Genomic DNA, 54,473 nt, shown 5'->3' with positions numbered 1-54,473 from the left:
CCGAGCCTTCGATATTGAGGGCGTTGAACATGAACTCGGCCCGCCGGCCCGAGAGCGGGATATGGCCGCGAAGGTGCTCGCAGATCAGCACGCCATCGCGCAGCAGGCGCTTGTGGACCGGCCAGTCGAAGCCCGGCGGGCGCCGGTGCACCGGCATGTCCGGCGTCGGGAAATCGCAGGCGAGGAGCTTGACGCCGTGGTCCACCAGCCACGCTGCCGCCTCCGGCGACAGGCTTGGATGCGCCTCGTAGGCCTCGGTGCCGGCAAGCCGGGACCAGCCGGTATCGAGCGCCAGGATGTCGCCAGTGCGGAGGAGGGGCCGTGCCGCTTCGAGATGCGAGACCTCGATGAGGCTTTCGGGCGCGAGGCCGTCCAGCGTCCAGACCACCCCGGGCCCGTGCAGCCGCGAGAGCGGAATCCCCTCCAGTGCCGGGCCGTCGCTGAAGAAATGGCGCGGCGCATCGATATGTGTGCCCGTATGGACGACCATGCTGAACTCGGTGACGTTCAGCGGATCGGCCGGCATGCACATGCGCTTCCGGAAAACCGGTGGCGGGAAGGTCGGAACCCTCGGCATCGCCGCATTGAGCCGATGCGAGAGATCGAGCCAGGGGCCATCGGGAATGCCCGCGACCGGCTCGGGACTATTCCTCCAGCCGCGCCATCCCTGGCCGCGCGGGCCGGCGGGGTCACACATCGCGGCTCGGCTGCTGCCGCCTCCCTGCGTGGTCTGTCATGGCATTCTGTCCTCGGACTGTCAGGTGCGCCGGAGCGCCGGGCATTCACTCTCGCTGGCAGGGCGGAAGGCCTGGTCGCCGGGGATGGTCTTCACCACTTCGAGGAGGTCCCATTCACCCCGGGACTCCGACGGGCGCTTGGCGCGCATCAGGTACATGTCGCGGATGACCCGGCCATCCTCGCGGATGCGGCCGCCATGCGTCATGAAGTCGTTGATGGGCATTTCCCGCATCTTCGCCATGACGGCCGGCGCGGCATCGGTGCCGGCGGCCTTGATGGCCTTCAGGTAGTGCGTCACCGCCCCCCACATGCTCGCCTGGAACATGGTGGGCGGGCGGCCATGGATGCGCGCGAAGCGGGCGGAGAAGGCGCGGGTCTCGTCATTCTGGTCCCAGTAATAGGCCTCGGTGAAGACCAGCCCCTGGGCCGTCTCAAGGCCGATCGCCTTGACATTGGTGAGCAGGCAGAGCAGCGCCGCAGGCTGGATGCCGCGCTTGGTGAGGCCGAACTCCCCCATCTGCTTCACCGCATTGATCAGATCCGTGCCGGCCACCGCAAGGCCCAGCACCTGGGCGCCCGACTGCGCCGCGCGGAGCAGGTGCGCGGAGAAATCCGTTTCGTTGAGCGGCGCCCTGGTGGCGCCCAGCACCTCGCCCCCGAGCGCGCGGACAATCTCGGTGCCATTGGCCTCCAGGGAATGCCCGAAGGCATAGTCGGAGGTGATGAAGTACCAGCGCCGCTTGCCCTCGCCGATCATGGCGGAGACGGTACCGCGTGCGAGCGCGTAGTTGTCGTAGGTCCAGTGCAACCCGTTCGGGGTGCAGCCACGCCCGGTGAGGTCGGTCGTCCCCGCCGCGACCGAGACGTTGATGCGGTCCTTCTCCCGCGTGAGTTGCTGCACCGCCAGGGCCACGGCGGAATTGCCGATGCCGAAGATCGCGTCGACGCCTTCCTGGTCATACCAGCGGCGCGCGATTCCCATCCCGATATCGGGGCGGTTCTGCAGGTCGCCGAAGACCAGTTCGATCGGGCTGCCCAGCACCTGGCCGCCGAAATCCTCGATGGCCATGCGCGCGGAGACGACGTCACCCATGCCCTGCTGGTCGGCAAAGGGGCCGGACATGTCGTCGAGCACCCCGATCCTGACCACATTGCCGGAAGCCTGGGCGAGGGCGCGCCTGGAGGGCCAGATGGCCGCGGCGGCAAGCCCGCCGCCGGCCAGCATCACAGCCCTGCGCCCCATTCCCGATGCCGCGGGATCTTTCCTGGTTGCCTCGTCACCATTCATTTTTCTCGTTCCCTCTCCCATGAGGCCGGTATCCGCAAATTCGGCGTGCGAAATGAGCTATGCCGCTGGCACCAGCAGCTTCGTGAGTTCCACCACCGAGGCAGCCTTCGGCAGGTGGAGGATCGCCTCGCGCAGCCGCTCCACCTGGCCACTTGCCAGCATCGCCGCGCAATTGCCGCGGAACTTGTCGGCCAATTCCTGTTCGCTCAGCGGCGCGCCGGGATCGCCCTTCGGCAGCAGCACCGTCTCGGTGAAGGACTCGCCGCTGTCGAGGGTGATGGTGACGCGCGCCGGGAAATTCGCGGGATAGAGCTTGTCCAGCGCCTCGTCGGCGATGACCTCCGTCCGCGCCAGCACCTGGCGGACCAGCGGGTCTGCGATGCGCGCCGGCGCGAATTGCGCCTGGCCCAGCGCCCGGTCCACCGCGGCGATAGCGATGCAGTAGGGCACCGAGACGCGCGCCGCCATGACCGAGCCGACCTCCTTGCCCGAGAAATGCGTCGTGACTGTCCGGTAGGTCTCGTTGGTGATGCGGGCGATGCGGCGCGGGTCGATCGGGTGGCGGTTGACGAGGGCGAGCGTCGCCTGGATCGGCGAATGGCTGGCCAGGATGGAGGGGAAGAATTTGAAGCCGTTCTGCAGGATTTCCCATTCCGTGCCGAGGCCGGCGACCAGCGCCTCCGGCTTCGGCTCCAGCGAGAAGGCGGCGAGATAGCCCTTCGGATGCTCCAGGATGCCCGGCGGGCTGGTGGCGCCGAGCCTGGCCAGTTGCGCCGACAGGACGCCGTTCAGCGCCGCCTTGCCCGGATGGATGCTCTTCGTCATGTCGCCGGACTCGAAGAAGGTGTTGAGGCCGGCGGCCTGCGTCCCGGCCAGGCCAAGCGCCCGCCGCACCCCGCCCGCATCCAGCCGCAGCGCCTTGGCGGCGCTGGCCGCCGCGCCGAAGGTGCCGTTGGTCGCGGTGGAATGCCAGAAGCGGTAATGCGTCGGCATCACCGCCATGCCGACCCGCACGGCGACCTCATAGCCGGCGACCAGGGCGAGGATCGCGTCCCTCCCGCTCAGCCGCTCGGTTTCCGCGAGGGCGAGCACGGTCGGCACCACGACCGAGCCGACATGCAGCAGCGCGCGCTTGTGCGTGTCGTCATTATCGGCGGCGTTGATCAGGATGCCGTTTGCCAGCGCCGCGAAGGCCGGCTGCGCCGTGATGCCGGCGGCGCCGACCACCCCCGCGCCCGGCGAGGCCGGATAGAGCGCGGCGATGTCGCGGGCGAGCCGCGCCTTCTCCGGGTCCTCCGCCCAGGCCGCGACGGCGCAGCCGACCGCATCGAGGATCAGGCGGCAGGCCTGCGCCACCACCGGCTGCGGCAGGTCCTCATAGCGCAACCCGGCGACGAAATCGGCCAGTGCCTTCGTGGTCATGCGTTCCCTCCTTGCTATTCGGTGCCGCTCGGCCGGAGAGGCGATTCTTCGCACCACAGTGCCGCCCCTGATACCCTCGGCCAGCAGCCTTGCTCCATTCCCAAGGTCTTGCTCCGCCGCCAGGAGGAACCCGCCGATCGACGGGTGCAGGCCGGCGGCTGCGCAACGATGGATGCAATTCGTCTCCCCGACACGCCCTCTGCTGGCGCCAGGGCGGCGCCGGGTCTCTCTCCCGGCAGGTTCAACCGGCCTGGTGCCCTTGACCAGCCTCCATTTCCGCGATCGACCTTCGGTCCGGCCGAAAGCCTCGGGGGCATGGGTGCGCCTTGCCGCATCGGTGGGTGGCCGCTAGCTTCCGGTCAGGGCATCCGCGCCCGGGCGATGACGCGGGAGTTGGAAGGAAACGGCGCCATGGATGGCATCCTGACCGGAACCCCGGCGGAGGCCGCGGCCAAGGCCTGGCTCGGCGATTTCGAGGCGGCCCTGGCCTCCGGCGAGGCCGCGCGCATCGCGGCGCTCTTTGCCGGCGAATGCCATTGGCGCGACATCCTCGCCTTCACCTGGAACCTGCGCACGACCTCCGGCGCCGCCTCCATCGCGGCGCGGATGGTGCCGGCCCTGGCGCGCATGGCGCCGCGCGGGCTGGCACTCGCCCCCGGCCGCACGCCGCCGCGGCGCGTGAAGCGGGCCGGCACCGAGGCAATCGAGGCTATCTTCACCTTCGAGACCTCGGTCGGTCCCTGCAATGGCGTGGTGCGCCTGGTCTCCGAAAGGGGGGAGCCGCGCGCCTGGACGCTGATGACCTCGCTCGACGAGATCCGCGGCCACGAGGATCCGGCCAATGGCAAGCGCTGGCAGGATGTCGACTGGAAGCGGAATTTCGGCGGGGAGAACTGGCTCGACCGGCGCAACCGGGCGCGCGCCTATGCCGACCACGACCCGGCCGTGCTGGTGGTGGGCGCGGCGCAGGCGGGGCTCTCCGTCGCGGCGCGGCTGGCGCTGCTTGGCGTGGACACGCTCGTGGTGGACCGGGAAGCGCGGGTCGGCGACAGTTGGCGCCACCGCTACCACGCGCTGACGCTGCACAACGAGACGCGCGTCAACCACCTGCCCTACATGCCCTTCCCGCCGTCCTGGCCGGTCTTCATCCCGAAGGACATGCTGGCCAATTGGTTCGAGATCTATGCCGAGGCGATGGAGCTCAATGTCTGGACGCAGACGGAGCTCACCGGCGGCACCTGGGACGAGGCCGCGCAGTGCTGGGACGTGGTGTTGCGACGCGGGGACGGAACCGAGCGGCGGATGCGGCCGCGCCATATCGTCTTCGCCAACGGCGTCAGCACCACGCCGATCCTGCCGGATCTGCCGGGCCTGAAGGAGTTCCGCGGCGCGGTGCGGCATTCGAGCGGCTATGGCAGCGGGCTCGACTGGAAGGGCAAGCGCGCGCTGGTGCTGGGCACCGGCACCTCAGGGCATGACGTGGCGCAGGACCTCTGCGTCTCCGGTGCGGCGGAGGTGACGCTGATCCAGCGCCGGCCGAGCCTGGTGGTGAGCCTGAAGGAAGCGCAGGCGCCCTATGCGCTCTATGACGAGGAGATCCCCTTCGAGGACAAGGATCTGCTCGCCGCCTCCTTCCCCTTCCCGGTCTATCGCCGCTCGCACCAGCGCATGACGGCGATGAACCGCGCGGCGGACAAGGAACTTCTGGAGGGCCTGCAACAGAGAGGTTTCCGCCTGAATTTCGGGGAGGACGACACCGGCTGGCAGGTCATGTACCAGAGCCGCGGCGGCGGTTACTATTTCGACGCCGGCTGTTCCCGGATGATCGTCGACGGGCGCATCGGGCTGATCCAGTACGATGACATCGAGCGCTTCGGGCCCGAAGGCGCGGTGATGAAGGACGGCAGCGTGAAGCCCGCCGAGCTGATCGTGCTGGCTACCGGCTATGAAGGCCAGGCGGCGGCGGCGCGGCGGATCCTCGGCGATGCGGTGGGCGAGCGCATCGGCCGCGTCTGGGGCTTCGACGAGGAAGGGGAGCTGCACGGCATGTGGCGGCCCACCGGGCAGAAGGGGTTGTGGTTCCATGCCGGCGGGCTGGCGCAGTGCCGCATCTTCTCGAAGGTGCTCGCATTGCAGATCAAGGCGCGGGAGCTGGGCATCGCCTCCTGACGGAGGTGGTGCGGGCAGACAACCAGGATCCCAGGCTTTTCCGTAAGGCTTCAGGGTCGCCGGCCAGGCCCGGCGACCCATGGGGAGGCCGGTGGATTCCGGCGAAGCCCGCCTGATCCCGGCCGCGCGGAACAAACCTATATGTAGGGTAGGACGATGATGCGGCCGTAGTTCGTGGAGCGGATTGGGCCCTCGACCCGGAGCTTGTCAAGCTATGGCGCGACAAAGGCGGGCGGCGGTGCCCCGGAACACCGCCGCCCGCCTGTGTCGCGCATGCTCGACCCGTTTCGTCCTTACCTTGAGCAGCGCTGGGAAGCTGGCTGCCGCAAGGTGGCCGAACTCTGCCGCGAAATCCGCGAGCGGGGCTTCGCCGGCAGCTTCCAGACCGTCGCACGGTAGGCTGCGGAGCGCCGAGCGGTTCCCCTGCCCGACCCGGCCTCCGTCACGGCCGGGTCGGCCGCGGTTCGCAGGCCGTCGCGCCGGCGCTGCGCCTGGTTGCTGGGGTGCGAACCTGACCAGATCAGTGCCGAGGAACGCGATCTCGTGCACCGCATCACGGCTGCCGCGCCTGCACTCGATGCCGCTGCCGGTCTGGCGCGGCGGTTCGCTGCGATGCTCCGCGGCGGCGATGCTGCCGATCTGGACGCTTGGCTCGCCACGGCACGCGAAAGCGAGCTCGCCAGTCTCGCGGAGGGCATCGGCCGCGATCTGGCCGCCGTCCGCGCGGCCATCACGGAGCCCTGGAGCACGAGCCCGGTCGAAGGCGAGATCAACCGCATCAAGACGGTGAAGCGGCAGATGTCCGGTCGCGCCAGCCACGCCCTGCTGCGGGTGCGCGTGCTTGCCGCATAGCTGAGCGGCGACGTAGCCGCCGGCGCGCCCCGCTGCACCGAAATCGAGGAAGAGCCCCTGACGCGCGGCATGACGGCCTCGAACAGCGCCCGATCCAGGCCGCGCCGGACCAACTCGCGGTGGAAGCGGGCGAAGGCAGTGCGCTCGGGCGTGGGCTCGTGCGCGGCGAAGCCGCAGAACCGCCGGAAGCTGGTGCGATCGTCCAGCGCCTCGGCCAGCCTGATGTCGGAGAGATCGTGCCAGGTCGCCAGCAGTAGAGCCCGGAACAGGGTCAGCGGCGGCCAACCAATCTCACCCTTCGCCGCTGCCGAGATGCCCTTGAGGGCGCGGTCAATCTCGGCCCAGTCAAGCAGCGTGGCGAGTTCCGTCAGTGATGATGCGGCCCACGGCTCCGGGCGTGCGATGAGATCCTCCTGCCCAATCCGCCGCCGTGCCATCCCGACCTCCGCCGTCAGAATACGGTCAGCGAATCAGCCGGATCGCCGCCTGTCCGAACACATCCGCGCACAGGTCTCATTACAGACCATCCCAGGCCCGGTTGCGCTGGGCCGGCACGCGCGCGATGCTCGGGGCGGAGGCCGCCCCGATGATCACGCCGCTCAGCAGCAATGGCGCGCCATGCGCATGATATCGGCAGGGCGGCAGGGCACCTCGCGGTGACGGCCGCCCTGCGCGACGAGGGGAGCTGAGCCCGATAATGCGCTCCCCCCTCGCGCCAGGCCTGGCTGATCCTGGTCAGCGGCTTCCTGGCCTTCACCGTCAGCGCCAGCTTGATGCATGCCTACACGGTCTTCCTGCTGGCCTTCATCGAGGAATTCCACTGGGGCCGCGCGGAGAGCAGCGTGGCCTATTCGGTGGGGCAACTGGTCGGCGGTGCCTGCTCTCCCCTGGTGGGCGGGTTGGCGGACCGTGTGGGTTCCCGCCGCATGGTGCTGCTGGGCGGCTGCCTATTGACGCTGGGACTGCTCGGCAGCGCCTTCGCCACGACGCTTTGGCACATTGTCCTGCTCTACGGCGTGGTGATGACGTTCGGTGCGACCTGCATCGGCCTGGTGGTCCTGGTGCCGCTGGTTTCGCGTCTGTTCACCGCGCAACGCGGCATGGCGATCTCCATCCTGCAGTCGGCCAACGGCTTCGGCCGCGCCGTCTCGGCACCGGTGGCGCAGATCCTGGTGGACGGGCTGGGCTGGCGCAGCGCTTATCTGCTGCAGGCGGGCACCATGGCACTGCTGGTCCTGCCACTGGCTGCGATGTTCCCCCGCGCCGGGGCGACTCCCAGTGCTCCCGACGCTCCCGCCACCGCGGCCGCGACGGCGGCACGGCAATGGACCCTGGCCGAGGCGGCGCGCACCCGGCACTTCTGGCTGCTGCTCCTTGTCTACATGTTCACCAGCATCGGCAGCTTCCTGGTCTCGCTGCACCAGCTGGCCTTCGCCGTGGGCCAGGGGTTCGAGCCACTCTATGCCGCGACGGTGCTGGGCATGGGCAGCTTCCTGGCGCTGCCAGGGGTGATCCTGACCGGCACGATCTCCGACTACATCGGACGGGAGAGGGCGGCGCTGCTGGCCTATGGCATCTCCATCGTCGGGGTGGCCTGCGCGCTGCTGATCGACGGGCCCGACCAGCACCTGCTGCTTTGGCTGCATGCCTGCTTCTTCGGTCTGACCTGGGGTGCGCGCGGCCCGGCCATTACCGCCAAGACCGCGGACCTCTTTCCGGGCCCCAGGCTGGGGACCATCCTGGGCGTCATCACCATCGGCTCCGGCCTGGGTGCGGCAATCGGCTCCTGGGCCGCGGGGCTGCTGTTCGACCTGACCGGCAGCTACCGGCTGGCCTTCATCCTCTCCATCGCCGCCTATGTAGGTGGATCCATCGCCTTCTGGGCGCTGCGCCGGCCCATGGGGCGCTGAGGTGTCGCCGCTGGCTCACAGGACCTGGCAGCCTGGTGCGCCTGGGGCCGTCCGAGGGTCACTCCATCGACTGGCCGACACAGGATGGCCGACTGCGGCGCCTCACCGTCCCGCGGGTGGCAGGGCGTGGCGCGGAGCCGGTGGTACCGCGCTCCGCGGCATCCACCCCAGCCCGGTTCCAGTCGGCCTGATCCGCCGCTCGCATCTACCCCCGCCCACCTCGCGTTGACCTCCCATCGGAAGCGAGGCGGAGCATGCCCCCGGGTTCCCCATTCTACACAATCGGCCATTCGACCCGATCGGTGGTGGAACTGGTCGATCTGCTCCGCGAAGCCGGGGCCGATTTCGTCGTGGATGTCCGGACGATCCCCCGTTCGCGCACCAACCCGCAGTTCAATGCTGACGCCCTCCCAGCAGCCTTGGCCCCGTACCAGATCGGCTATCGGCATTGCGGGCGCCTGGGCGGCCTGCGCGGCAAGCAAAAGGACCAGGGCCCCTCGCGGAACACCTTCTGGGAAAACACAAGCTTCCGAAACTACGCCGATTACGCAGCCACGCCCGACTTCCGTGAAGGCATGGCGGAGCTGCGTGGCCTCGGCGGCTCTCATGTCTGCGCCATCATGTGTGCCGAGGCAGTCTGGTGGCGCTGCCACCGACGCATCATCACCGACTACCTGCTCGCAGGCGGCCAGGAGGTGTTCCACATCATGGGGCCGGGGAAGATCGAGCGGGCCAGCATGAACTCGGCGGCCGTCCTGGAGCCTGACGGGACGCTGGTCTACATGGGCAGCCATCCCTGACGGGAGCGGGCGGCGGGTCCACCGCCGGGATTGCCAGATGACCTGCGGATTCCGGGCGATGTTCGCCTCCGTTGCCGGAAACGCAAAAAGCCCCATGACCTCGGGATGAGGTCATGGGGCTTTCTGGCACCTGCCCTTTGGGCAGGGGCGTGGGTGGCGGCTACCGCACCGGGCTGCCGGGGCTGGTGGGCACCCGGCGGCGGCGCTCGAGCACCGCGGCCTGGAAGCTGCGGAACCCGGGCATCCGCGCGAAGCGGACGAGATAGCCGCCATGGCTCAAACACCTACACGTCCAGATTCGCCACCTTCAGCGCATTGGACACGATGAAGTCGCGGCGCGGCTCCACCACATCGCCCATCAGCGTCGAGAAGACCGTCTCCGCATCCTCCACATCCGTGACCTGCACCCGCAGCAGCGTGCGGACCGAGGGGTCGAGGGTGGTCTTCCAGAGCTGGTCCGGGTTCATCTCGCCGAGGCCCTTGAAGCGCTGGATGGTCAGGCCCTTGCGGCCCTGGCCCAGGATGCGCTCCAGCGCCATCACCGGCCCCTGCACCGCCGCTTCCGTGCTTTCCAGCAGCAGGGCCGCGGGGCCGCCGAATTCGTGGGCCAGGATCTCCCGCCGCTCATCCAGCCAGCGCGCCTCGGCGCTGCGGAGCGCGGCCGGGTTCAGCGCATGGCGCTCGGTCACGCCGCGGACCACGCGCCAGACCTGCAGCCCGCCCTCGCCGCCGCTGGCATTCCAGTGCCGCTCGGAGGGCAGCGCCAGATCGTTCAGCCGGCCGACCAGCCGGGCCGCGCCGGCCTCGCCGCGTTCCCGCTCCAGGGTCAGCGCGCCGGCGACGGCCGCCTGCTCCACGATCTCCACCGGCACATGCGCGGCCAGGCGGCGCACCCGGCTGGAGACCTGGCGCAGCACCTCCATCTCGGCGCGCAGCTCCTCGCCGGCGAGTTCGCGGCCATCGGCCAGGCGCAGCCGCGCGCCGGCCAGCGCCTTCTCCAGCAGGAAGTCCTCGAGCGCCTTGTCGTCCTTCAGGTAGCGCTCGTCATTGCCACGCTTCGCCCGGTAGAGCGGCGGCTGCGCGATATAGAGATGCCCACGCTCGATCAACTGCGGCATCTGCCGGAAGAAGAAGGTGAGCAGCAGGGTGCGGATATGGCTGCCGTCCACATCCGCATCCGTCATGATGACGATGCGGTGGTAGCGCAGCTTGCCGGCATCGAAGCCGCCCTTGGACGGCTCGCCCGGCCCGATGCCGGTGCCGAGCGCGGTGATCAGCGTGCCGATCTCCGCGCTGCTCAGCATCTTGTCGATCCGCGCCCGCTCCACGTTCAGGATCTTGCCCTTGAGCGGCAGGATCGCCTGGAACACCCGGTTGCGGCCCTGCTTGGCGGAGCCGCCGGCGCTGTCACCCTCGACCAGGAACAGTTCGCACTTGCTGGGGTCCTTCTCCTGGCAATCGGCGAGCTTGCCGGGCAGGGTGGAGATGTCGAGCGCATTCTTCCGCCCCACCTTCTCCCGCGCCAGTTGCGCCGCCTTGCGCGCCGCGGCGGCGAGCACGACCTGCTCCAGGACGAGCCTGGCTTCCTTCGGATGCGTCTCGAACCAGTGGGAGAGCGCATCGGCCACCGCCACATGCACCACCGGCTGGACCTCCGAACTGACCAGCTTGTCCTTGGTCTGGGAGGAGAATTTCGGGTCCGGCACCTTCACCGAAAGGACGCAGGTCAGGCCCTCCCGCATGTCCTCGCCGGCGAGCTCCACCTTCTCCTTCTTCGCCATGTCCTCGGCGTATTTCATCACCACGCGGGTCAGCGCCTGGCGCAGCCCGGCCTGGTGCGTGCCGCCGTCGCGCTGCGGGATGTTGTTGGTGAAGCAGAGCGCCACCTCGCGCGGCGTGTTGTTCCACCACATCGCCAGCTCGACCTGGATGCCCTCCTGGTTCTTGGCGACCAGCGAGATCGGCGGCCGGAACAGCGGCTCCTTGCCCTTGTCCAGCCATTCGACGAAGGCGACGAGGCCGCCGCGGAACTGGAAGAACACCTCCTGCGCCGGCACGTGCCGGTCGTCCCGCAGCGTCACCGCCAGGCCGGAATTCAGGAAGGCGAGTTCCCTGAGGCGCCGTTCCAGCACCGCGAAGTCGTATTCGACCATGGTGAAGGTGGCGCTGCTCGGCTTGAAGGTCACCTCGGTGCCGGTGAGTTCGGCGGAGGGGCCGACGACCCGCAGCGGCGCCACCGTCTCGCCATGCTCGAAGCGGATGAGGTGCTCCTGGCCGTTGCGCCAGATCTTCACCTCCATCCATTCGGACAGCGCGTTCACCACGGAGGCGCCAACGCCGTGCAGCCCGCCGGAGACCTTGTAGGAATTCTGGTTGAACTTGCCGCCGGCATGGAGGCGCGTCAGCACCACCTCGACGGCGGAGACACCCTCCTCCTCGTGCATCTCCACGGGGATGCCGCGGCCGTCGTCGCGCACGGTGACGCTGCCATCGCCGTTCAGCGTGACCTCGACCTTGGTGGCGAAGCCGGCCTGCGCCTCGTCGACGGCATTGTCGACGATCTCGAAGGCCATGTGGTGCAGGCCGGAGCCGTCATCGGTGTCGCCGATATACATGCCGGGCCGTTTCCGCACGGCCTCCAGGCCCTTGAGAACGGTGATGGATGCGCTGTTGTAATCGGCCCCGCCCAGGGTCGAGTTGCTGTCGGACGGGGTGGATTCGGCGCGCGCGGCGAGGTCGCTCATGCCGGCGGCAAGCTCCTGTGCGATCTGGTTCGGGAAACTACCCGTAATATAGGGATTCAGGCGGCTTCCGGCACGGGAAAATCGCCATCCGGAACGATCTGCCCGGGCAGGGCGCGGAACACCTCCGCCACCCCCGCAGCGGCGCGAATATGGCAGGATCCGTTCCGGTGAGGAAGGCCTGGGCCGGCAGGGCGGCCAGCGCCCCGAACAACGCCTCCCGCCGGGGAGCGTCCAGATGCGCCGCCACCTCGTCCAGCAGCAGCAGGGGGGCGAAGCCCCTGGTCTGCTCGATCAGCGCCGCATGGGCCAGCACCACGGCGACCAGCAGCGCCTTCTGCTCGCCGGTGGAGCAGAGCGCGGCGGGCAGGGATTTCGGCACATGGGTGAAGCCGAGATCGGCCCGGTGCGGGCCGCTCAGGGTGGCGCCGGCCGCCGCGTCCCGGCCCCGCTCCGCTGCCCACCCCGCCCGCAGCCCGTCCTCGACCGCCAGCGCCGGGGCCTGGTCCAGCGCCGCCGCCACGGCGCAGTGCAGGCTGAGCCGGGCCGCCGGGAAGGCGCCGGTGATGCCGCCCTCCAGGGCCGCGTTCAGCCGGCCGACCAGGCCGCGCCGGGCGGCGGCGGCGGCCACGCCGTGGCGGGCCATGGCATCCTCCAGCGCCGCCAGCCAGGCGGGGTCGGGCGCGCGCCCCTCCCGCCGCTCCCCGGCCAGCAGGCGGTTGCGCTGGGCCATGGCATTGTCATAGGCGGCGACTTCCCGCGCATGGTGCGGCTCCAGCGCCCAGACCAGGCGGTCGAGGAAGCGGCGGCGGTCGCCGGCACCGTCCTGGAACAGCCGGTCCATCTGCGGGGTGAGCCAGACGGCGGCCACCCGCTCGGCCAGGTCGGCCTGGCTCTTCGCGGGCTGGCCATCCAGGCGGAAGACCCGGCGCTCGGCCGGGCCGCCCTCCGGCGTGCCGGTGCCGATGTCGAATTCGCCGGAAGGCCCCCGGAAACGCCCGGCGGCGGCCCAGGGCAGCGGCCCCTCCGGCCCGTGCAGGCCGAATTCCAGGATGCGCGCCCCGCGCAGCCCGCGGCCGGGGCCGAGCAGGCTGATCGCCTCCAGCAGGTTGGTCTTGCCGACGCCATTCTCCCCGGCCACCACCACGATCCGGCCGTGGAAGCCGGCGGTCAGCGCCGGGTAGCTGCGGAAGTCCCGCAGCATCAGGCGGGTGAGGGAAAGCGGGGGCATGGGGGAGAGATGGCCCCGCCGCCCGCCCGGGTCAGGTGGGGCGCTCATCCTGGCCAGGGATGGCATGCGGGGATGGCATGCGCCGGCACCGTCGGGCCCTGCCGATGCGGTCACCGGCAGGGCGGGGCGGGATCAGGTTTCCTCGTCGCGGTCGGCATCGACCTCGAGCTCGTCGCTGATCGCCTCGGCCTCGTCCTCGAGCTCCTCGGCATCCTCGATGGTCTCGTCGGCCTCGACATCCTCGAGTTCCACCTCCTCGCCCTCGGCCTCCGGGGTGGCGGCGCGCTTCTTCACCTTGTCCTCGGGCGGCAGCGGGCCGGCGACGCGGCGCGGGCGCGGCTGCTCGGCCGGCTGTTCCGTGCCGCATTTCGGGCAGACCGCCGGGGCGCGGGCGAGGTCGTAGAACTTCGTGCCGCAGGCGACGCAGACGCGCTTGAGGCCCAATTCGGGCTTGGCCATGGGGAAGCCTCGTGCTGAGAGCCGACCGGCGCGCAGGGTGATGTGGCGGCCGCGCGCAGGCCGGGAAAAAGGGCCCGCGCATTGCCACGGGGCAGCGGCCCGTGTCAAACGCGCCCTCCATGGCCGAGCTCCTCCCCCAGCCCCTCCGCGCCGCCGCCGCCCCGGCGCCCCTCTCCGGCTGCCTTCGCGTGCCCGGCGACAAATCCATCAGCCACCGCGCCCTGATGTTCGGCGCGCTGGCGGTCGGTACCACCAGCATCGAGGGATTGCTGGAGGGTGAGGACGTGCTCCGCACCGCCGCCGCCATGCGGGCCCTCGGCGCCACGGTGGAGCGCCTCGGCCCCGGGCGCTGGCGGGTGGCCGGCCGCGGCGTCGGCGGGCTGGTGGAGCCGGCGGATGTGCTGGACATGGGCAATTCCGGCACCGCCGCCCGGCTGCTGACCGGCCTGCTGGCCGGCCACCCGATCTTCTCGGTGCTGACCGGCGACGCCTCGCTCCGCAGCCGGCCGATGCGGCGGGTGACGGAGCCGCTGGCCGCCACCGGCGCGCAATTCTGGTCGCGCGAGGGCGGCCGGCTGCCGCTGGCGGTGCAGGGCGCGGCGGAGCCCCTGCCGCTCGACTACCGGCTGCCGGTGGCTTCCGCCCAGGTGAAATCGGCCTGCCTGCTGGCGGGATTGTGCGCGCCCGGCACCACACGGGTGGTCGAGCCGGAACCCACCCGCGACCATACCGAGAACATGCTCCGGCATTTCGGCGCGACGGTGCGGGTGGAGGACAGGCCGGAGGGCCGGGTGATCGAGCTGGAGGGCCAGCCGGGATTGGTGGCCGCCCCCATCCTGGTGCCGGGCGACCCCTCCTCGGCCGCCTTCCTGCTGGTGGCGGCGCTGCTGGTGCCGGGCTCCCGGCTGGTGCTGGAGAATGTCGGGCTGAACCCGCTCCGCACCGGCCTCCTCGCCACCCTGCGGGAGATGGGCGCCAGGCTCACGGTGGAGAATGCCCGCACCGAGGGCGGCGAGGCGGTCGGCGACCTGGTGGCGGAATACTCCGAATTGCGCGCCGTGGAGGTGCCGCCCGGCCGGGCGCCCGCCATGATCGACGAATACCCGGTCCTGGCGGTCGCGGCGGCGGCGGCGCGGGGCACCACCCGCATGCGCGGCCTCGGCGAGCTGCGGGTGAAGGAGAGCGACCGCCTGGCCGTCACCGCCGCGCTGCTGGCCGGCAATGGCATCCGGGCGGAGATCCTGGGCGACGACCTGCTGGTGCATGGCATGATGGGCGCCATCCCGGGCGGGGGCCTGGTCGCCACGCATATGGACCACCGCATCGCCATGAGCGCCCTGGTGCTGGGCCTGGCAACCCGCGCGCCGGTCGCGGTGGATGATGCCGGCTTCATCGAGACCAGCTTCCCCGGCTTCGCCGCCCTGGTGAACCAGGCCGCCGGCGGGGCGGCGATCGGGCCTGCGTGAGGCGGGCGTGAGGGCTGGGCTGGTCATCGCCGTGGATGGGCCGGCCGCCGCCGGCAAGGGCACCCTGGCGCGGCGCCTGGCCGCAACGCTCGGCCTGGCCTATCTCGATACCGGCCTGCTCTATCGCGCCGTCGGCCGCCGGGTGCTGGACCGCGGCATCGACCCGCGGGACGCTCCGGTGGCGCTGGCCGAGGCGGAGGCCCTCACCGCCGCCGACCTGGCCCGCCCCGACCTGCGCGGCCCGGAGGCCGATATGGCGGCCAGCGCCGTCGCCGCCATCCCGGCGGTGCGCACCGCCCTGCTGGAATTCCAGCGCGGCTTCGGCCGCCGCCATGGCGCCGTGCTGGACGGGCGCGACATCGGCACCGTCGTCTTTCCCGAAGCCCCCCGTGAAGCTCTTCGTCACCGCCTCCCCGGCGGAGCGCACCCGCCGCCGCTGGCTGGAGCTGCGCGGCCGCGGCATCGAGGCCGATCCGGCGCAGGTGGCGGCGGAAATCCGCGACCGCGACGCCCAGGACGCCAACCGCCCGGTGGCGCCGCTCCGCCCGGCCGCGGATGCGCTGCTGGTGGACACCACCCTGCTCGATGCCGAGGCCGCCTTCGCGGCGGCGCTGGAATTGGTGCGCGGGCGGCTGCGGACGGTGCCGGAGGATTCCGTTTGACCGGCCCCCTCGCCAGGGGCTAGGCGACGGGGAGCCGCGACCCCATATAGGGCGCGGTGTTCGTGTTTGCGGGGCCGGGAGCGTTTATGCTGCTCTGGCGTCGCTGGCCGAACCGGGAATGGGCGGGCCGATACACCGCCCTGGCAACGGGTCGACGGCCGCAGCGAAAGCGCCGGACCAAGTCGTGCCCTGGGATGGGCGGCACCGCCGCCATGCCGGAGGGGCGCAGGACCATTGGCCTGTCCCGGAAGCAGTTCCGGACCGGCCTCCCAGGAACCAACTGCCGCATGGCAACCGCCACGAGTCTCGCCACCCAGGATCGCCCTGGGGCGGGCAACACGCATGAAGATTTTGCCGCCCTGCTCGACGCCACCCTCGGCCCCGATACCGGCTTTGCAGGGTCGGTCGTCACCGGCCGCGTCATCCGGGTCGAGGACGATGTCGCCGTCGTCGATGTCGGGCTGAAGAGCGAGGGGCGGGTGCCCCTCAAGGAATTCGCCCCCCAGGGGCAGCAGGTCGGGCAGCAGGCCGGGCAGCAGGCCGAGGTGAAGCCCGGCGACCTCATCGATCTTTTCGTCGAGCGCTACGAGGACCGCGACGGCGCCATCGTCCTGTCGCGCGAGAAGGCCCGGCGCGAGGAAGCCTGGACCGTGCTGGAGCGCGCGCATGCCGCCAACCAGCGCGTCACCGGCACCATCTTCGGCCGGGTGAAGGGCGGCTTCACCGTCGATCTCGGCGGCGCCGTCGCCTTCCTGCCGGGTTCCCAGGTGGATATCCGCCCGGTGCGCGATGTCGGGCCGCTGATGGGCACCCCGCAGCAGTTCCAACTGCTCAAGATGGACCGCGCCCGCGGCAATATCGTGGTCTCCCGCCGCGCCGTGCTGGAAGAAGCCCGCACCGAGCAGCGCGGCGAGCTCATCAAGGGCCTGAAGGAAGGCGCGGTGCTGGACGGCGTGGTGAAGAACCTCACCGACTACGGCGCCTTCGTCGACCTCGGCGGCGTCGATGGCCTGCTGCATGTCACCGACATCGCCTGGCGGCGGGTCAACCACCCCTCCGAGGTGCTGACCATCGGCCAGCCGGTGAAGGTGCAGGTGATCCGCTTCAACCCGGAGACCCAGCGCATCAGCCTCGGCATGAAGCAGCTGATGGCCGACCCCTGGGAGGGCGTGGCGCTGAAATACCCGGTCGGCGCCAAGTTCAGCGGCCGCGTCACCAACATCACCGACTACGGCGCCTTCGTGGAGCTGGAGCCGGGGGTGGAGGGGCTGGTGCATGTCTCCGAGATGAGCTGGACCCGGAAGAACGCCCATCCCGGCAAGATCGTCTCGACCAGCCAGGAAGTGGACGTGATGATCCTGGACGTGGACGAGCCGAAGCGCCGCATCTCGCTCGGCATCAAGCAGGCCCAGGGCAATCCCTGGGAGAGCTTCGCCGAGGCGCATCCGCCCGGCACCATCGTCGAGGGCGAGATCCGCAACATCACCGAGTTCGGGCTGTTCATCGGCCTCGGCCCGGATCTCGATGGCATGATCCATCTCTCCGACCTCTCCTGGGACGAGCCGGGCGAGACCGCGATCACGCGCTTCGAGAAGGGCCAGACCGTCAAGGCCAAGGTGCTCGATGTCGATGCCGAGAAGGAGCGCATCTCGCTCGGCATCAAGCAGCTGGAGGCCGACCCGGCCGCCGAGGTGCTGGACCGCGTCCGCAAGGGCGACATCGTCACCTGCGTCGTCACCCAGGTGCAGGCCAATGGCATCGAGGTGAGGATCGAGGAGGTGCTCACCGGCTTCATCCGTCGCGCCGAACTGGCGCGGGACCGCGCCGACCAGCGCCCCGACAAATTCGCCGTGGGCGAGAAGGTCGATGCGAAGGTGGTCATGGTGGACCGCGCCGCCCGCCGCCTGACCCTGACCATCAAGGGCAAGGAGATCGAGGAGGAGCGCGAGGCGATGAAGGAATACGGCAGCACCGATTCCGGCGCCTCGCTGGGCGATATCCTCGGCGCCGCGATCCGCCGGCGGCGGGAGATGGCCGGCGAGGAGTGATTCTCGCGCCGCGCCGGGTCAGCCCTGGCGCGGCCATGGCTCGAATGGAGGGGGTGGGGCTTTCGGGCCCCGCCCCTTTTCGTATCGCGGCCGCCTCAGGGCGGCGGCGCACCGCCGCCCAGGCGCTGCACCTCCGCATTGCCCAGGCCCCCATTGATCTGGCCGGTGCCGCGCACGATCGGCGCCTGCACGCCCTGGCCCGTCGGCGTCCGCTGGATGCTGGCATTGCCGGTGCCGCCGCCAACGATCTGGCCGGTGCCCGGCACGATCGGCGCCTGCGCGCCCGCGCCAACCTGCGACCGCTGCACCTCGGCATTGCCGAGGCCGCCCATGATGCGGCCGGTGCCCGGCACGATCGGGGCGGCGGCGCTGCTTCCGACATTGGTCGGCTGCTGCCTCATGCTGTCGGTGCAGGCGCCCAGGGCCAGCGCCCCGACCGCCGCCACACCCCAAGCCAATCCTCTCATGCTCATGTCGGTCCTCCAGGAACAAACAGCATTGCGCAAATGTGTCGGCGATGATTTGGTTTCATACGGTTCCGCCATCGTTCATTTCCGACGGGGAAATGGCCCTTTCCGGGTGGCGCCGGCGAATTGCCCGCTGTCCGCTTTCCCGGCCTGCCCTGCTGGGATAGGAAGCGCCCATGGGCCTCGAATCCGATCTGCTGATCGACCGCCGGCGCCTCAAGCGCCGCCTGTCCCTCTGGCGTGCCGCCGCCGTGCTGCTGGCGGCCGCCGGCATCATCCTGCTGGCGGGCAGGGCGGTGGATGCGCCGTTGCTGGGCCGTGGCCATGTGGCGCGGCTCGCGGTGCAGGGCTTCATCGGCGATGACCGCAAGCTGATCGAGGCGATCGACAAGCTGGGCAAGGACCACGCCACCCGCGCCCTGATCGTGGCGATCGACAGCCCTGGCGGCAGCGTCGGCGGCGGCGAGGCGCTCTATGCCGCGCTGGAACGGCTGCGGCAGAGCAAGCCGGTGGTGGCTGTGATGCGTGGCACCGCCGCCTCGGCCGGCTACATGACGGCGCTCGGCGCCGACCGCATCCTGGCCCGGGAATCCACCGTCACCGGCTCCATCGGCGTGCTGCTGCAGAGTTTCGACGCCTCGGACCTGCTCGGCCGGATCGGGGTGCGGGCCGAGACCATCGCCTCCGGCCCGCTCAAGGACCAGCCGAGCCCCTTCCGCCCGCTCTCGCCCGAGGGCCGGGAGGCGCTCAACCGCGTCATCGCCGACATGCACGACCAGTTCGTGGCCAAGGTCGTCACCGCCCGGCACATGGAGGAGGCGGTGGTGCGCAGCCTCGCCGATGGCCGCATCTTCAGCGGCCGCCAGGCCCTGGCCGCCGGGCTGGTGGATGCCATCGGCGGCGAGCCGGAGGCGCGGGCCTGGCTGGCGGCGGAACGGCAGGTGCCGGAGGATCTGCCGGTGCAGGACCTGGAAACCCGCGGCGTCTCCGAGCGGCTGCTTGGCTCGCTCTTTGGCGGCATGGTAAAAACCGTGCTTTCAGAATGGCTTGGCGTTGACGGTTTCCGCATGGTCTGGCAGCCTCCGGGCTGATCCCCGGGATGACGGCGATGACCAAGAGCGAGCTGATCGCGCAACTGGCGGCGGAGAACCCGCATCTCCGCCAGCCCGATATCGAGTTGATCGTGGCGACGATCTTCGAGGAGATCACCGCCGCGCTGGCGCGTGGCGACCGGGTGGAACTCCGCGGCTTCGGCGCCTTTTCCGCCAAGCGGCGGGACGCGCGCACCGGCCGCAACCCGCGCACCGGCGCCGCCGTGCCGGTGGCCGGCAAGGCGGTGCCCTATTTCAAGCCCGGCAAGGAATTGCGCGAGAGGGTGAATGGCGGCCAGCCGCAGGCGCTGCTGCGCGCCGCCCGCACCCCGGAACAGGTGGCCTGATGCGCTGGATCCTGCTGCTGCCGTTGCTGATCCTGCTGGTGCTGTTCGGCCTGTCGAACCGGCAGGAGGTGGTGCTGCGCCTCTGGCCCTTCGATCTCGGATGGGCGGTGCCGCTTTCGGTGGCGGTGCTCCTCATCGGTGCCCTGGCCTTCCTGCTGGGTGCCGGCATCGCCTGGGCGGCCGGGCTGCCATATCGCCGCCGCGCCCGCCGGCTGGAGGAGGCGGCGCGGCTGATGGATGCCGAACTCGCCGAGCACCGCGCCCGCGCGGCCAAGGAGGTCGGCCCGGTGCCGCCGCCTGCCAGCAACCTGGCGCGGCTGCAGCGCCCGGCGGCCTGACGCCATGCTGGACCGGCCGGGAAACAGTGTGGCACGCCTGATCGCGGCGCTCGATACCGCTGACCTCGCCCATGCCGAGGCGCTGGCGGCGGCGCTGGCGCCCCGCTGCGGCCTGCTGAAGGTGGGGCTGGAACTCTTCACCGCGGCGGGGCCGGAGGCGGTGCGGCGGATCGCGGCCAGGGCGCCGGTCTTCCTCGACCTCAAGCTGCACGATATCCCGAATACCGTGGCCGGCGCGGTGCGCGGGCTACTGCCGCTGCGCCCGGCCATGCTGACCCTGCACGCGGCCGGCGGCACGGCGATGCTGGCGGCGGCGCGGCAGGCGGCGGAGGCGGGTGGCGCCGCCCGGCCGATCCTGCTGGCGGTGACGGTGCTGACCAGCCTGGATGCCCCTGGCCTGGCCGATACCGGCGTGGCCGGCAGCCCGGTGGAGCAGGTGCTGCGGCTTGGCCGCCTGGCCCTAGCGGCGGGGGCGGATGGGCTGGTCTGCTCGCCGCAGGAAGTGGCGGCGCTGCGTGCTGCGCTCGGCCCGGAACCGCTGCTGGTGGTGCCGGGGGTGCGGCCCGCGGGCAGCGCCGCCGGCGACCAGGCCCGCACCGCCACGCCCTCCGAGGCGGTGGCGGCGGGGGCCGACTGGATCGTGCTCGGCCGCCCGCTGACCGGCGCCGCCGACCCGGCCGCCGCGGCGGTGGCGATCGCGGAGAGCCTGGCCGCGTGACACTGGTGAAGATCTGCGGGGTGAATGACGCGGCGGGCTTCGATGCCGCGGTGGCCGGCGGCGCCGATATGCTGGGCTTCGTCTTCTATCCGCCCTCGCCCCGCGCGCTGGCGCCGGCGGCGGCGGCGGCGCTCTCCGGCCGCAGCCCGGGGGGGCCGATCCGGGTCGGGCTCTTCGTGGACGCCGGGGATGCCGAGATCGCGGCGGTGCTGGCGGCCCTGCCGCTCGGCCTGATCCAGTTGCACGGGGCGGAGAGCCCGGCCCGCTGCGCCGCAATCCGCGCCCGCTTCGGCCTGCCGGTGATGAAGGCGCTGGGCATCGGCTCCGCCGCGGATCTGGCGGCGCTGGCGGAATTCGCCCCGGTGGTGGACCGCTTCCTGCTGGATGCCAAGCCGCCCGTGGGCGCCGAACTGCCGGGCGGCAATGCCGCCGCCTTCGACTGGTCGCTCACCGCCGGCCAGGCCATCCCGCGCCCCTGGCTGCTGGCCGGCGGGCTGACGCCGGAGAATGTGGCGGAGGCGATCCGGATGAGCGGCGCGCCCGGCGTCGACGTCTCCTCCGGCGTGGAGCGGGCGCGGGGGGTGAAGGATCCCGGCCGGATCGCCAGCTTCCTGGCGGCCGCGCGGGGCTAGGCCCACCGGTCATCAGGGCACCGCTTCCGCGCCCGGCCGTGTGGCGCTATGACGGCGCCATCAAAGGATGGCCGCCTTGACCCCTGTTCCCCCCGAATTCCTTCCGCCAGGGCCCCGACAGCCGCGGCCGCTTCGGCAGCTTCGGCGGCCGTTTCGTGGCCGAGACCCTGATGCCGCTGATCCTCGAGGTCGAGCGCGCCTATGAGGCGGCGAAGCGCGACCCGGGTTTCGATGCCGAATGGCGCCGGTTGCTGACCCATTATGTCGGCCGCCCGAGCCCGCTCTGGCATGCGGAGCGCCTGACCGCGCATCTGCGCGCCAAGGCGGCGGACCCGGCGCTTGGTGCCAAGGTGTATTTCAAGCGCGACGAGCTGAACCATACCGGCGCGCACAAGATCAATGCCGTGCTCGGCCAGATCCTGCTGGCGAAGCGGATGGGCAAGACCCGCATCATCGCCGAAACCGGCGCCGGCCAGCACGGCGTCGCCACCGCGACGGCCTGCGCGCTGTTCGACCTGCCCTGCACGGTGTTCATGGGCGCCACCGATGTCGAGCGGCAGCAGCCCAATGTCTTCCGCATGAAGCTGCTGGGCGCCGAGGTGATGCCCGTGACCTCGGGCGCCGCGACGCTGAAGGACGCGATGAACGAGGCGCTGCGGCATTGGGTCGCGAATGTCGAGGACACCTACTACTGCATCGGCACCGTCGCCGGCCCGCATCCCTATCCCGTCATGGTCCGCGACTTCCAGAGCGTGATCGGCGAGGAGGCGAAGCAGCAGATGCAGCAGGCCGAGGGCCGCCTGCCGGATGCGCTGGTGGCCGCCATCGGCGGCGGCAGCAACGCGATGGGGCTGTTCTTTCCCTTCCTCGATGACCCTTCCGTCGAGATGCATGGCGTGGAGGCGGCGGGGCGCGGCATCGAGACCGAGGAGCATGCGGCCTCGCTCACCAAGGGCCGCCCGGGCGTGCTGCACGGCAACCGCACCTACCTGCTGCAGGACGCGCATGGCCAGATCACCGAGGCGCATTCGATCAGCGCCGGCCTCGACTATCCCGGCGTCGGCCCCGAGCATTCCTGGCTCCATGAGCTGGGCCGGGTGAACTACGTCAGCGCCACGGATGACGAGGCGCTGGAGGCGTTCCAGCTCTGCTCGAAGCTCGAGGGCATCATCCCGGCGCTGGAGCCGGCGCATGCGCTGGCGCATGTGATCCGCCTCGCGCCCACCCTGCCGCGGGACCAGATCATCCTGATGAATCTCTGCGGCCGCGGCGACAAGGACATCTTCACCGTGGCACGGCATCTGGGAGTGGAAATGTGAGCGGGTCCGATCGCGGAGCACCGCAGCAGAGCGAGGAGCGGAGCGTGAATCAGACCGGGGCTGCATCGCGCATCGCGGAGCGCTTCGCGGCGCTGAAGCGCGAGGGCCGGGGCGCGCTGATTACCTACCTCCAGGCCTATGACCCGGACCCCGCCTGCTCGCTCGCCATCCTGCGCGGCCTGCCCGGCGCGGGCGCCGACCTGATCGAGATCGGCGTGCCCTTCACCGACCCGATGGCGGATGGCCCCTCCATCCAGCGGGCGGCGCAGCGGGCGCTGAAGGCCGGCGCGACGCTGGCCGGCGTGCTCGCCATGGTGCGCGATTTCCGGGCGCAGGACGCGGCCACGCCGGTCATCCTGATGGGCTACTACAATCCCATCCTGTCCTATGGCATCGACCGCTTCTGCTGCGATGCGGCGGCCTCGGGCGTCGATGGGCTGATCGTGGTGGACGTGCCGCCCGAGGAGGCGGACGAGATCGAGCCGCAGGCCCGCGCGGCCTCGCTCGACCTGATCCGCCTGGTGGCGCCCACCACGGATGAGGCGCGGCTGCCCCGCGTGCTCGCGGCCACCACGGGCTTCGTCTACTACGTCTCCATCACCGGCATCACCGGCACCCGCAGCGCCACCTCGGCGCAACTGGCCGAGGCCGTGCCGCGCATCCGCCGCCATACCGACCTGCCACTGGCCATCGGCTTCGGCATCCGCACGCCGCAGCAGGCGGCGGAGGCGGCGCGGCTCGCCGATGGCGCGGTGGTCGGCACCGCGCTGGTCGATACCCTGGCCGCCAGCCTGGACGAGGCGGGCCGCGCCCGGCCCGACACGGTGCGCCAGGTGCTGGACCAGGTGCGCTCCCTGGCCGAGGCGGTGCGCGCGGCCGGCAAGCAGGCGGCCTGAGGACGTGAACTGGATCAGCGAATGGGCCCTGCCCAAGATCAAGACGCTGTTCGGCGGGCCGCGCGAGGTGCCGGAGAATCTCTGGCACAAATGCCCGGCCTGCGAGCAGATGATCTTCCACCGCGACCTCGAACGCGCGCTGCATGTCTGCCCGCATTGCGGCCACCACATGCGCGTCGGCGCCAGGCAGCGCATGGACTATACCCTCGATCCCAACTGGCAGCGGATCGAGCTGCCGAAGGCGCCAGCCGATCCGCTGCGCTTCCGTGACCAGCGCCGCTACGGCGAACGCCTGCGGGACGCCCAGGCCAAGGCGGGGCAGGAGGATGCGGTGGTGGTGGCGCATGGCGCCATCGAGGGGCATCGCGCCGTGGTCGCCGCCTTCGAATTCTCCTTCATGGGCGGCTCCATGGGCGCCGGCGTCGGCGAGGCGCTGGTCACCGCGGCGCGGCTGGCGGTGCTGCAGGACAGCCCGCTGATCGTCTTCACCGCCTCCGGCGGCGCCCGCATGCAGGAGGGCGCCATCTCGCTGATGCAGATGCCGCGCACCGTCATCGCCACGCGCATGGTGAAGGAGGCGGGGCTGCCCTTCATCGTGGTCCTGGCCGACCCCACCACCGGCGGCGTGACCGCCAGCTTCGCCATGCTGGGCGACCTCCAGATCGCCGAGCCGGGCGCGCTGATCGGCTTCGCCGGCGCCCGCGTCATCGAGCAGACGGTGCGGGAGAAGCTGCCGGAGGGCTTCCAGCGCGCCGAATACCTGCTGGAACACGGCATCCTCGACATGGTGGTGAAGCGCGGCGAGATGCGCGCCACCCTGGCACGGCTGATCGGCCTGCTGCGGGTGCCGCAACGCGAGTCCGAATCACTGCCGGAACCGGAGGTCGAGGCGCCGCCCGCCCTGCCCGCCCCCGCCGAGGCCGAGAAACCCGCACCCGTCACGTGAGCCGCAGCGAAGCCGTCGTGCCGAAGGCACGCAAGGAAACCGTCGTGCCGAAGGCACGCAACGAAGCCGTCGTGCCGGAGGCACGCAAGGAAGCCGTCGTGCCGGAGGCACGCAAGGAAGCCATGGTCGTCCCGGAGGCGCGCAGCGAAGCCATCATCGAGCGGCTGCACGCGCTGCATCCGCGGCTGATCGATCTCAGCCTCGGCCGGATGCAGCGTGTCCTGGCGGCGCTCGGCCATCCGGAACGCGCCCTGCCGCCGGTGGTGCATGTGGCGGGGACCAATGGCAAGGGCTCCACCTGCGCCTTCCTGCGCGCCATCGCCGAGGCCGCGGGGCAGCGCGTGCATGTCTATACCTCGCCGCATCTCGTGCGCTTCCATGAGCGCATCCGCCTGGCCGGGACGCTGGTGGAGGAGCCCGCCCTGGCCGCGGCGCTGGAGGAGGTGGAGCGGCGCAATGCCGGCGCGGCCCTGACGGTCTTCGAGGTCATCACCGCCACCGCCTTCCTGCTGTTCAGCCGCGTCCCCGCCGATCTGCTGGTGCTGGAGGTGGGGCTCGGCGGCCGTTTCGACGCCACCAATGTGGTGGAGCGGCCGGCGGCCACCGCCATCGCCAGCATCTCCATGGATCACATGGAATTCCTCGGCGATACCCTGGGGAAGATCGCCTTCGAGAAGGCCGGCATCCTGAAGCCCGGCATCCCCTGCGCCACCGGCAGGCAGGAGCCGGCGGCGCTCGGCGTGCTGGCCGCGGAGGCGGAAGCGCTCGGCGCGCCGCTGCTGGCGCGTGGCCGGGACTGGCGCATGGAACCCGCGCCTGGCGGCCTCCGCTACACCGACGCGCAGGGCGCGCTGGAACTGCCGCCGCCGGGCCTGGCCGGGTTGCATCAGGCGGACAATGCCGGCATCGCCATCGCCGCGCTGCGCGCCTGGAACCCGCCCTGGCTGACGCCGGCCGCCATCGCCACCGGCCTCGCCCGCGCCGAATGGCCGGCCCGGCTGCAACGGCTGCACGGCGCGCTGGCGGCGCAATTGCCGGCGGATTGGGAACTCTGGCTCGATGGCGGCCACAATCCCGGCGCCGGCCAGGCCCTGGCCGAGCATCTGCGTGGCTGGCAGGACCGGCCCCTGCATCTGGTGGTCGGCATGAAGGCTTCGAAGGCGGCCGTGGAATTCCTGGCGCCGCTGCTGCCATTGGCCAGCACGGTCTGGGCGGTGGCGGAGCCGGGGCAGCACCTGGCCATGCCGGTGCCGGAGATCATCGCCGCCAGTGGTGGCATCGCGCGGCCCGGCCCGGAGGTGGCGGCGGCGCTGGCGCAACTGCCGCGCGGCGGGCCGCCGGCCCGGGTGCTGGTCTGCGGCAGCCTCTATCTGGCGGGCGAGGTGCTGAAGGCGGACGCTCCGGCCTGACGCGCGCGGCCGCGGCGCTGCCTATCTGCCCGCCATCATCCCGAGCGCCTGATAGAGCCGTGCCGCCGGCGGCCAGGCGGCCACGATATCGTCCCGGAAGGCCCAGCCTGCCACGACCAGCACCAGCACCAGCAGGATCGAGGCGACCCAGGCCAGCCAGAGCCAGGACCTGGGCGGCTCGTTGTCGCCCAGCCGGGGCAGCGGCGGGTCGATCAATTGCGGCAGCCGCCGTGGCGCCGGGCGCGGCGGCGGCAGATCCCGCGCCGCATCGGCTCGCCCGTCCTCCGGCACTGGCGGTGGCATGGCGTCGCGCAGGGCCTCGGCCGCGGTCCTGCCCGCCGGCACGGCGCCGGGTGCCGCGGCCGGCGGCTGGGCCAGCCAGGCATGGCCGCATTTGGCGCAGCGCAGCCTCCGGCCTGCCCCGATCAGCTCCTCGGGAATCTCGTAGGTGGCTTCGCAGGCAGGACAGGCAATGCGCATCGAAGGCGCAATGTGCGGGCGCGCCGCGGCCACGGCAAGCCGCCTTGGCGCCTGGTGGTCCGATCCTGACGCTTGGTCCCCAAGCGTCAGGTGAATCGGCCCACCAAACCAAGGCCAGTGGCGCAAGTCCAACGGTTCTTTCCGTTGGACTTGCACCACTGATCCTGTCCCGGCCCGCCCTTCGCAACCGCGGACGGGGCGCTCCAGCCGGGCAGGCAATCACGCTGGCGGTGCCTTCGGCTGTTGGCGGTTGGCGTCGCGGGCGGCATTGTCCGCGCCATGGTGCGTTTCGCGAGTGTTGGGCTGCGCTATGCCGGCCCGGCCGGGGCCGGCGGGGACCGGTCGGGGCCGGAAGTGTTGCACGACCTGTCCTTCATCCTGCCGACCGGCAGTTTCCACTGGCTGCTCGGCCCCTCGGGCGCCGGCAAATCCTCGCTGCTGCGCCTGATGCAACTGGCGCTGCGGCCGAGCCGGGGCGAGGTGGAGGTGCTGGGCGTGCCGCTTTCGCGGGTCCGGCGCGGCGCGCTGCCGGGGCTACGGCGGCGGATCGGCGTGGTCTACCAGGATTTCCGCCTGCTGCCGCATCTGCCGGTCTTCGACAACCTGGCGCTGCCGCTGCGCATCGCCGGCCGGGCGGAGCCGCAGATCCGCGCCGATGTGCAGGAGATGCTGCGCTGGGTCGGGCTGGAATCCAAGGCCGGCACGCTGCCCGCCGCGCTCTCGGGCGGCGAGCAGCAGCGCGTGGCGATCGCCCGTGCCGTGGTGATGCGCCCGGCCCTGCTGGTGGCCGATGAGCCTACCGGCAATCTCGACATCGCCCAGGCGCGGCGCGTGCTGGCGCTGTTGCAGGAGATGCACCGGCTGGGCACCACGGTGGTGGTCGCCACCCATGCGGAGGCGCTGGTGCAGGAACACCCGGCGCCGGCGCTGCGCCTGGCCGAGGGGCGGCTGGTGGCGCATGGTTAGAGCAGATCGCCGGAGGGCAGAGACGCCAGGAGGCGTGAATCTGCTCGGGAAACAACAGGCTACGGCGCATTGCAGTCCGGTTGGGACTGCAATGCGCCGTAGGCCCCAGGAGACCCACCGGTGATGCGCCCCTTGCGCCGCAGCCGGGGCCGCGATCCGCTCGGCCTCCGGCGCGCCCTGTCGGATCGGCTGCTGCCGGGGCTGGTGGCCGCCATGGCACTGCTCGGCGCCCTGGCGCTGGCCGGGGCGCGGGGCGCATCCGATCTCTCCGCCCGCTGGCAGGGCGGGGCCGCGGCGGCGATGACGGTGCAGCTTCCCGCCACCGCTCCGGCCGCCCAGGTGGAGCGCGCCCTGGCGGCGCTGCGCCGCCTGCCGGAGGTGGCCAAGGCCCAGGCGATGGAGCGTGAGCGGCTCGCCGCGCTGCTCCGCCCCTGGCTCGGCGAGGCGCCCGGGGCCGCCGCCGGCCTGGCGCTGCCCGTGGTGATCGAGTTGCACCTGCGCCGCCTGCCGCAGCAGCCGGAGGCGCTGGCGCTCGGCATCGCCCAGGCGGTGCCCGGCGCGCAGGTGGAGGCGCATGGCGTCTGGGTGGCGCGGCTGGTCGCGCTGGCCCGCAGCCTCCAGGGCGTGACCCTGGCGGCGCTGCTGCTGGTGGCCGGCATTGCCGCCGCGGTGGTGGCGGTGGCGGTGCGCGCCGGCATCGCGGCGCGGCGGGAGGCGATCGGCATCCTGCACGACCTCGGCGCCACGGATGCCGATATCGCCGGCCGCTTCGCCGGGCGCGTGGCGCTCCTGGTGGCGCTCGGCGCGCTGGCCGGCACCGTGCTGGCAGCGCCGGTGCTGGCGGGGCTCGCCGACCTCGCGGCGCCGCTGCTGGGCGGCCAGGCGGCGGCCTCGGTGCTGGGCCTGCCCTGGGGCAGCCTGCCCTGGGCGGAGCTGGCGCTGCTGCCGGTGCTCGGCGCCGGGATCGGCTGGGTCACGGCGCAGGTCACGGTGCGGCGCTGGCTGCGGCGGCTGGCATGAGCCGGCGCCCCGATGGACGGCGCCAGGGCCTGCGGCGGACGGCGCTGCTGAGTGCCGTGCTGCTGCTGCCCCTGCTGCTCGGGCTGGCCGGCTTCGCCTGGTTCCTGCATCGCGCCGCCGTCCCGCCCGCCGATCCGGCCCGGCACGCCGAGGGCATCGCGGTGCTGACCGGCGGCGCGGAGCGCGTGGAGACCGGCTTCCGGCTGCTGCTGGAGGACCAGGACGCGCAATTGATCGTCTCCGGCGTGCACCGCGACGTGACGCCGGCCGACCTCGCGCGCATGGCGGCGCTGGAGCCGGGGGCGCTGGGCTCGGGCGCGCTGGCCGGCCGCGTCACGCTCGGCCACCAGGCCACCAGCACCCGCGGCAATGCGGCGGAGATCGCCGGCTGGGCGCGGGCGCGGCACCTGCGCTCGATCCGCGTGGTGACGGCGGGCTACCACATGCCGCGCGCCTTGTTGGGATTGCAACGGGCCCTGCCGGAGGCGGTGCTGCTGCCGCATCCCGTGGTGCCGGCGCGGCTGCGCAACCCCGGCGCCATGGCGCGGCTCAGGACCTGGTCGCTGCTGGTGGGCGAATACCTGAAACTGCTCGGCGCGGCGCTGGGGCTCGCCCCCCGCCCGGTTCCGCCGCCCCTGGAATCCCGCTGATGCTTTGGCTGCGCTCCGCCCTGTTCAACCTGCTGTTCTTCGCCCTGACCGCGATCCTGGCGGTGGCGGCGCTGCCGGTGCTGGTGCTGCCGCGGCGCTGCATGCTGTGGATCTTCCACGCCTGGTCCTGGATCGTGGTGATGCTGCTGCGCAGCATCTGCGGCATCCGGCTGCGGGTGACGGGCACCGAGCATCTGCCGCGGGATGGCGCCGCGCTGATCGCCGCCAAGCACCAATCGGCCTTCGATACCATCATCTGGCTCGGGCTGCTGCCCAGGCCCGCCTATGTGCTGAAGCGGGAATTGCTGTGGATTCCGATCTATGGCTGGCTGGTCCGCCGGGCCCGGATGATCGCGGTGGACCGCGAGGCCGGCGGCGCCGCCATGCGCCACCTGATGCGGGCAGGGCGGCAGGCGGCGGCGGAGGGCCGCCAGATGGTGATCTTCCCGGAAGGCACGCGGGTTGCCCCCGGCGCGCATGTGCCCTACCAGCCCGGTATCGCCGCCCTGGCCGCCGTCACCGGCCTGCCGGTGATCCCCGTGGCGACCGACAGCGGCCTGCATTGGGGCCGGCGGGCCTTCCGCAAGCGGCCCGGCACCATCACCGTCGCGATCCTGCCGCCGCTGCCGGCAGGGTTGCGGCGGGAAGCGCTTCTGCAATGTCTGGAGGCGGTGATCGAGGCCGAGACCGCCCGACTGGTGGCTGTCAAGCCTGTGGACAACTCCGTGGATTAGAAGTGGCGCAGTCTTCGTCCATGACTCCAGAAAGGCTCCCCAAAGCTCTGCGAACAAGCGGTTTTCCACCCCTGCGATCCGGTGTGCGGGAGTTTTCCACAGCCACCGTTTCCCGCTAACCATCTGAAATAGATAGGTTTTTCTGTGGGGTTCCGGTGAGCGGCCGCGGCAGGCGCCGGGGCTGCGGAAAATGATCCACCTCCGGTCCGGTGGGGCTGGCCGGATTGTGGACAATCCGCGGGAAGGCCGGTCAGGCTGGGGGTAGCAGCGCCGCGATCCGGTCGAGGCCGGCATCCCGCACGCCCATCGCCCGCAAATGCGCCACCGTGTTCAGGAGATAGTCCCGGTTCGGCCCCATCTGCCCGACCCCCTGGGCGATGGCCGCCGCCGCCAGCTCCGCCGCCGGGCGGCAGTAGCTGGCATGGGCCCGATCCGCCACGAAGGCCACCGCCTGCACCACCCGGCCGCTGTCGAGCAGGGTCACCGGCAGCATCCGGCGTTCATAGACTGCCTCGTTGCCGGGCATTTCGCGTTCCTGGAGGTAGTCCAGCACCTCCGGCGCCTCCACCCCCGGCACCCGGAAGGCCAAGCCCCGGCAGGCGCCGCCGCGGTCGAGGCCGAGCACCAGGCCCGGCGCCTCCGGCGTGCCGCGGTAGAGGCGGCTCCAGATGCAGAAGCGGCGGTGGAAGCCGCGCAGCAGGGCCGGATGCAGCCCGGCATGCGGGAAGCCCGGCTTCCAGATCAGCGAGCCATAGCCGAAGACATAGAGATGCCCATCCGGATCGAGCGGCGGGGAGAGGGCAGGCAGGACTTCGGACATGCAGGGTCGATCTCTGGGGTCATCCGGGCGACGCGGCCGGCCTGGAACGGGCTCCGGCCGCGCCAGGATACAAGCCCGGCCCGCCACTGGAAGGCGTCGCACCGGGAAGGCACCCTTGCGGGAGGAGCATGTGGGAATTCGCAATGGACGCGCCGGGCGGGTATAGCGCTCCGCACCATGCAAGCCACGCCGCCGCCCCGCAGGGGAGGCGCCGCCGGGGCGCGCGCCGGCCGGCTGGCCCTGCGCGGCCTGCTCGGCGCCGCCCTGCTTCTCGCCCTGCTCGCTGCCGGGCATGCGCTGCTCTGGCGCTGGATGGGCAGCCAATTGCAGGACGGCTTCACCGCCTGGGCCGAGACCCGCCGCGCCCAGGGCTGGCGGGTGGAGCATGCGCCGCCGCTGCGCGGCGGCTGGCCCTTCGCCGCCACCCTCACCCTGCCGCGCTTCCACCTGGAAGGCGGCGGCGCCACCCTGCCCGGCGGCATGGACTGGCAGGCCGAGGCGCTGGTGCTGCGCCTCTCGCCGCCCCGGCTCGACCGGCTGGCGGTGGAGATGCCCGGCCGCCACCGCCTGCGGCTGGGCGAGATGCTGCTTCCCTTCACCGCCGACCGCCTGGTCGCCACCCTGCCGATCGAACGCAACGTGCTGCCCCGCGAGGCCAGGATGGAGGCCGAGCGGCTGCGGCTCGGCACCGTCACCGGCGCGGTGGAGATCCGTGCCGCCGAGCTGGAGATCGAGACCCGCATCACCGCCATCGAGGGGGGAGCCCGCGGTGACGCTGCGCCTCGGTGCCGAGGCGGTGGAATTGCCACCCGGCCTCGCGGCCGCCCCGGCGGTCCGCACCCTCGGCCCCCGGCTGCAAAGCCTGGCGCTGGACCTGGCGCTGACCGGCCCGGTGCCGCCCGGGCGCGGCCCCACCCGCAAGGCGAAGGCCTGGCGCGATGGCGGCGGCACACTGGGATTGCGCAGGCTGGACCTGCGCTGGGGCCAGGTGGCCGGCACCGCAACGGCAACGCTCACGCTGGATGAGGACCTGCAACCCATGGGCGCCGGCACGCTGCGCCTGGCCGGCGGCGGCGAGGCGCTGGAGGCCGCCGCCGCGGCCGGGCTGCTGACGCCGCGCGCCGCCACCACCGCCCGCACGGTGCTGCGCCTGCTCAGCCGCGTCCCGGCGGAGGGCGGCCCGCCGCAACTCGACGTGCCGCTGACCCTGGAGGACCGGGCGCTGACCCTGGCCCGCATCCCGGTGGCCCGCCTGCCGGCCTGGACCTGGCCGGTGCCGCCCGATGCGGCGAACGACCCCTCGTTGCCGGGGCGCGACTGACGCCCTCGCACGGCCCCCCTGGCCTTCCGGCCGGTGCCGCCCTATAGTCGGCGTCATGCCCCGTCTTCGGACCTTGACTGCGCGAATTACCGGCCCGGCCGCCTGAGCCGCGCCATGGCGAATGGCGCGTGCCGCGCCGCCGGGTTCCTCCCCGCCGCCTGCCCCTCGCGCCCGAAGCCGGAGCCACCCCTGATGTCCAATACCCATGCCGTCCGATTCCATGTGCTGGCCGAAGCCTGTCCCGGACTGCTGCCCCGCCTGCTGCAACCCCTCGCCAGGCGCGACCTGGTGCCCGATGCCTTCCAGGCGCGGCGCGAGGGCGAGCTGATGCGGGCCGAGATCACGCTGCATGCGATGCCGGCGGAGATGGTGCATCTGGTCGCCGGCAATCTCGGCCAGGTGGTGGGCGTGCTGGAGGTGGAGACCCGGCGGCCCGAAGCGGCCATCCGCCGCGCCGCCTGACCCGGAGGCGGAACAACCGCTCGTGATATTGTCACGCGGCGGGGATGGCCACCCATGCTAACGCCTTCCAGGCACGGGATGTGGAGGTGTGAGGCCCATGCTGTGGGATGCCTTCCCCAGCGCGCTTGACCTGGCGCGTTTCCAATTCGCCTTCACCGTCACCTTCCACTTCCTGTTCCCGGCCTTCACCATCGGGCTGGCCAGCTACCTCGCGGTGCTGGAGGGGCTGTGGCTCTGGACGAAGCGGGAGATCTATCTCGACATCTTCCGCTACTGGCTGAAGGTCTTCGCCGTGAACTTCGCCATGGGCGTGGTTTCCGGCATCGTGCTCTCCTACCAGTTCGGCACCAACTGGTCGGTCTTCGCCGACCGCACCGGGCCGGTGCTCGGCCCGCTGCTCGGCTATGAGGTGCTGACCGCCTTCTTCCTGGAAGCGGGCTTCCTCGGCGTCATGCTGTTTGGGCTGGAACGGGTGGGGCGGCGGCTGCATTTCACCGCGACGGTGCTGGTCGCGATCGGCACGCTGATCTCCGGCTTCTGGATCCTGTCCGCGAATTCCTGGATGCAGACGCCGACCGGCCATAGCATCGGCCCGGATGGCCGCTTCCTGCCGGAGGACTGGTGGGCGATCATCTTCAACCCGTCCTTCCCCTTCCGCTACCTGCACACCATCACCGGCGCCTTTCTCACCACCGCCATGATCGTCGGCGCGGTGGGGGCCTTCCATGTGCTGCGGAACGGCGCCAATGCGCGGGCGCGCATCATGTTCAGCATGGCGATGTGGATGGCCGCGGCGGTGGCGCCGGCCCAGGCGGTGTTCGGCGACCTCCAGGGCCTCTGGGCGCTGCACTACCAGCCGCAGAAGGTGGCGGCCATGGAGGGGCATTGGGAAACCTACCGCGGCGCGCCGCTGATTCTGTTCGGCATGCCGGACATGGAGCGCGAGGAGACGCGGCTGGCCCTCCAGATCCCGCATCTCGGCAGCCTGATCCTGCGGCATGAATGGGATGGCGAGATCCTGGGGCTGAAGGCCTTCCCGCGCGATGCCCGCCCCACCAATGTGCCGCTGGTCTTCTGGTCCTTCCGCATCATGGTGGCGGTCGGGCTGCTGATGATCGCGCTCGGCCTGGTTTCGCTCTGGCTGCGCTGGCGTGGCACGCTGTACCGGCGCGAGTGGTTCCTGCGCTGGGCGGTGGCGATGGGGCCTTCGGGGCTGATCGCCGTGACCTTCGGCTGGATCACCACGGAGACCGGGCGGCAGCCCTTCACGGTCTATGGGCTGATGCGCACGGCCGAGAGCGTCTCGCCGATCGCCGCGCCGGCGGTGCTGACCTCATTGGCGATGTTCGTCGTGGTCTATTTCGTCGTCTTCGGCGCCGGCATCTGGTACCTGTTCCGGCTGTTCCGGCATCCGCCCGAGGCGCATGAGAGCGGCCCGCCGCGCGGCGAGCCGATCCGCACCGCCGGCATCACCCCGGCGCCCTCGGTCGATCCCCGGGCGGTGCCGGCCGCCGCCCAATCCGCTGCACCCGGGGAGTAGCGCCCATGTCGGCCGAGACCATCGCCACCGTCTGGGCGCTGCTGATCGCCACCGCCGTCTTTCTCTATGTCTGCCTGGACGGCTTCGATCTCGGCGTCGGCATCCTGTTCCCCTGGATCCATGGCAGGGAGGACCGCGACATCTCGGTGAACACCACGGCGCCGGTCTGGGATGGCAACGAGACCTGGCTGGTGCTCGGCGGCGCCGGGCTCTTTGCGGTCTTCCCGCTGGCCTATGCCACCATCATGCCGGCGCTCTACATGCCGATCATCATCATGCTGCTGGCGCTGATCTTCCGCGGCGTCGCCTTCGAGATGCGCTTCCGCACCGAGACTCTGAAGCAGACCATGTGGTGGGATCGCTCCTTCTCCGGCGGCAGCTATGTCGCGACCTTCGCCCAGGGGATCGCGCTCGGCGCGCTGGTGCAGGGGATCGAGGTGGAGGAGCGCGCCTATGCCGGCGGCTGGTGGGACTGGCTCTCGCCCTTCTCGGTGCTGACCGGCGTGGCGCTGCTGGCGGGCTATGGCTTGCTCGGCGCCTGCTGGCTGGTCTGGAAGACCGAGGGCGAGCTGCAGGACCAGGTGCGGGCGCTGGCGCGGCGGCTCGGCGTCCTGACGCTGCTCTTCATCGCGGCGGTGAGCCTCATCATGCCCTTCCTGCAACCGGGATTCCGGGCGCGCTGGTTCGACTTCCCGCTGATCCTGCTGGCCCTGCCGGTGCCGGTGCTGGTGGTGTTCCTGGCCTGGCGGATGTTCCGCGCCCTGGAGGAGAGCGGCCATGCGGCGCGGGCCCGGACGGAGCCCGTGCCGCCCCGCCAAGTGTTGTGGCGGGATGGGCTGCCCTTCCTCTGCGCGCTGGGGCTGTTCTTCCTGTCCTATACCGGGCTCGGCATTTCCATGTGGCCGATGATGGTGCCGCCCGAGATCACCATCTGGGACGCCGCGGCGCCACGCTCCACCCAGTTGTTCATGCTGGTGGGGGCGGCGGTGCTGATCCCGATCATCCTGGCCTATACGGGGTATGTGTACTGGCTGTTCCGCGGGAAGGTGCAGGCGGGGCAGGGGTATCATTGAGCGGGCCAAAGGCGCGGCGCTGGTTGTGGTTCCTGGTGCTGTGGGGGGCTGGCGTGGCGGCGGTGGGCGTGGTGGCGATGGTGCTGCGCTGGGTGCTGCGGGGCGTCTGATCCGGTGTTCCGCCCTGGGACAAGCATGGAGCCCGTGCCGTGAAAACGCTTCTCCTGCCGTCCATCGTATCGCTTGCGGCTCTGGCCGCCATTCCCTGCGCCGCTGAGATGTTCGGCCAGGATTACGGGCCCTGCGCGGAACAGACAACCACCACCGCCATCGTGGCCTGCGCGGATGCCCGCACCAGAGTTTGGGATCAGAGGCTGAATGCCGCCTACGCGGCCCTCCAAAAACGCATTGATCCCGGGCAACGCGATCCATTGAGGGCAGCACAAAGGCTGTGGATTCAGTACCGCGATGCCAATTGCCGCTTCTACGGGTCCCAGGAAGGCTCGATCCGGCAGATCCAGGGTGCCGAATGCTTTCGCGCCATGACTCAGGACAGGGCGCTCGAACTCGAGCAGGCGATGAAGTTCGACTAGGATGCTGCCTTCGTAGCGGCGGTGGTCGAGCAAGCCGGCGCCGCGATCCGTTTGTTATTGATCCGGTTTGGGTGCTCTTGAGGGCAAGTAGGATCGGCCCAGATGGGCGGCATGAAGCATGTGGACATGCGCAAGCTGCCGGCGGCGGCGCAAGAGGAACGCCGGCGACAGGTGATCGGGCTACGCCAAGCTGGCCAGACCTATGATGCCATTGCGGCGCAGGTGGGGCTGAGCCCGACCGGGGTATTCGACATCGTCAAGCGCTACGCTGAGCGGGGCGCGGCCGGGCTGCAGACTGGTCCGCGCGGGCCGGAGCCGGGGCATGGACGGTTCCTTGGCGCCGAGGAGGAGTTGGAGGCCCAGGTCCTGATCCAGCGCCACATACCTGACGAGTTGGGCCTGCCGTTTGCGCTCTGGAGCCGAGCCGCGGTGCGGGAGTTGATCTGGCAGCGCTTCGGGGTGCGGCTGGCGGTGCGCACCATGGGCACCTACCTGGCGCGCTGGGGCTTCACCGCCCAGAAGCCGCTGCGACGGGCCTACGAGCAGGACCCGGCAGCGGTGCGGCGCTGGCTGCGGCACGATTACCCGGCGATTGCCGCCCGGGCCAAAGCCGAGGGTGGCGTTGTCTTCTGGGGTGATGAGACCGGCCTGCGCTCTGATGACGTGCGCGGCCGCAGCTACGCGCCCCGGGGCCGCACGCCAGAGGTGCGGGTCAACCACAAGCGGGCCAACCTCGGCCTGATCTCGGCGGTGACCAACAAGGGCGAGCTGCGCTGGATGGTGCTGGACGGCGCCATCACGGCACCGGACCTGCTCCGCTTCCTCGCCCGTCTGGTCCGGGATGCCGGCCAGAAAGTCGTCCTCATCCTCGACCGCCTGCCGGTCCATCGCTCGGCCAAGGTCCGCGCCTGGCTTGTCGGGCGGGAGGCCGAGATCGAGGTGTTCTACCTCCCCGGCTACAGCCCCGAACTCAATCCGGACGAGGGCGTCAACGGCGACCTGAAGCAGGCGGTCACCCGCCAGGAGCCGGCACGCAGCAAGGTGCAGCTCAAGCGTGCCGCCATCGGCCACATGCGCAAGCTGTCGAAGCTACCCGATCGCGTCCGCAGCTTCTTCGGGCATAGGACCTTTCGCTACGCTGCATAGCCCAAGATTACCCAGGCCGGATCAATAGAAACAGGCGAGTTCTGGCGGCGCCTTCCTACTCCAGCGTGATGTTCGCCACCCGCGCCACCTCCCGCCAGCGCTCGATATCGGCGGCGATCAGCGCCCCGAATTCCTCCGGCGTCCCCGCCACATAGGGCGAGCCGAAGCTGGCCAGGCGTTCCGCCACATCCGGGCTGCGCACCGCCTCCCGCACCGCGGCATTGAGGCGCGGGATGATGGCCGCGGGCACCCCGGCCGGCGCCAGCAGCCCGTACCAGCCGCGCACCTGGTAGCCCTCCATCCCCGCCTGCTCCAGCGTCGGCACCTCGGCCAGTTCGGCGCTGCGCTGGGGCGTGGTGACGGCGAGCGCCCGCAGGCTGCCGGCGCGGATCTGCGGCAGCACCAGCGCCTGGTTCTCGATGGCGAAGGCGACATCGCCGGCCAGCAGCGCCGTCACGACGGGCGCGCTGCCCGTGTAGGGCACCTGCGTCGCCTCGAACCCGGCGCGGAGCCGCAGGAATTCGGTCGCCATGTGCTGCGGCGTGCCGACCCCCGGCGTGCCGTAGAGCACCGGCGTCGGCGCCGCCCGCGCCCAGGCGATGAACTCGGCCACGCTGCGATGCGGCGAGGCCGCGGGCACCGTCAGCACCAGCGGCGTGGTCGCCACCAGCGCGATGGGGATGAAGTCGCGCAGCGGGTCGAAGGGCAGGTTGCGGGCCAGCGCCGCATTGATCGCCAGCGGGCCGCTATTGCCCATCAGCAGCGTATAGGCATCGCCCCTGGCGCGGGCGACGAAGGCCGTCCCGACATTGCCGCCTGCCCCGGCCCGGCTTTCCACCACGAAGGGTTGGCCGAGGCTGCGGCCGAGCTTGTCTGCCACCAGCCGCGCCAGCGCATCCAGGATGCCGCCCGGCGCATAGGGCACGATGATGCGCACCGGCCGGTTCGGCCAATCCGCCGCCTCCTCCGCCCGGGCATGGGGCACGAGCGGCGCGAGGGCGCCCGCCAGCAGCAGCCGGCGCCGCATCAGACCGGCGCCAGGGTGAAGGTGAGCACCGTGTCCTTCACCACGATGCCGCCGCGGTCGCCCACCGCCAGGCTGCCATAGCGCTGCGCGAAGGCGGGGGGCAGCGGCCTGCCGCCCTTGGGCGCCAGCCAGAGCCGCAGCAGGTGGCGGTGGCGTTCGGGCTCGGGCCAATTCTCGAAATCGGTGCGGCTGTGCAGGATCTGGTGGTTGTGCAGGAACTGCATGTCGCCGGGGCGGAATTCGATCTGCAGATTGAGCGCGGGGTCGTTGCTGAGCGCATCCAGTAGGTCCAGCGCCTCGTGCTCCGCCGCGGTGAGGCGGCGGCATTCGGGGAAATTCACCTGGGCGCTGCGGATATACTGGCCGGAATAGAGCGTGCTGAGCTGGCCCTCGTGCCAGTTGAAGACCGGCACCTCGAACCAGGGCAGCATGCCCGGCGGCACCTCGCCGCGGCGGTCCGTGGGGAAGGGGTGGAAGAGTTCACCCACCAGATCCGGTCGGCGGCGCAGGATCTCGTTGTAGAGCGTCACGCTGCTGACGATGCGGCTCTCGCCCCCGGATTTGGCCGGCTTCAGGCAGATGAGGCCGACGATGTCGCAACTGTCGGTGTGGTATTCCAGCTCCTTGCTGGTCTGGTAGTAGCGGACATTCGGGTTCGAGATGTCGAGGCCGATATCCTTCACATGCCCGAGCAGATGGCCGCGCGCGTTCTGGCTGCGGAAACTGCCGAAATGCGCGCCGATGCCGAGATAGGCGATGGCCGCCTCCTCGGTGGAATAGCGCTCCACCGGGAAGCCGCGCAGCACGGTGAAGCCGCGGCCATGCAGCAGATCGTGCAGGATGCCGGCGAGGCGGGGCCCGAGCGTCGGCAGCCGGAAGCTCTCCGCCGTGATCTCCCCCATGGCGCGGCCGGAGGCCGTATGGGCGCGGATGGCGGCATCGAGTTCGGCCAGTTCGGTCGGGGAGAGCTGGTGCAGCCATTCGGTGCTGCGCGCCATCTCCGCCCCGGTCCAGGCGGAGGGGCCGGTGATGGGGCCGGGCGGCAGGGTCGGGCGGTCCAGCGCGACGGTCTCGGGCATCGCTTCCTCCGGGTTTTGGGGGAAGCCTGCGGGTTTCGGGCCGGGCAGGCAAGCCCTATGCCTGGTGCCGCTCGATCAGCCCCCGCCGGATCTTCCGCCCGCGCTTGATCCGGTCCTCGATGAACTCCGCCTGGCCGTAGCGCACCGCGCGGCCCAGCGCATGGGCGTCCTCGGTGAAGCGGGCCAGCATCTCCAGCAGGGCTTCGCGGTTGTTCAGGAAGATGTCGCGCCACATGTCGATGTCGCTGGCGGCGATGCGGGTGAAGTCGCGGAAGCCGGAGGCCGCGAATTTCAGCACCGCCTCCCGGGTTTCCTCGGCCAGATCGTCGGCGGTGCCGCAGATGGTGAAGGCGATCAGGTGCGGCAGGTGGGAGACGATCGCCACCACCTTGTCATGCGTCGCCGCATCCATCCGCTCCACCATGGAGCCGCAGCGGCGCCACAGCTCGGCGATCTTCTCCACCGCCGCCGGGTCGCTGCCCTCGGGCGGCGTCAGGATGACGTAGCGGCCCTGGAACAGGGTGGCGAAGCCGGCATCCGGCCCGGAATGCTCGGTGCCCGCCATGGGATGCGCGGGGACCAGATGCACGCCCTCGGGCAGCAGCGGCGCCAGGTCGCGCAGCACGCTGCCCTTGGTGGAGCCCACATCCGTCAGGATGCAGCCCGGCGCCAGATGCGGCGCGATCTGCCGCATCACCCCGGCATAGGCGCCGACGGGCACGCAGAGCACCACGCAATCGGCGCCCTGCACCGCGCGCGCCGCATCCGCCTCCACCACATCGGCGAAGCCGAGCTCGCGCACCCGCTGCAAGGTCTCCGGCCGGCGGGTCTGCGCCACCACGGTTCGGGCGATATCGCCGCGCTCCTGCGCCACCCGCGCGATGGAACTGCCGATCAGCCCGGCGCCGATCAGGCAGAGCCGCTGGAACAGCGGCGTCGCGCCGGAGGCGCGCGGCATGTCAGCCACCAGCCGGCGCACCCTGCACGAAGCCGGCCAGCGCCTCCTGCACCATGCGGCATTCCTCGGCGGTGCCGATGGTGATGCGCAAGGCTTGCGGCAGGCTATAGGCGCCCATGGCGCGCACGATCAGCCCGCGCGCCTTCAGCGCCGCATCGGCCGCGCTGGCGCGCTCCGCCGTGCCGAAATCCGCCAGGATGAAATTGCCCTCGCTGGGATGCACCGTGATGCCGAGGCCGCGCAGCGCGCCGCTCAGTGTCTCGCGCCATTCGCTGTTGTGCGCGACGGATTTCTCCACCCAGCCCGGCTCCGCCAGCGCGGCGATGCCCGCCGCCATGGCCGGCGCGTTCACGTTGAAGGGCCCGCGCACCCGGTTCAGGATGTCCACGACCGGCGCCGGCGCGTAGCACCAGCCGAGCCGCACGCCGCCAAGGCCGAAAACCTTGCTGAAGGTGCGCGTCATCACCGTATTGGTGCCGGCATCGACCAGCGCCACGCCGGGGTCGTAATCCGGCCGCGTCACGTATTCCGCATAGGCGGCGTCGATCACCAGCAGCACGTCCTCCGGCAGGCCGGCGCGCAGCCGCGCCACCTCGGCCGCCGGCAGCATGCTGCCCGTGGGGTTGTTCGGGTTGGCGAGGAAGACCAGCCGGGTCCGCGGCCCGACCGCGGCCAGCATGGCGTCCACATCGGCGGTGAGGTTCCGCTCCGGCACCTTGATGACGCGGCAGCCGGCATAGCGGCCGGTGATGTCGTACATGACGAAGCCATGCGCGCTCATCACCAGCTCCGTCCCCTCGCCGCCATAGGCGAGGATGAGATGGGCGATCAGCTCGTCCGAGCCATTGCCGCAGACGATGCGCGCGGGATCGAGGCCGAAACGCGCGCCGATGGCCTCCCGCAGCGCGGTGGCATGGCCATCGGGGTAGCGGTGCAGCTCCCCGGCGGCGGCCTTGTAGGCGGCCTGCGCCCCCGGCGGCACGCCGAAGGCCCCCTCGTTCGAGGAGAGCTTCACGATCCGGTTCACGCCCGGGATCTTCGACTCGCCGCCCACATAGGGTTCGATCGAGAGGATGGTGGGGCGCGGCTGCGGCATCGGCATCAGGCCTGTTCTCCGTTCTCATCGCCGCGCAGCGGCACCGCGTAGAAACCAAGCGGCAGGGCGCGGTCCACCGGCAGCCCGGCCAGGCGCGGGTCGCCCGCGGTGACGACCCCCTCCAGCTCGGCCAGGGCGCGCAGCACGCCGCTGTCGCGGCGGAGCAGCAGCATCCGGGGCGGCAGGCCGGCCTGGGTGAGCGCCTCCAGCAGGCGGGCGCGGCTGGACCCGGCGCTGGTGTCGCCGCGCATCTCGATGCCGAGCAGGCTGCGGTCGGCGCCGCTCGGGTCCGGGGCGCCCAGCGCGACCGCCAGCGCCTCGGCGCCCGGCTCCGGCCCCTCGGACCGGAAAGGGAGGCGGGCCACCACTTGCAGGCGCGGGCTGTCAAGGCTGGTCCACCAGGCGGCCTCGGCCGGCTCGCCCTCCTCCGGCAGGGGCAGCACGGCCACCTGCGCCTCGCCGGCGGCCACGGCGGCCAGCGCCTGGGCCGGGCCGGGGTGGCTGCGCAACGGCGTCAGGGAGCCGAAATGCTGCCGCGCCAGCCGCGCCTGCTCCGGCCCGCGGGCGAAGACCGCCACGGCGAAGCCGTTCTGCATGGCGCTGCTGATCGAGACGATCTCCCGCCAAAGCCGCACCATGCCCGCGGCCGGCAGCGGGCCGGCATGGCGGGCCAGCAGGCGGCGGAGGATCTGCGCCTCCCGCCCCGGCCGGAGCGGCGAGGCGCCGGGCTTGGCCCGGCTGGCGGCCAGCCGCGCCACCACCCCGGCGCGGCGCATCAGCAGGTCGTGCAGGGCATCGTCGATGGCATCGATCTCGCCGCGCAACGCGGTCAGCACGGCCTCGCCATCCCTGGCCGGGCTGGGGGCCGGGGGTGGCGCGAGATCGGGGTCGAGGGCGGGGGTATCGGAAGCTGGGGTCATGTCCGGTACGTCTTTCGCGGCAGCAATAGACGTGGCCGGGCCGCTCGCCAAGCGGGCGGAGCCATGGCAGCGGTTGAAGCGCGGGCTCCGGGCGCCTATTGCTGCGGGCCTGAGACCCATACCCGGCATGTCAGCACCCGTCGCCCCCTTTCCGCAGGTGGACCACCAGCGCGCCGTCTTCGCCGACGGCCTGGCACTGGATTGCGGCACCGTGATCGCGCCCCTGGCCGTGGCCTATCGCACCTACGGCACCCTGAACGCCGCCCGCAGCAATGCCGTGCTGGTCTGCCACGCCCTCACCGGCGACCAGTACGTGGCCGAGCCGCAGCCCCTCACCGGCCGCGCCGGCTGGTGGGACAGCCTGGTCGGCCCCGGCAAGCCGCTGGATACGGACCGCTTCTTCGTCGTCTGCGCCAATGTGCTGGGCGGCTGCATGGGCTCGACCGGCCCGCGCGAGGAAATGACCGACCCCGAGGGCCACCCGCTCGGCCGGCCCTGGGGCACGGATTTCCCCAATATCACCGTCCGCGACATGGTCCGGGCCCAGAAGCGCCTGGTGGAGCATCTCGGCATTGCCCGGCTGCTCGGGGTGATCGGCGGCTCGATGGGCGGGATGCAGGTGCTGGAATGGGCGGCGACCTATCCGGAGGCGGTCTATGCCGCCGCCCCCATTGCCACCGCCGCGCATCACAGCGCCCAGAACATCGCCTTCCATGAGGTCGGCCGCGCCGCCATCCAGGCCGACCCCGACTGGCGCGGCGGCGAATACTGGCGGGACGGGCGGGTGCCGGCGCAGGGGCTCTCGGTGGCGCGGATGGTGGCGCATATCACCTATCTGAGCGAGCAGGCGCTGACCCGGAAATTCGGCCGCAAGCTGCGCGGCGCCAGCGCCCTCACCTTCCTGGAGGATGTCTTCGAGGTGGAGAGCTACCTCCGCCACCAGGGCAGCACCTTCGTCCGCCGCTTCGATGCGAATTCCTACCTGACCATTACCCGAGCGATGGACTATTTCGACCTGGCCGCCGACCATGGTGGCGACCTGGCCGCCGCCTTCCGCGGCACCGCCACGCGCTTCTTCGTGGCCAGCTTCAGCAGCGACTGGCTGTTCCCGACCAGCGAAAGCCGGGCGCTCGTCCGCGCGCTGAACGCCGCGGCGGCGAATGTGAGCTTCGTCGAGATCGCCTCCGACAAGGGCCATGACGCCTTCCTGCTGGACGAGCCGGATTTCCACCGGGCGCTCGGCGGCTTCCTGGCCGGCTGCGCCGACCGGCTGGGGGTCTAGGGATGGACGGCCATCCGCGGGCAGGTCAGGGGCCCGGCAGCGGCGGCATCCGCTACGTCGCCAAGAACATGCGGCTCGACCTCCGGCTGATCGCGGAGATGATCCCGGCCGGCGCCAAGGTGCTGGATATCGGCTGCGGCGACGGCGCGCTGCTGGCGCATCTCACCGCCGAGAAGGGCGCCGATGCCCGCGGCATCGAGATCGACATGGCGGAGGCGACCCGGGCCGTCGCGGCCGGCCTCGCGGTGATCCATGGCGATGCCGACCACGACCTGGCCTTCTACCCGGATGGCGCCTTCGATTTCGTCGTGCTCTCCCGCACCCTCCAGGCGGTGGAACGCCCGCGCGAGGTGCTGCGGCAGATGCTGCGGATCGGCCGCCACGCGGTGGTCAGCTTCCCGAATTTCGGCCACTGGCTGGTGCGTTGGCAATTGCTCTCGGCCGGGCGCATGCCGATGACCGGCACCTGGCACCGCCACTGGTACGAGACGCCGAACATCCATCCCTGCACCATCCGCGACTTCTTCGACCTCTGCGCGCTGGAGGGCTATGTGGTGGAGCAGTGGCTGGCCGTGGATGAGCACGGCATGAAGGCGCCCTGGCGGCGCTCCGCCCGGCTGGCCAACCTGTTCGGCGAACAGGCGCTGTTCCAGTTGCGGCGGGGCTGAGCCCTTCCCCTACGCCGCGCGGCGGCGCAGCAGCCCGGTGCGGGCCAGGGCGGAGGCGGCCTCGACCAGATGCGCGGCGGCGTCATCCGCGCCGAGATCGAGGCAGGCATCCTCCAGATGCTCCAGCAGGCGCAGCAGCGCGGCGATGTCGCGCCCCGCTTCCTCGGGCCAGAGGATGGCGGCGATCGGGGTGTCCATGGGGGCAGGCGATCCAGGAAGGGCGCGGCCCCTTACAACAGGCCCGCGCCGGGCGCCAGCCCGGGGCGCCTGGTCCCGCGCCCTGCCAGGGTGTCAGTGCAGGCGTGTCAGTGCAGGCGGAGGCTGCGGGGCCGGCGGGGCTCGGCCGCGACCACTGGCTGTTCCAGGGTCTCCGGCATCAGGGCCGCGGCGAGCGCCGCATGCTTCGCCGCATCCGCCAGGCCGATCCGCCGGCATTCCGCCTCCACATAGGAGAGCATGAGGCGCAGCGCGGAATGGTCGGTGCTTTCGGTCTCAGGCGCGGTGGTCTGGGACAGGACGGCCATCGGGCTCGGCTCCGCGTAACGTGATCGGGCCAGACACATACTATTTACATGCCAGGTGAACAAGCCGAAAATCATTGCCGGCATGGCGCCGAACCGCGGAACCGCCTAGACTTCCCTCGGTTTCATCCAAGGGAGAGTAGGATGTTGCGTGCAATTCTACCGATGCTTGCGGCGTCGCTATCCCTGGTTGCGGGCGCTGCCCAGGCCGGCCAGAGCTTCGATACGGTGAAGGCTCGCGGGCAAGTGATTTGCGGCGTGAACACCGGGGTGGCGGGCTTTTCCGCCCCCGATGCCCGCGGCGTCTTCCAGGGGCTGGATGCCGAATTCTGCCGCGCCATCGCCGCCGCGGTCTTCGGCGACAGCAGCAAGGTCCGCTTCGTCCCCACCACCTACCAGACCCGCTTCGTCGCGCTGCAATCCGGCGAGATCGACGTGCTGGCCCGCAACGTGACCCAAACCCTGATGCGCGACACCGCGCTCGGCTTCAACATGGCCGGGGTGAATTTCTACGACGGCCAGGGCTTCATGGTGCCGAAGCGCGCCAATATCACCGCCGCGAAGCAGTTGGACGGCGCCACGGTCTGCGTCCTGCCGGGCAGCACCACGGAACTGAACCTGGCCGATTTCGCGCGGCGGGAGGGCATCCGCATCCAGCCCGTGGTGCTCTCCTCCATGGATGAGATGACCGCCGCCTACCAGTCCGGCCGCTGCGACGCCATGACCACGGATGCCTCGCAGCTCGCCGCGCTCCGCGTCTCGGCGCTGCGCGAGCCGGAGGCGCATGTCGTCCTGCCGGAGCGCGTCAGCAAGGAGCCGCTCGGCCCCATGGTGCGCCATGGCGACGACCAGTGGCTGGACGTGGTGGCCTGGGTGCTGCGCGCCATGATCGAGGCCGAGGAAGTGGGCATCACCCGGGCCAATGTCGATGAGATGCGCCGCAGCCAGGACCCCAATATCCAGCGCATCCTCGGCGTGACGCCGGGTTTCGGCAAGGCGCTCGGCCTGGACGAGGCCTGGGCCTTCAACCTGCTGAAGCAGGTGGGGAATTACGGCGAGGTCTTCGACCGCACGCTCGGCCAGGGCTCGCCGATCGGGCTGGAGCGCGGGCTGAACGACCTCTGGACCCGCGGCGGGCTGATGTATGCCCTGCCGCTGCGGTGAGGCGGCGTCTCAGAACGTCTCCACCCAGGGCCTGACCTCGATCTCCCAGCTCCAGGCGCTGCGGTGCTGGCGGATCAGGTGCAGGTAGGTCTCGGCGATCGCGTCGGGGTCGAGCAGGGTATCGCTGCCCGACCCTGGGCCCGGCTCCGGCCGGCGGGCGCTGCGGATGCCGCCGTCGATGACGACATGCGCCACATGCACGCCGCGCGGATGCAGCTCCCGCGCCATGGACTGGGCCAGGCCGCGCAGGGCGACTTTGCCCATGGCGAAGGGCGCGCTCAGCGGATAGCCCTTCACCCCGGCGCTCGCCCCGGTCAGCAGGATGGTGCCCCGGCCCGCCTGCAGCATCCGCCGCGCCGCCTGCTGCGCTGCAAGGAAGGCCCCGAAGGCGCAGACCTGCAGGCTGCGCTGCACCTCTGCCGGGTCGAGCTCGGCGATCGGGCCGCGCGTCCGGTAGCTCGGGTTGTAGACCACCACTTCGGCATCGCCCTCGCGCTCGAACAGCGCCGCCACCTGCGCCGGGTCCGTGGCGTCGCAGGGATGCGCGCCGGCGCCGGTCTCGGCGCAGAGGGCGGCGAGCTTGCCGGGGTTGCGCGCGGCCAGGGCCATCGCGTAGCCCTCCCGCGCCAGCAGCCGCGCCAGGGAGGCGGAGAGCCCGTCCCCGGCGCCGATGATGAGGGCCTTCGGCATGCTGCGTCTCCCTTTGCCGGCAGGATGGATGGGCCGGCGATCCTGTCCTATGCAGCGCCATCGCCAGCCGGGACACAAGGACAGGACCATGCCGCTCAATGTCGACCCCGAGAATGCCCGGGTGACCGACGACCTCTATGCCGCCGGCCGCGCCGCCTTTGAGGGAGGCGCCTCGGTGGTCGAGAATCCCTTCGCCAATACCGGCCATTACGGCCGCGCCTGGTTCGCGGGCTGGATGGATGCCTTGGCTGACCGACTGGATGGCGGCAACCGGGCGGGCCGTGCCTATCCGGTGCTGCTGGCGGACGACAAAGCGGACCTGTTCTGAAGGCTTGCTCCCGGAAAGAACCGGGACTTGACAGAATCTTACCCGCTGCCCCATGCGGATTACGCGGGCTGTCCCGCCTTATTGATGCATGTCAATGCGGCCGGGCAACCAAGGGGCTCTAGTTCCTCAGCCGAGCAAGAGCCTCGGACCAAGGACAAGGGGAGCACGCTATGATGCCTCGCTTTGCAATCACAATCCTGGCGGCTGGTGCCGCGCTCGCCGCATGCACGAAGTCCACGCCGCCGATGGTCGGCACCTCTTCCGGTGCCGCGCCTGAATCCGGCCTCTCGGCCGCCGCCAGCGAAAGGGCCGGGGCCGGCTGCCCGAATACCTCCATGGGCGTGCCACGGATCGTCGGCTCCACTGGCAGCGGGCATCCCGAGGTCTCCTATACCGGCCGTCCCGCGGGCACCGCCGGAAGCACGGTCGCCCAGCGGATCGAGCCCGGCGGCATGGCCGACAACTGCAACTGAGGCCTGGCGCCGCCGCCGCTCTCCTGGGCGGTGCAAGGATTGCGGGTCCCGGGCAAGGCTGGGGCCTGCGAGCGCCGCGGCGCCCTACAGGGTCTCCAGCAGGTCGCAAAGCGTCGCGCAGCGCGGCGCCAGCTCGGCCCAGCGGATATGCTCCTCCGGCGCATGCGCGCCGGCGCCGGCGCAGCCCAGCCCATCCAGCGTCGGGATGCCCATCACCGCGGTGAAATTCCCGTCCGAGCCGCCGCCGCGATGCTGCTTCGGCAGGTCATAGCCATTCGCCGAAGCGAAGCCCCGCGCCGCCTCATACAGCGCCAGGGTCGCCGGGGTTTCCGGGAAGGGCGGGCGGTTCATGCCGCCCTCGATGGCGATGCTGATGCCCTCCTCCGGCGTGCCTGCCATGGCGCGGATGGCGGCGACGATCCGCTCGCCCTCCGCCAGGCTCGGCACCCGGAAATCGATGCGGCAGCCGGCCTCGGGCGGGATGACATTGGGCCGGGTGCCGCCCCAGATCGGCGCCACATTGGTGGTGACGCCGCGCCCGAGGTCGGTCAGCGCGTGGATCTCCAGGATCTTCCGCGCCAGGGCCACCACGGCGCTGCGGCCTTCGCTCCATTGCCGCCGGCATGGGCGCTGCGGCCGGTGATCCGCAGCGTGAAGCGGCCGGTGCCCTTGCGTTCCGTCACGCAGGCGCCCTGCGGGCCGCCGGCCGGTTCCGGGATCAGCACGGCGCAGGCGCCGGCCGCCTCGCGCTCGATGATGGCGCGGCTGGTGGGGCTGCCCATCTCCTCATCCGGTGTCAGCAGCAGGGTGAGGGGGGCGGCGGGTCGGCACGCCCTGGCGCAGGATTTCCCGCAGGCAGTGGAAGGCCATGAAGCTGCCGGCCTTCATGTCGTAGATGCCGGGGCCATGCGCACGCTCCCCCTCCACCCGGAAGGGCATGGGGCCGGCCAGGGTGCCGTGGTCCCAGACCGTGTCGAGATGCCCGGCCACCACCACCGGCGGGCCCTCGCCGGGTTTCCGGGCGATCAGCGTGTCGCCGAAGCCGTCCCGGCCCGGCAGCCGCTCGATCGCCGCGCCCGCGCCGCGCAGCTCCCGCTCCGCCAGGTCCAGCAGGCCGTTGACGGCGCCGGCATCGGGGCTCGGCGTCTCATGCTCGACCCAGCCGCGCAGCTCCTGCAGGAGCCGTTCCGAGGAGCCGATCACGGTGCGGGGCATCTGGGGACCTCACGGGGGTGCAGGATGAAGGCGGGTGTGATGGCAGCGGCCCCGGCGCTTGTCCACCGCCACCGCCGCCGCTAGAGCATCCCGGCCCCGGCCAGGGGTCCGGGCAGCCGCCTGGCAGGGAACAAGGGATTCATTGCGCGCATGGCAGACGAAATCTTCTTCGAGGACCTGGCGGTCGGCCAGAAGGCCAGCTTCGGCAAGACCATCACCGAGGCCGATATCGTGCTCTTCGCCGCCGTCACCGGCGACACCAACCCGATGCACCTGAATGCCGAATACGCCGCCGGCACCATCTTCAAGGAACGCATCGCGCATGGGATGCTGGCCGCCGGCCTCATCACCAAGGTGCTCGGCACCCAATTGCCCGGGCCCGGCACCATCTACCTGTCGCAGACCCTGAAATCCCGCGCCCCCGTCCGCATCGGCCAGACCGTGACCGCGACGGTGGAGGTGGCGGCGCTGCACCCGGACCGGCACCGCGCCACGCTCCGCACCGTCTGCACGGTCTCCGGGGAGGCGGTGCTGGAGGGCGAGGCCTATGTCTCCGTCCCCAGCCGCCATTCCCGCCACGGCCACGACTAGTTCCCATGCCGGCACCCACCATCCTGACCGACTGGCACGACCTGCCGGAGGCGCTGCGCGGCGCCACCGTGGCGCTCGGCAACATGGATGGCGTGCATCTCGGCCATGTGGCGGTGCTCAGGGCGGCACATGCGGCGCGGCCGGCCGCACCGCTGGCGGCGCTGACCTTCGAGCCGCATCCGCGCGAGCATTTCCGCCCGGAGGACCCGCCCTTCCGCCTCACCCTGCTGCCCGCCAAGGCGCAAGCGCTGGGCGCCGCCGGGGCCAGCATCGTCTATGCCCTGCCCTTCGATGCCGCGCTCGCCGCCATGCCGGCCGAGACCTTCTTCGAGACGGTGCTGGCGCAGGGCCTCGGCGCCCTGCACCTCGCCTGCGGCCAGGATTTCGCCTTCGGCCACCGGCGGGGCGGCGATGCCGCCTCGCTGGCGCGGATGGCGGAGGCGGGGGGCATCGGCCTTACCGTGGTGCCGCCGGTGATGGATCGGCAGGGGCCGATCTCCTCCACCCGCATCCGCCGCGCCCTGCAGGACGGCTACCCCGAACGCGCCACCGCCATGCTCGGCCGCCCCTGGGAGGTGCGCGGCGTGGTGGTGCATGGCGACAAGCTCGGCCGGGTGCTGGGCTGGCCCACCGCCAATCTCTGGCTCGGCCGCCACCTGGAGCCGGCGCGCGGCGTCTATGCCGCGGTGGTGGCGCTGGCGGATGGAAGGGAAGTAAAGGGCGTGGCCAATATCGGCCGCCGCCCGACCCTGGGCGGCGACCCGGAGACCCGGCTGGAGGTGCATCTGTTCGACTTCCAGGGCGACCTCTATGGCCAGGAGATCGGCGTGCGGCTGCTGCATTTCCTGCGGCCGGACGCGAAATTCGCCGGGCTGGAGGAGCTGAAATCGGCCATCGCCGGGGATGCCGAGGCGGCGCGGGCGGCGCTGGGCTGAACCCCGGGCCAGGCCTGCCGCGCGCCTGTCAGGCCACCGCGGGGACGGGTTCTCCGGTCGCGGCGGAGGGCCCCGCCTCCTCCCAGCAGACGCTGCGGTCGCGGCCCTCGGCCTTCGCCCGGTACAGCGCCGCATCCGCCCGCCGCAGCAATTCCTCCCACCCCGCCGCATCGCCGGGAAAGCCGGCGACGCCGGCGGAGAAGGTGACCCTGCCGGCCTCCCGGACAGCCTCCTCCGCGGCCAGCATGGCGCGCCATTCCGCGATCCGGGGCAGGGCCTGCCGGGGGACCATGCCCGGCAGCAGCACCAGGAACTCCTCGCCGCCCAGGCGGAAGACGGCGTCGCCCGGCCGCGTGCCCCGCTGCAGCATCGCGGCGAAGCGCCGCAGGGCCGCATCCCCGGCCTGGTGGCCATGGGTGTCGTTCAGCCGCTTGAAATGGTCGAGATCCAGCATCACGGCCGTCATCGGCTGGCCGCTGTCCTGTGCCTTGGCCAGCAGCAGCGGCTTCAGCTCATCGAAGAAGCGGCGGTTGTGCAGGCCGGTCAGCGGGTCCCGCATGGCCTGTTCCCGCAATTGCCGGTGCAGGCGGAGATTGGTTTCGTGCTCGGCCCGGAGCGCCGCCAGCGCCTCCTGCAGCCGGGCCTCGGCCTGCACGCGGCGGGTGACGTCGCGCAGCAGCAGAAGCAACCCGGCCCGCCTTTCGCCGTGCAGGAGCGGCACGGCCTCCGCCTCATAGTGCCGGCCCGCCGCGGCGATCAGGCGATCCATCCCTTCCCCGTCCGCGCGATGCAGGTGGCCGAGCGCCTCCCGTAGCACCGGTACCGCCGCCAGGCTCTGGCCCAGGGGCTCGTCCGGCACGCCGGGCAGGCCGGCGGCCGCGGCATTGGCATCCACGATGATGCCCTCGGCATCGGCCACCAGGACCGGATCGGGCAGGCCGTCGAGCAGGGCGTCACGGGCGACCGGCAGCAGGTCGAGGAAGCGGCGGCGCCGGATCAGCCAATGGAAAACCGCCCCCATGGCCACGAAGCTGAAGGGCGTGGGGTCGAAGTCGAAGAGCCGGACGGAGCCGGAGACATAGCCGATATTCGCCAGCCAGGGCACCGCGGCGGCGAGGAGCAGGCCCAGATGGTGCTGCCGGTAGAGGATGGGTGCGCGCAGCACGGCCTGGACCGCCAGCACCACCGTCGCCAGCATGACCAGGTAGAGATAGCCGGTGATGGCGAAGAACCAGGCGCCATGCCCGTATTCCAGGGGTGCGCCCGGGCTGCCATCCACCGGTACCGCCGAAACATAGAGCAGGTGGTGCCAGTCATTGGTGAGCGCGACGGCCCAGCTCAGCCCGGCGATGCCGAGGGTGATCCGGCGCCAGCGCGGCCGCGGTGGGCGCAGGCCGCCTTGCAGATAGGACCAGAGAAAGAGCGCCCAGAAGCCTGGCGCGGCCACGATGCCGGGCCATGCCATCTCGGCCCAGAAGACCTTGGCGCCCGGGCTGGTCGCCACGGTTTCGAGGACGGCGCAGGCCACCCACCATGCGGCGGCACGCTGCAGCCCGAGGAAACTGTCCCCGCCCGGAAAGGGGGGACGCAGCCGGATGCAGCGCGCGATCCAGAGCGACGCCAGGAGCGCCGCCAGCAACAAGATCACGGGGAGGGTCACGAAACGTCCTTGGCTGGCCAGTCGGCATGGGCCGCTGCGCATCGCCCGGCCGGATCGGGCGCTGGAATGCCATGGCTTGGCCCATGGCAGACTGACACGCGGGGGTTGAATTTCTATACTACTGGTGATTGTGGGCAAGGGTCTTCGGGCCGTGATCCTGTCCCTTGGTCCCGCGGGCATCGGCGCTTCCGCCGGGCAGGCCGGGACACCAGGCAGGAGGTCGCCTCCCGCCCCGGCCCTGGGCCGGCGGGCGGCATGACGCGATGCTTGACCCCGGCCCGCCGCGGCTCCAGAACCGGCCGATGACCCGGTACCGGATGGACGTTGGGCTGCCGCAGCGAATTACCGGCCCGGCCCCCGATTGAGGGCCGGGACCGAAGCCTGACCTTCCTCCCCTGCCGCCTCGCCGCCGCCCTGCCCGCCCGGGCGGGAACGGCTGCCCCGGACCAGACCCCCGGACCAGATCAATGACCGACTCGCCCAGCTCCGCACCGCCCCGCGACTATCGCGGCACCGTCTTCCTGCCGCAGACCTCCTTCCCGATGAAGGGCGACCTGCCGAAGCGGGAGCCCGCCTGGCTCGACCGCTGGCAGCGGCTCGACCTCTGGGGGCGGCTGCGGGAGCAGTCCCGCGGGCGCGAGAAATTCGTCCTGCATGACGGCCCGCCCTATGCGAATGGCCCGCTGCATATCGGCCATGCGCTGAACAAGATCCTGAAGGACGTCATCAACCGCGCCGCCCAGATGGGCGGGCGCGACGCCGACTACGTCCCGGGCTGGGACTGCCACGGCTTGCCGATCGAGTGGAAGGTCGAGGAGGAATACCGCGCGAAGGGCCGCGACAAGGACGCCGTGCCGGTGCTGGATTTCCGCGCCGAATGCCGCGCCTATGCCGCGCATTGGCTGGAGGTGCAGCGCGGCGAGTTCATCCGCCTCGGCGTCGCCGGCGACTGGGCGCATCGCTACGCCACCATGGACTTCGTGGCCGAGGGCGCGATCGCGGGCGAGATCGGCAAGTTCCTGATGAACGGCTCGCTCTACCGCGGCCTGCGCCCGGTGATGTGGAGCCCGGTCGAGAAGACCGCGCTGGCCGAGGCGGAGGTCGAATACCAGGACCATGTCTCGCCGACGCTCTGGGCACGCTTCCGCGTGCTGCGCGCCGGCACTGAGGACCTGGTCGGCACCAGCGTGGTGATCTGGACCACCACGCCCTGGACCATCCCCGGCAACCGCGCGGTCGCATACGGGGAGGAGATCGACTACGCGCTGGTCCATGTGGAGGGCGTGGCGGAGGGCAGCCATCTCCGCCCCGGCGAATCCCTGCTGGTGGCGCTGCCGCTGCTGCCGGCCTTCGCCAAGGATGCGAGGCTTGGCGCGCATAGCGTGAAGCGGGTGCTGAAGGGCGCGGAACTGGCCGGCGCCATCGCCGCGCATCCGCTGCGGGGGCAAGGCTACGACTTCGACGTGCCCCTGCTGCCCGGCGATTTCGTCACCACCGAGGCCGGCACCGGCTTCGTGCACATCGCCCCCGGCCATGGCGAGGACGACTTCAGGCTGGGCCGCGCGCATGGGTTGCCGGTGCCGGAGACGGTGAATGACGACGGCACCTTCACCCGGCACGCGCCCGGCTTCACCGGCCTGCATGTCTTCAAGGCGCATGACGCCGTCTATGCGGCCTGCGAGGCCGCCGGCACGCTGGTGGCGAAGTCGCGGCTGACGCATAGCTACCCGCATTCCTGGCGCAGCAAGAAGCCGGTCATCTTCCGCGCGACGCCGCAGTGGTTCATCGCCATGGACGACGCCAATGCCATCCGGCAGCGGGCGCTGGAGGCCATCGGCGCCACGCATTTCGTGCCCGACCAGGGCCGCAACCGCATCGGCAGCATGGTCGCCTCCCGGCCGGACTGGTGCATCAGCCGCCAGCGCGCCTGGGGCGTGCCGATCGCCGTCTTCGTGGACCGCAGCACCGGCGAGCCCCTGCGCGACCCCGCCATCATGCGGCGCATCACCGAAGCCTTCGCCGCGGAGGGCGCCGATGCCTGGTACCGGCCCGGCGCCGCCGCCCGCTTCCTCGGCGACGGGCGGAACCCGGAGGACTACGAGCAGGTGATGGACATCGTGGATGTGTGGTTCGAGAGCGGCTCGACCCATGCCTTCACCCTGGTGCCGGAACGCGACCTGCCCTTCCCGGCCGACCTCTACCTCGAAGGGTCGGACCAGCATCGCGGCTGGTTCCAGTCCTCGCTGCTGGAATCGATCGGCGCCAGCCCGAATGCCGGCGCGCCCTTCAAGGCGATCCTGACGCATGGCTTCGTGCTGGACGAGACCGGGCGGAAGATGTCGAAGTCGGACGGCAACGTCACCGCGCCGCAGGACGTCATGAAGCAGTATGGCGCGGATATCCTGCGCCTCTGGGTGATGAATTCGGATACCGCGGACGACCTCCGCATCGGGCCGGAGATCCTGAAGCAGCAGGCGGAGCTGTATCGGCGGCTGCGCAACACGCTGCGCTGGCTGCTCGGCAACCTGGCCGGCTTCACCGATGCCGAGACGGTGCCCTATGCCGAATTGCCGGAACTGGAACGCTGGGTGCTGCACCGGCTCTCCGAACTGGATGCAAGGATCCGCAAAGCGGTGGCGGATTACGACTGGACCGGCGTCTATCCGGACCTGCACAATTTCTGCGCGACCGACCTCAGCGCCTTCTACTTCGACATCCGCAAGGACGCGCTCTACTGCGATGCGGCGGACAGCCTCCGCCGGCGCTCGGCACGCACGGTGCTGGACGTGCTGCACCGCTGCCTCTGCGCCTGGTTCGCCCCGGTGCTGGTCTTCACGGCTGAGGAAGCCTGGCTTGCGCGCTTCCCCTCCGAGGATGGCAGCCTGCACCTGATCGACTTCCCCTTCGTGCCGGCAGGGTGGCGCAATCCGGATCTTGCTGCGCGATGGGCGCGGGTGCGCATGATCCGGCGCGCCGTGACCGCCCGGCTGGAACAGGCGCGGGCCGCGGGCGAGATCGGCTCCTCGCTCCAGGCCGCGCCGGAATTGCTGGTGGCGCCGGAGGATGCGGCGCTGCTGCCGGCCGAGGATTGGGCGGAGATCTGCATCACCTCCGGCCTGACCCTGGTGGCGGGCACCCCGCCGGAGGGCGAGGCCGCCGTCACCTTCGCCAA

The 54,473-nt window shown here is 71.3% G+C and carries 54 protein-coding genes and 3 pseudogenes (2 of these 57 only partly in view); 35 read left to right on the top strand and 22 right to left on the bottom strand.

Going from position 1 to position 54,473, the window contains the following annotated elements; all coding sequences use genetic code 11:
• The 3 genes from KSF81_RS03965 to KSF81_RS03955 all read right to left on the bottom strand — a co-directional run.
• Positions 1 to 697: the 5' portion of a cyclase family protein gene (locus KSF81_RS03965; RefSeq protein WP_217377875.1), read on the bottom strand. The gene continues 44 nt to the left of window position 1, outside the view; 697 of the gene's 741 nt are visible here — the first part of the coding sequence; it begins with the start codon at positions 695 to 697; its stop codon lies beyond the left edge, outside the window.
• Between the two features lie 60 nt (positions 698 to 757).
• Entirely contained in the window at positions 758 to 1,981 is a 1,224-nt protein-coding gene (locus KSF81_RS03960; RefSeq protein WP_254453356.1) for an ABC transporter substrate-binding protein, read from the bottom strand.
• A gap of 102 nt (positions 1,982 to 2,083) precedes the next feature.
• Complete coding sequence (locus tag KSF81_RS03955; RefSeq protein WP_217377874.1) at positions 2,084 to 3,448, bottom strand: MmgE/PrpD family protein; 1,365 nt, start codon at positions 3,446 to 3,448, stop codon at positions 2,084 to 2,086.
• Between the two features lie 411 nt (positions 3,449 to 3,859).
• Between KSF81_RS03955 and KSF81_RS03950 the strand changes: the two genes are divergently transcribed.
• From KSF81_RS03950 to KSF81_RS03945, 3 genes are all read left to right on the top strand, one after another.
• Positions 3,860 to 5,617 (top strand): NAD(P)/FAD-dependent oxidoreductase, encoded by a 1,758-nt coding sequence (locus tag KSF81_RS03950; RefSeq protein ID WP_217377873.1) that lies wholly within the window; start codon positions 3,860 to 3,862, stop codon positions 5,615 to 5,617.
• A 273-nt stretch (positions 5,618 to 5,890) separates the two neighbouring features.
• Entirely contained in the window at positions 5,891 to 6,016 is a 126-nt protein-coding gene (locus tag KSF81_RS30855; protein ID WP_256444380.1) for a hypothetical protein, read from the top strand.
• 24 nt (positions 6,017 to 6,040) lie between these two features.
• Positions 6,041 to 6,469: a transposase gene (locus tag KSF81_RS03945; protein WP_256444300.1), complete on the top strand. Its 429-nt coding sequence runs from the start codon at positions 6,041 to 6,043 to the stop codon at positions 6,467 to 6,469.
• An 86-nt stretch (positions 6,470 to 6,555) separates the two neighbouring features.
• Here the strand turns inward: KSF81_RS03945 and KSF81_RS03940 are convergent.
• Positions 6,556 to 6,906 (bottom strand): annotated as a pseudogene (locus tag KSF81_RS03940) (transposase); the annotation flags it as partial.
• A gap of 288 nt (positions 6,907 to 7,194) precedes the next feature.
• Between KSF81_RS03940 and KSF81_RS03935 the strand changes: the two are divergent.
• Both KSF81_RS03935 and KSF81_RS03930 read left to right on the top strand, forming a co-directional pair.
• Complete coding sequence (locus KSF81_RS03935; RefSeq protein ID WP_309139696.1) at positions 7,195 to 8,379, top strand: MFS transporter; 1,185 nt, start codon at positions 7,195 to 7,197, stop codon at positions 8,377 to 8,379.
• Positions 8,380 to 8,684: 305 nt separating this feature from the next.
• Positions 8,685 to 9,179: a DUF488 domain-containing protein gene (locus KSF81_RS03930; RefSeq protein ID WP_309139467.1), complete on the top strand. Its 495-nt coding sequence runs from the start codon at positions 8,685 to 8,687 to the stop codon at positions 9,177 to 9,179.
• Between the two features lie 284 nt (positions 9,180 to 9,463).
• Here the strand turns inward: KSF81_RS03930 and gyrB are convergent, their stop codons facing one another.
• From gyrB to KSF81_RS03915, 3 genes are all read right to left on the bottom strand, one after another.
• The gene (gene gyrB / locus KSF81_RS03925; protein WP_217377869.1) at positions 9,464 to 11,923 is read right to left on the bottom strand and encodes a DNA topoisomerase (ATP-hydrolyzing) subunit B; all 2,460 of its coding nucleotides are present in this window, start codon (positions 11,921 to 11,923) and stop codon (positions 9,464 to 9,466) included.
• Between the two features lie 37 nt (positions 11,924 to 11,960).
• Positions 11,961 to 13,151, bottom strand: a complete 1,191-nt coding sequence (recF, locus tag KSF81_RS03920; protein ID WP_217377868.1) for a DNA replication/repair protein RecF — start codon at positions 13,149 to 13,151, stop codon at positions 11,961 to 11,963.
• A gap of 132 nt (positions 13,152 to 13,283) precedes the next feature.
• Entirely contained in the window at positions 13,284 to 13,610 is a 327-nt protein-coding gene (locus tag KSF81_RS03915; protein ID WP_217377867.1) for a TIGR02300 family protein, read from the bottom strand.
• A gap of 119 nt (positions 13,611 to 13,729) precedes the next feature.
• Between KSF81_RS03915 and aroA the strand changes: the two genes are divergently transcribed.
• The 3 genes and pseudogenes from aroA to rpsA all read left to right on the top strand — a co-directional run bounded on the left by aroA (position 13,730) and on the right by rpsA (position 17,786).
• On the top strand, positions 13,730 to 15,076 hold the full coding sequence (gene aroA / locus KSF81_RS03910) for a 3-phosphoshikimate 1-carboxyvinyltransferase (protein ID WP_217377866.1): 1,347 nt from the start codon (positions 13,730 to 13,732) through the stop codon (positions 15,074 to 15,076).
• Positions 15,077 to 15,083: 7 nt separating this feature from the next.
• A pseudogene (cmk, locus tag KSF81_RS03905) lies at positions 15,084 to 15,738 on the top strand ((d)CMP kinase).
• Between the two features lie 287 nt (positions 15,739 to 16,025).
• Positions 16,026 to 17,786, top strand: a complete 1,761-nt coding sequence (gene rpsA / locus KSF81_RS03900; protein WP_217377864.1) for a 30S ribosomal protein S1 — start codon at positions 16,026 to 16,028, stop codon at positions 17,784 to 17,786.
• A gap of 95 nt (positions 17,787 to 17,881) precedes the next feature.
• Here the strand turns inward: rpsA and KSF81_RS03895 are convergent, their stop codons facing one another.
• Complete coding sequence (locus tag KSF81_RS03895; RefSeq protein WP_217377862.1) at positions 17,882 to 18,259, bottom strand: hypothetical protein; 378 nt, start codon at positions 18,257 to 18,259, stop codon at positions 17,882 to 17,884.
• A 170-nt stretch (positions 18,260 to 18,429) separates the two neighbouring features.
• On the opposite strand from KSF81_RS03895, the gene sppA reads away from it, so the two are divergent.
• From sppA to KSF81_RS03850, 9 genes are all read left to right on the top strand, one after another.
• Complete coding sequence (gene sppA, locus KSF81_RS03890; protein WP_217377860.1) at positions 18,430 to 19,344, top strand: signal peptide peptidase SppA; 915 nt, start codon at positions 18,430 to 18,432, stop codon at positions 19,342 to 19,344.
• 17 nt (positions 19,345 to 19,361) lie between these two features.
• Positions 19,362 to 19,691 (top strand): integration host factor subunit beta, encoded by a 330-nt coding sequence (gene ihfB / locus KSF81_RS03885; protein WP_217377859.1) that lies wholly within the window; start codon positions 19,362 to 19,364, stop codon positions 19,689 to 19,691.
• Positions 19,691 to 20,029 carry a lipopolysaccharide assembly protein LapA domain-containing protein gene (locus KSF81_RS03880; RefSeq protein ID WP_254453355.1) on the top strand — a complete coding sequence of 113 codons (339 nt, stop codon included), beginning with the start codon at positions 19,691 to 19,693 and terminating at the stop codon, positions 20,027 to 20,029. The genes ihfB and KSF81_RS03880 overlap by 1 nt, the downstream gene beginning before the upstream one ends.
• 4 nt (positions 20,030 to 20,033) lie before the next feature.
• Positions 20,034 to 20,747 carry an orotidine-5'-phosphate decarboxylase gene (gene pyrF, locus KSF81_RS03875; protein ID WP_217377857.1) on the top strand — a complete coding sequence of 238 codons (714 nt, stop codon included), beginning with the start codon at positions 20,034 to 20,036 and terminating at the stop codon, positions 20,745 to 20,747.
• Entirely contained in the window at positions 20,744 to 21,379 is a 636-nt protein-coding gene (locus KSF81_RS03870; RefSeq protein WP_217377856.1) for a phosphoribosylanthranilate isomerase, read from the top strand. The genes pyrF and KSF81_RS03870 overlap by 4 nt, the downstream gene beginning before the upstream one ends.
• Positions 21,380 to 21,462: 83 nt before the next feature.
• On the top strand, positions 21,463 to 22,698 hold the full coding sequence (trpB, locus tag KSF81_RS03865) for a tryptophan synthase subunit beta (RefSeq protein WP_217381549.1): 1,236 nt from the start codon (positions 21,463 to 21,465) through the stop codon (positions 22,696 to 22,698).
• A gap of 44 nt (positions 22,699 to 22,742) precedes the next feature.
• On the top strand, positions 22,743 to 23,594 hold the full coding sequence (gene trpA, locus KSF81_RS03860; RefSeq protein ID WP_217381548.1) for a tryptophan synthase subunit alpha: 852 nt from the start codon (positions 22,743 to 22,745) through the stop codon (positions 23,592 to 23,594).
• 4 nt (positions 23,595 to 23,598) lie between these two features.
• Entirely contained in the window at positions 23,599 to 24,540 is a 942-nt protein-coding gene (accD, locus tag KSF81_RS03855) for an acetyl-CoA carboxylase, carboxyltransferase subunit beta (protein WP_217377854.1), read from the top strand.
• A gap of 122 nt (positions 24,541 to 24,662) precedes the next feature.
• Positions 24,663 to 25,949, top strand: a complete 1,287-nt coding sequence (locus KSF81_RS03850) for a folylpolyglutamate synthase/dihydrofolate synthase family protein (RefSeq protein WP_217381547.1) — start codon at positions 24,663 to 24,665, stop codon at positions 25,947 to 25,949.
• 21 nt (positions 25,950 to 25,970) lie between these two features.
• Here the strand turns inward: KSF81_RS03850 and KSF81_RS03845 are convergent, their stop codons facing one another.
• On the bottom strand, positions 25,971 to 26,429 hold the full coding sequence (locus KSF81_RS03845; protein WP_217377852.1) for a zinc-ribbon domain-containing protein: 459 nt from the start codon (positions 26,427 to 26,429) through the stop codon (positions 25,971 to 25,973).
• Between the two features lie 279 nt (positions 26,430 to 26,708).
• On the opposite strand from KSF81_RS03845, the gene KSF81_RS03840 reads away from it, so the two are divergent.
• The 4 genes from KSF81_RS03840 (at position 26,709) to KSF81_RS03825 (ending at position 29,799) form a co-directional block, all read left to right on the top strand.
• Positions 26,709 to 27,395: a cell division ATP-binding protein FtsE gene (locus tag KSF81_RS03840; RefSeq protein WP_217377851.1), complete on the top strand. Its 687-nt coding sequence runs from the start codon at positions 26,709 to 26,711 to the stop codon at positions 27,393 to 27,395.
• A gap of 123 nt (positions 27,396 to 27,518) precedes the next feature.
• A complete protein-coding gene (locus tag KSF81_RS03835; protein WP_217377850.1) occupies positions 27,519 to 28,415 on the top strand; it encodes an ABC transporter permease in 897 nt (298 codons plus the stop codon).
• Complete coding sequence (locus KSF81_RS03830; protein WP_217377849.1) at positions 28,412 to 29,065, top strand: YdcF family protein; 654 nt, start codon at positions 28,412 to 28,414, stop codon at positions 29,063 to 29,065. Before KSF81_RS03835 ends, KSF81_RS03830 begins: the two co-directional genes overlap by 4 nt.
• A complete protein-coding gene (locus KSF81_RS03825; protein ID WP_217377848.1) occupies positions 29,065 to 29,799 on the top strand; it encodes a 1-acyl-sn-glycerol-3-phosphate acyltransferase in 735 nt (244 codons plus the stop codon). Before KSF81_RS03830 ends, KSF81_RS03825 begins: the two co-directional genes overlap by 1 nt.
• A gap of 250 nt (positions 29,800 to 30,049) precedes the next feature.
• On the opposite strand, the gene KSF81_RS03820 is transcribed toward KSF81_RS03825, so the two are convergent.
• On the bottom strand, positions 30,050 to 30,619 hold the full coding sequence (locus KSF81_RS03820) for a gamma-glutamylcyclotransferase (RefSeq protein ID WP_217377847.1): 570 nt from the start codon (positions 30,617 to 30,619) through the stop codon (positions 30,050 to 30,052).
• Between KSF81_RS03820 and KSF81_RS31840 the strand changes: the two are divergent.
• The 6 genes and pseudogenes from KSF81_RS31840 (at position 30,506) to KSF81_RS03785 (ending at position 36,694) form a co-directional block, all read left to right on the top strand.
• Positions 30,506 to 31,940, top strand: a pseudogene (locus KSF81_RS31840) (DUF2125 domain-containing protein). The gene KSF81_RS03820 and the pseudogene KSF81_RS31840 sit on opposite strands and share 114 nt — an antisense overlap.
• 114 nt (positions 31,941 to 32,054) lie before the next feature.
• Positions 32,055 to 32,402: a hypothetical protein gene (locus tag KSF81_RS03810; RefSeq protein ID WP_254453352.1), complete on the top strand. Its 348-nt coding sequence runs from the start codon at positions 32,055 to 32,057 to the stop codon at positions 32,400 to 32,402.
• Positions 32,403 to 32,499: 97 nt separating this feature from the next.
• Positions 32,500 to 33,942: a cytochrome ubiquinol oxidase subunit I gene (locus tag KSF81_RS03805; protein ID WP_217377843.1), complete on the top strand. Its 1,443-nt coding sequence runs from the start codon at positions 32,500 to 32,502 to the stop codon at positions 33,940 to 33,942.
• Between the two features lie 5 nt (positions 33,943 to 33,947).
• Entirely contained in the window at positions 33,948 to 35,015 is a 1,068-nt protein-coding gene (gene cydB / locus KSF81_RS03800; RefSeq protein ID WP_217377842.1) for a cytochrome d ubiquinol oxidase subunit II, read from the top strand.
• Positions 35,016 to 35,164: 149 nt separating this feature from the next.
• Positions 35,165 to 35,548: a lysozyme inhibitor LprI family protein gene (locus KSF81_RS03790; RefSeq protein ID WP_217377841.1), complete on the top strand. Its 384-nt coding sequence runs from the start codon at positions 35,165 to 35,167 to the stop codon at positions 35,546 to 35,548.
• A gap of 111 nt (positions 35,549 to 35,659) precedes the next feature.
• A complete protein-coding gene (locus tag KSF81_RS03785) occupies positions 35,660 to 36,694 on the top strand; it encodes an IS630 family transposase (protein WP_217381544.1) in 1,035 nt (344 codons plus the stop codon).
• Between the two features lie 55 nt (positions 36,695 to 36,749).
• On the opposite strand, the gene KSF81_RS03780 is transcribed toward KSF81_RS03785, so the two are convergent.
• The 5 genes from KSF81_RS03780 to KSF81_RS03760 are packed head-to-tail and all read right to left on the bottom strand — an operon-like array spanning position 36,750 to position 41,774.
• On the bottom strand, positions 36,750 to 37,721 hold the full coding sequence (locus tag KSF81_RS03780; RefSeq protein ID WP_217377840.1) for a tripartite tricarboxylate transporter substrate binding protein: 972 nt from the start codon (positions 37,719 to 37,721) through the stop codon (positions 36,750 to 36,752).
• Entirely contained in the window at positions 37,721 to 38,800 is a 1,080-nt protein-coding gene (locus tag KSF81_RS03775; RefSeq protein WP_217377839.1) for a TauD/TfdA family dioxygenase, read from the bottom strand. Before KSF81_RS03775 ends, KSF81_RS03780 begins: the two co-directional genes overlap by 1 nt.
• A gap of 55 nt (positions 38,801 to 38,855) precedes the next feature.
• Complete coding sequence (locus KSF81_RS03770; RefSeq protein WP_217377838.1) at positions 38,856 to 39,758, bottom strand: prephenate/arogenate dehydrogenase family protein; 903 nt, start codon at positions 39,756 to 39,758, stop codon at positions 38,856 to 38,858.
• Between the two features lies 1 nt (position 39,759).
• Positions 39,760 to 40,860, bottom strand: coding sequence for a histidinol-phosphate transaminase (hisC, locus tag KSF81_RS03765; protein WP_217377837.1), 1,101 nt, complete (start codon positions 40,858 to 40,860; stop codon positions 39,760 to 39,762).
• Positions 40,860 to 41,774 carry a chorismate mutase gene (locus KSF81_RS03760; RefSeq protein WP_217377836.1) on the bottom strand — a complete coding sequence of 305 codons (915 nt, stop codon included), beginning with the start codon at positions 41,772 to 41,774 and terminating at the stop codon, positions 40,860 to 40,862. The genes hisC and KSF81_RS03760 overlap by 1 nt, the downstream gene beginning before the upstream one ends.
• Before the next feature lie 127 nt (positions 41,775 to 41,901).
• Here KSF81_RS03760 and KSF81_RS03755 point away from each other — a divergent pair, with 127 nt between their 5' ends.
• A complete protein-coding gene (locus KSF81_RS03755) occupies positions 41,902 to 43,056 on the top strand; it encodes a homoserine O-acetyltransferase (RefSeq protein ID WP_217377835.1) in 1,155 nt (384 codons plus the stop codon).
• A gap of 68 nt (positions 43,057 to 43,124) precedes the next feature.
• A complete protein-coding gene (gene metW / locus KSF81_RS03750) occupies positions 43,125 to 43,724 on the top strand; it encodes a methionine biosynthesis protein MetW (RefSeq protein ID WP_217381543.1) in 600 nt (199 codons plus the stop codon).
• 9 nt (positions 43,725 to 43,733) lie between these two features.
• Here metW and KSF81_RS03745 read toward each other — a convergent pair whose 3' ends face one another.
• Positions 43,734 to 43,922 (bottom strand): soj family protein, encoded by a 189-nt coding sequence (locus KSF81_RS03745; protein ID WP_217377833.1) that lies wholly within the window; start codon positions 43,920 to 43,922, stop codon positions 43,734 to 43,736.
• 107 nt (positions 43,923 to 44,029) lie between these two features.
• Positions 44,030 to 44,248 (bottom strand): hypothetical protein, encoded by a 219-nt coding sequence (locus tag KSF81_RS03740; RefSeq protein ID WP_217377832.1) that lies wholly within the window; start codon positions 44,246 to 44,248, stop codon positions 44,030 to 44,032.
• A gap of 255 nt (positions 44,249 to 44,503) precedes the next feature.
• Here KSF81_RS03740 and KSF81_RS03735 point away from each other — a divergent pair, with 255 nt between their 5' ends.
• Positions 44,504 to 45,409 carry an amino acid ABC transporter substrate-binding protein gene (locus KSF81_RS03735; RefSeq protein ID WP_309139466.1) on the top strand — a complete coding sequence of 302 codons (906 nt, stop codon included), beginning with the start codon at positions 44,504 to 44,506 and terminating at the stop codon, positions 45,407 to 45,409.
• Between the two features lie 9 nt (positions 45,410 to 45,418).
• Here the strand turns inward: KSF81_RS03735 and KSF81_RS03730 are convergent, their stop codons facing one another.
• A complete protein-coding gene (locus tag KSF81_RS03730; RefSeq protein ID WP_217377829.1) occupies positions 45,419 to 46,099 on the bottom strand; it encodes an SDR family NAD(P)-dependent oxidoreductase in 681 nt (226 codons plus the stop codon).
• Positions 46,100 to 46,187: 88 nt separating this feature from the next.
• On the opposite strand from KSF81_RS03730, the gene KSF81_RS03725 reads away from it, so the two are divergent.
• On the top strand, positions 46,188 to 46,427 hold the full coding sequence (locus tag KSF81_RS03725) for a hypothetical protein (protein ID WP_217377827.1): 240 nt from the start codon (positions 46,188 to 46,190) through the stop codon (positions 46,425 to 46,427).
• Positions 46,428 to 46,600: 173 nt separating this feature from the next.
• On the top strand, positions 46,601 to 46,900 hold the full coding sequence (locus tag KSF81_RS03720; protein WP_217377825.1) for a hypothetical protein: 300 nt from the start codon (positions 46,601 to 46,603) through the stop codon (positions 46,898 to 46,900).
• An 84-nt stretch (positions 46,901 to 46,984) separates the two neighbouring features.
• On the opposite strand, the gene KSF81_RS29020 is transcribed toward KSF81_RS03720, so the two are convergent.
• Genes KSF81_RS29020 through KSF81_RS29010 form a run of 3 tightly spaced genes read right to left on the bottom strand, consistent with a single transcriptional unit; the run spans position 46,985 to position 48,115 of the window.
• Positions 46,985 to 47,488 (bottom strand): M20/M25/M40 family metallo-hydrolase, encoded by a 504-nt coding sequence (locus KSF81_RS29020; RefSeq protein ID WP_309139465.1) that lies wholly within the window; start codon positions 47,486 to 47,488, stop codon positions 46,985 to 46,987.
• Complete coding sequence (locus KSF81_RS29015) at positions 47,449 to 47,682, bottom strand: hypothetical protein (protein WP_254453350.1); 234 nt, start codon at positions 47,680 to 47,682, stop codon at positions 47,449 to 47,451. The genes KSF81_RS29020 and KSF81_RS29015 overlap by 40 nt, the downstream gene beginning before the upstream one ends.
• 4 nt (positions 47,683 to 47,686) lie before the next feature.
• On the bottom strand, positions 47,687 to 48,115 hold the full coding sequence (locus tag KSF81_RS29010) for a M20/M25/M40 family metallo-hydrolase (RefSeq protein WP_254453349.1): 429 nt from the start codon (positions 48,113 to 48,115) through the stop codon (positions 47,687 to 47,689).
• 150 nt (positions 48,116 to 48,265) lie between these two features.
• Here KSF81_RS29010 and KSF81_RS03710 point away from each other — a divergent pair, with 150 nt between their 5' ends.
• Together KSF81_RS03710 and KSF81_RS03705 are read left to right on the top strand one after the other, a co-directional pair.
• Positions 48,266 to 48,706 carry a MaoC family dehydratase gene (locus KSF81_RS03710; protein WP_217377824.1) on the top strand — a complete coding sequence of 147 codons (441 nt, stop codon included), beginning with the start codon at positions 48,266 to 48,268 and terminating at the stop codon, positions 48,704 to 48,706.
• 5 nt (positions 48,707 to 48,711) lie between these two features.
• Positions 48,712 to 49,641, top strand: coding sequence for a bifunctional riboflavin kinase/FAD synthetase (locus KSF81_RS03705; protein ID WP_217377822.1), 930 nt, complete (start codon positions 48,712 to 48,714; stop codon positions 49,639 to 49,641).
• Between the two features lie 28 nt (positions 49,642 to 49,669).
• Here the strand turns inward: KSF81_RS03705 and KSF81_RS03700 are convergent, their stop codons facing one another.
• Positions 49,670 to 51,301, bottom strand: coding sequence for a histidine kinase N-terminal 7TM domain-containing protein (locus KSF81_RS03700; protein ID WP_217377820.1), 1,632 nt, complete (start codon positions 51,299 to 51,301; stop codon positions 49,670 to 49,672).
• Between the two features lie 467 nt (positions 51,302 to 51,768).
• Between KSF81_RS03700 and ileS the strand changes: the two genes are divergently transcribed.
• Positions 51,769 to 54,473: the 5' portion of an isoleucine--tRNA ligase gene (gene ileS, locus KSF81_RS03695; protein ID WP_217377817.1), read on the top strand. Its footprint extends 118 nt past the window's final position; only the first 2,705 of its 2,823 coding nucleotides appear in the window; its start codon is at positions 51,769 to 51,771; the stop codon falls past the right edge of the window.

It is taken from the genome of Siccirubricoccus sp. G192 (genome assembly GCF_019084075.1).
Taxonomy (GTDB): Bacteria; Pseudomonadota; Alphaproteobacteria; order Acetobacterales; family Acetobacteraceae; genus G192.
The sequence above is the reverse complement of the archived record's forward strand: the minus strand, read 5'-3'. Positions and strand labels throughout refer to the sequence as shown.

Bases quoted from the DNA above. Each gene is read 5' to 3' on its own strand.
- KSF81_RS03960 (WP_254453356.1), bottom strand. From the start codon at position 1,981: ATGGGGCGCAGGGCTGTGATGCTGGCCGGCGGCGGGCTTGCCGCCGCG.
- KSF81_RS03955 (WP_217377874.1), bottom strand. From the start codon at position 3,448: ATGACCACGAAGGCACTGGCCGATTTCGTCGCCGGGTTGCGCTATGAG.
- KSF81_RS03950 (WP_217377873.1), top strand. From the start codon at position 3,860: ATGGATGGCATCCTGACCGGAACCCCGGCGGAGGCCGCGGCCAAGGCC.
- KSF81_RS30855 (WP_256444380.1), top strand. From the start codon at position 5,891: ATGCTCGACCCGTTTCGTCCTTACCTTGAGCAGCGCTGGGAAGCTGGC.
- gyrB (WP_217377869.1), bottom strand. From the start codon at position 11,923: ATGAGCGACCTCGCCGCGCGCGCCGAATCCACCCCGTCCGACAGCAAC.
- recF (WP_217377868.1), bottom strand. From the start codon at position 13,151: ATGCCCCCGCTTTCCCTCACCCGCCTGATGCTGCGGGACTTCCGCAGC.
- KSF81_RS03915 (WP_217377867.1), bottom strand. From the start codon at position 13,610: ATGGCCAAGCCCGAATTGGGCCTCAAGCGCGTCTGCGTCGCCTGCGGC.
- aroA (WP_217377866.1), top strand. From the start codon at position 13,730: ATGGCCGAGCTCCTCCCCCAGCCCCTCCGCGCCGCCGCCGCCCCGGCG.
- rpsA (WP_217377864.1), top strand. From the start codon at position 16,026: ATGGCAACCGCCACGAGTCTCGCCACCCAGGATCGCCCTGGGGCGGGC.
- KSF81_RS03895 (WP_217377862.1), bottom strand. From the start codon at position 18,259: ATGAGCATGAGAGGATTGGCTTGGGGTGTGGCGGCGGTCGGGGCGCTG.
- sppA (WP_217377860.1), top strand. From the start codon at position 18,430: ATGGGCCTCGAATCCGATCTGCTGATCGACCGCCGGCGCCTCAAGCGC.
- ihfB (WP_217377859.1), top strand. From the start codon at position 19,362: ATGACCAAGAGCGAGCTGATCGCGCAACTGGCGGCGGAGAACCCGCAT.
- KSF81_RS03880 (WP_254453355.1), top strand. From the start codon at position 19,691: ATGCGCTGGATCCTGCTGCTGCCGTTGCTGATCCTGCTGGTGCTGTTC.
- pyrF (WP_217377857.1), top strand. From the start codon at position 20,034: ATGCTGGACCGGCCGGGAAACAGTGTGGCACGCCTGATCGCGGCGCTC.
- KSF81_RS03850 (WP_217381547.1), top strand. From the start codon at position 24,663: ATGGTCGTCCCGGAGGCGCGCAGCGAAGCCATCATCGAGCGGCTGCAC.
- KSF81_RS03845 (WP_217377852.1), bottom strand. From the start codon at position 26,429: ATGCGCATTGCCTGTCCTGCCTGCGAAGCCACCTACGAGATTCCCGAG.
- KSF81_RS03840 (WP_217377851.1), top strand. From the start codon at position 26,709: ATGGTGCGTTTCGCGAGTGTTGGGCTGCGCTATGCCGGCCCGGCCGGG.
- KSF81_RS03835 (WP_217377850.1), top strand. From the start codon at position 27,519: ATGCGCCCCTTGCGCCGCAGCCGGGGCCGCGATCCGCTCGGCCTCCGG.
- KSF81_RS03830 (WP_217377849.1), top strand. From the start codon at position 28,412: ATGAGCCGGCGCCCCGATGGACGGCGCCAGGGCCTGCGGCGGACGGCG.
- KSF81_RS03825 (WP_217377848.1), top strand. From the start codon at position 29,065: ATGCTTTGGCTGCGCTCCGCCCTGTTCAACCTGCTGTTCTTCGCCCTG.
- KSF81_RS03820 (WP_217377847.1), bottom strand. From the start codon at position 30,619: ATGTCCGAAGTCCTGCCTGCCCTCTCCCCGCCGCTCGATCCGGATGGG.
- KSF81_RS03810 (WP_254453352.1), top strand. From the start codon at position 32,055: ATGGCGAATGGCGCGTGCCGCGCCGCCGGGTTCCTCCCCGCCGCCTGC.
- KSF81_RS03805 (WP_217377843.1), top strand. From the start codon at position 32,500: ATGCTGTGGGATGCCTTCCCCAGCGCGCTTGACCTGGCGCGTTTCCAA.
- cydB (WP_217377842.1), top strand. From the start codon at position 33,948: ATGTCGGCCGAGACCATCGCCACCGTCTGGGCGCTGCTGATCGCCACC.
- KSF81_RS03785 (WP_217381544.1), top strand. From the start codon at position 35,660: ATGAAGCATGTGGACATGCGCAAGCTGCCGGCGGCGGCGCAAGAGGAA.
- KSF81_RS03780 (WP_217377840.1), bottom strand. From the start codon at position 37,721: ATGCGGCGCCGGCTGCTGCTGGCGGGCGCCCTCGCGCCGCTCGTGCCC.
- KSF81_RS03775 (WP_217377839.1), bottom strand. From the start codon at position 38,800: ATGCCCGAGACCGTCGCGCTGGACCGCCCGACCCTGCCGCCCGGCCCC.
- KSF81_RS03770 (WP_217377838.1), bottom strand. From the start codon at position 39,758: ATGCCGCGCGCCTCCGGCGCGACGCCGCTGTTCCAGCGGCTCTGCCTG.
- hisC (WP_217377837.1), bottom strand. From the start codon at position 40,860: ATGCCGATGCCGCAGCCGCGCCCCACCATCCTCTCGATCGAACCCTAT.
- KSF81_RS03760 (WP_217377836.1), bottom strand. From the start codon at position 41,774: ATGACCCCAGCTTCCGATACCCCCGCCCTCGACCCCGATCTCGCGCCA.
- KSF81_RS03755 (WP_217377835.1), top strand. From the start codon at position 41,902: ATGTCAGCACCCGTCGCCCCCTTTCCGCAGGTGGACCACCAGCGCGCC.
- metW (WP_217381543.1), top strand. From the start codon at position 43,125: ATGCGGCTCGACCTCCGGCTGATCGCGGAGATGATCCCGGCCGGCGCC.
- KSF81_RS03745 (WP_217377833.1), bottom strand. From the start codon at position 43,922: ATGGACACCCCGATCGCCGCCATCCTCTGGCCCGAGGAAGCGGGGCGC.
- KSF81_RS03740 (WP_217377832.1), bottom strand. From the start codon at position 44,248: ATGGCCGTCCTGTCCCAGACCACCGCGCCTGAGACCGAAAGCACCGAC.
- KSF81_RS03730 (WP_217377829.1), bottom strand. From the start codon at position 46,099: ATGCCGAAGGCCCTCATCATCGGCGCCGGGGACGGGCTCTCCGCCTCC.
- KSF81_RS03725 (WP_217377827.1), top strand. From the start codon at position 46,188: ATGCCGCTCAATGTCGACCCCGAGAATGCCCGGGTGACCGACGACCTC.
- KSF81_RS03720 (WP_217377825.1), top strand. From the start codon at position 46,601: ATGCCTCGCTTTGCAATCACAATCCTGGCGGCTGGTGCCGCGCTCGCC.
- KSF81_RS29015 (WP_254453350.1), bottom strand. From the start codon at position 47,682: ATGGGCAGCCCCACCAGCCGCGCCATCATCGAGCGCGAGGCGGCCGGC.
- KSF81_RS29010 (WP_254453349.1), bottom strand. From the start codon at position 48,115: ATGCCCCGCACCGTGATCGGCTCCTCGGAACGGCTCCTGCAGGAGCTG.
- KSF81_RS03710 (WP_217377824.1), top strand. From the start codon at position 48,266: ATGGCAGACGAAATCTTCTTCGAGGACCTGGCGGTCGGCCAGAAGGCC.
- KSF81_RS03705 (WP_217377822.1), top strand. From the start codon at position 48,712: ATGCCGGCACCCACCATCCTGACCGACTGGCACGACCTGCCGGAGGCG.